The organism is Cyanobium sp. FACHB-13342, assembly GCF_014697415.1.
In the GTDB taxonomy this organism is placed as follows: Bacteria; Cyanobacteriota; Cyanobacteriia; order PCC-6307; family Cyanobiaceae; genus Cyanobium_A.
This window is the reverse complement of the sequence record NZ_JACJRT010000014.1, coordinates 106451-163262: the sequence shown is the minus strand read 5'-3', so window position 1 is coordinate 163262 and position 56812 is coordinate 106451. Positions and strand designations below refer to the sequence as shown.

General features: G+C 68.0%; 50 protein-coding genes (2 of these 50 cut by a window edge). 27 read left to right on the top strand and 23 right to left on the bottom strand.

Annotation, left to right across the window (positions count from 1 at the left end):
* The 3 genes from dnaB to H6G16_RS11315 all read right to left on the bottom strand — a co-directional run.
* Positions 1 to 468: the start of a replicative DNA helicase gene (gene dnaB, locus H6G16_RS11325; protein ID WP_190390414.1), read on the bottom strand. It extends 966 nt beyond the left edge of the window; only the first 468 of its 1434 coding nucleotides appear in the window; it begins with the start codon at positions 466 to 468; the stop codon falls past the left edge of the window.
* 79 nt (positions 469 to 547) lie between these two features.
* Positions 548 to 1006 carry a 50S ribosomal protein L9 gene (gene rplI, locus H6G16_RS11320; protein ID WP_190390413.1) on the bottom strand — a complete coding sequence of 153 codons (459 nt, stop codon included), beginning with the start codon at positions 1004 to 1006 and terminating at the stop codon, positions 548 to 550.
* 40 nt (positions 1007 to 1046) lie between these two features.
* A complete protein-coding gene (locus tag H6G16_RS11315; protein WP_190390412.1) occupies positions 1047 to 2006 on the bottom strand; it encodes a fatty acid desaturase in 960 nt (319 codons plus the stop codon).
* Between the two features lie 55 nt (positions 2007 to 2061).
* On the opposite strand from H6G16_RS11315, the gene H6G16_RS11310 reads away from it, so the two are divergent.
* The gene (locus H6G16_RS11310) at positions 2062 to 2871 is read left to right on the top strand and encodes a hypothetical protein (protein WP_190390411.1); all 810 of its coding nucleotides are present in this window, start codon (positions 2062 to 2064) and stop codon (positions 2869 to 2871) included.
* Here the strand turns inward: H6G16_RS11310 and H6G16_RS11305 are convergent.
* The gene (locus tag H6G16_RS11305; RefSeq protein WP_190390529.1) at positions 2856 to 3779 is read right to left on the bottom strand and encodes a fatty acid desaturase; all 924 of its coding nucleotides are present in this window, start codon (positions 3777 to 3779) and stop codon (positions 2856 to 2858) included. The two genes, H6G16_RS11310 and H6G16_RS11305, sit on opposite strands and share 16 nt — an antisense overlap.
* Positions 3780 to 3967: 188 nt before the next feature.
* Between H6G16_RS11305 and H6G16_RS11300 the strand changes: the two genes are divergently transcribed.
* From H6G16_RS11300 to H6G16_RS11285, 4 genes are all read left to right on the top strand, one after another.
* Complete coding sequence (locus tag H6G16_RS11300) at positions 3968 to 5242, top strand: methionine gamma-lyase family protein (RefSeq protein WP_190390410.1); 1275 nt, start codon at positions 3968 to 3970, stop codon at positions 5240 to 5242.
* Positions 5243 to 5261: 19 nt separating this feature from the next.
* Positions 5262 to 5651, top strand: a complete 390-nt coding sequence (gene gcvH / locus H6G16_RS11295) for a glycine cleavage system protein GcvH (RefSeq protein WP_190390409.1) — start codon at positions 5262 to 5264, stop codon at positions 5649 to 5651.
* Positions 5651 to 8560 (top strand): aminomethyl-transferring glycine dehydrogenase, encoded by a 2910-nt coding sequence (gene gcvP, locus H6G16_RS11290; RefSeq protein ID WP_190390408.1) that lies wholly within the window; start codon positions 5651 to 5653, stop codon positions 8558 to 8560. The genes gcvH and gcvP overlap by 1 nt, the downstream gene beginning before the upstream one ends.
* A gap of 174 nt (positions 8561 to 8734) precedes the next feature.
* A complete protein-coding gene (locus tag H6G16_RS11285) occupies positions 8735 to 8932 on the top strand; it encodes a hypothetical protein (RefSeq protein WP_190390539.1) in 198 nt (65 codons plus the stop codon).
* A 14-nt stretch (positions 8933 to 8946) separates the two neighbouring features.
* Here H6G16_RS11285 and H6G16_RS11280 read toward each other — a convergent pair whose 3' ends face one another.
* The 11 genes from H6G16_RS11280 to H6G16_RS11230 form a co-directional block, all read right to left on the bottom strand.
* Complete coding sequence (locus tag H6G16_RS11280; protein WP_190390407.1) at positions 8947 to 9168, bottom strand: hypothetical protein; 222 nt, start codon at positions 9166 to 9168, stop codon at positions 8947 to 8949.
* Between the two features lie 221 nt (positions 9169 to 9389).
* Positions 9390 to 10106, bottom strand: coding sequence for a rubrerythrin family protein (locus H6G16_RS11275; RefSeq protein WP_190390528.1), 717 nt, complete (start codon positions 10104 to 10106; stop codon positions 9390 to 9392).
* Between the two features lie 155 nt (positions 10107 to 10261).
* Complete coding sequence (locus H6G16_RS11270) at positions 10262 to 12064, bottom strand: diflavin flavoprotein (protein WP_190390406.1); 1803 nt, start codon at positions 12062 to 12064, stop codon at positions 10262 to 10264.
* Positions 12064 to 13836 (bottom strand): diflavin flavoprotein, encoded by a 1773-nt coding sequence (locus H6G16_RS11265; RefSeq protein ID WP_190390405.1) that lies wholly within the window; start codon positions 13834 to 13836, stop codon positions 12064 to 12066. Before H6G16_RS11265 ends, H6G16_RS11270 begins: the two co-directional genes overlap by 1 nt.
* 50 nt (positions 13837 to 13886) lie before the next feature.
* The gene (locus H6G16_RS11260; protein WP_190390404.1) at positions 13887 to 16622 is read right to left on the bottom strand and encodes a cyclic nucleotide-binding domain-containing protein; all 2736 of its coding nucleotides are present in this window, start codon (positions 16620 to 16622) and stop codon (positions 13887 to 13889) included.
* Positions 16623 to 16780: 158 nt separating this feature from the next.
* Positions 16781 to 17230 carry an Hsp20/alpha crystallin family protein gene (locus H6G16_RS11255; RefSeq protein ID WP_190390403.1) on the bottom strand — a complete coding sequence of 150 codons (450 nt, stop codon included), beginning with the start codon at positions 17228 to 17230 and terminating at the stop codon, positions 16781 to 16783.
* Positions 17231 to 17312: 82 nt separating this feature from the next.
* Entirely contained in the window at positions 17313 to 17777 is a 465-nt protein-coding gene (locus H6G16_RS11250; protein WP_190390402.1) for a hypothetical protein, read from the bottom strand.
* Between the two features lie 13 nt (positions 17778 to 17790).
* A complete protein-coding gene (locus H6G16_RS11245; RefSeq protein WP_190390401.1) occupies positions 17791 to 18279 on the bottom strand; it encodes an MEKHLA domain-containing protein in 489 nt (162 codons plus the stop codon).
* Positions 18269 to 19177, bottom strand: a complete 909-nt coding sequence (locus H6G16_RS11240; RefSeq protein ID WP_190390400.1) for an SWIM zinc finger family protein — start codon at positions 19175 to 19177, stop codon at positions 18269 to 18271. Before H6G16_RS11240 ends, H6G16_RS11245 begins: the two co-directional genes overlap by 11 nt.
* 155 nt (positions 19178 to 19332) lie before the next feature.
* Complete coding sequence (locus H6G16_RS11235) at positions 19333 to 22452, bottom strand: DEAD/DEAH box helicase (RefSeq protein ID WP_190390399.1); 3120 nt, start codon at positions 22450 to 22452, stop codon at positions 19333 to 19335.
* A 10-nt stretch (positions 22453 to 22462) separates the two neighbouring features.
* Complete coding sequence (locus tag H6G16_RS11230; protein ID WP_199289365.1) at positions 22463 to 22885, bottom strand: hypothetical protein; 423 nt, start codon at positions 22883 to 22885, stop codon at positions 22463 to 22465.
* 66 nt (positions 22886 to 22951) lie between these two features.
* Between H6G16_RS11230 and alaS the strand changes: the two genes are divergently transcribed.
* Entirely contained in the window at positions 22952 to 25606 is a 2655-nt protein-coding gene (alaS, locus tag H6G16_RS11225; RefSeq protein ID WP_190390398.1) for an alanine--tRNA ligase, read from the top strand.
* A gap of 15 nt (positions 25607 to 25621) precedes the next feature.
* Here alaS and H6G16_RS11220 read toward each other — a convergent pair whose 3' ends face one another.
* On the bottom strand, positions 25622 to 27100 hold the full coding sequence (locus tag H6G16_RS11220) for a mechanosensitive ion channel family protein (protein WP_190390397.1): 1479 nt from the start codon (positions 27098 to 27100) through the stop codon (positions 25622 to 25624).
* A 235-nt stretch (positions 27101 to 27335) separates the two neighbouring features.
* Between H6G16_RS11220 and H6G16_RS11215 the strand changes: the two genes are divergently transcribed.
* The 3 genes from H6G16_RS11215 (at position 27336) to H6G16_RS11205 (ending at position 30539) form a co-directional block, all read left to right on the top strand.
* Positions 27336 to 28034 carry an SIMPL domain-containing protein gene (locus H6G16_RS11215; RefSeq protein WP_190390396.1) on the top strand — a complete coding sequence of 233 codons (699 nt, stop codon included), beginning with the start codon at positions 27336 to 27338 and terminating at the stop codon, positions 28032 to 28034.
* A 197-nt stretch (positions 28035 to 28231) separates the two neighbouring features.
* Positions 28232 to 28579: a DUF3307 domain-containing protein gene (locus H6G16_RS11210; RefSeq protein WP_347238873.1), complete on the top strand. Its 348-nt coding sequence runs from the start codon at positions 28232 to 28234 to the stop codon at positions 28577 to 28579.
* Positions 28580 to 28628: 49 nt separating this feature from the next.
* Complete coding sequence (locus H6G16_RS11205) at positions 28629 to 30539, top strand: HD family phosphohydrolase (protein ID WP_190390394.1); 1911 nt, start codon at positions 28629 to 28631, stop codon at positions 30537 to 30539.
* A gap of 19 nt (positions 30540 to 30558) precedes the next feature.
* On the opposite strand, the gene speA is transcribed toward H6G16_RS11205, so the two are convergent.
* A complete protein-coding gene (speA, locus tag H6G16_RS11200) occupies positions 30559 to 32490 on the bottom strand; it encodes a biosynthetic arginine decarboxylase (RefSeq protein ID WP_190390393.1) in 1932 nt (643 codons plus the stop codon).
* Positions 32491 to 32584: 94 nt separating this feature from the next.
* On the opposite strand from speA, the gene ndk reads away from it, so the two are divergent.
* The 6 genes from ndk to H6G16_RS11170 all read left to right on the top strand — a co-directional run bounded on the left by ndk (position 32585) and on the right by H6G16_RS11170 (position 39075).
* A complete protein-coding gene (ndk, locus tag H6G16_RS11195) occupies positions 32585 to 33043 on the top strand; it encodes a nucleoside-diphosphate kinase (protein ID WP_190390392.1) in 459 nt (152 codons plus the stop codon).
* A gap of 43 nt (positions 33044 to 33086) precedes the next feature.
* Positions 33087 to 33794 (top strand): FecR family protein, encoded by a 708-nt coding sequence (locus H6G16_RS11190; RefSeq protein ID WP_190390391.1) that lies wholly within the window; start codon positions 33087 to 33089, stop codon positions 33792 to 33794.
* Entirely contained in the window at positions 33791 to 35608 is a 1818-nt protein-coding gene (locus H6G16_RS11185) for an adenylate/guanylate cyclase domain-containing protein (protein WP_347238872.1), read from the top strand. Before H6G16_RS11190 ends, H6G16_RS11185 begins: the two co-directional genes overlap by 4 nt.
* Before the next feature lie 95 nt (positions 35609 to 35703).
* A complete protein-coding gene (locus H6G16_RS11180; protein WP_190390390.1) occupies positions 35704 to 36462 on the top strand; it encodes a FecR domain-containing protein in 759 nt (252 codons plus the stop codon).
* A gap of 62 nt (positions 36463 to 36524) precedes the next feature.
* Positions 36525 to 38327, top strand: a complete 1803-nt coding sequence (locus H6G16_RS11175) for an adenylate/guanylate cyclase domain-containing protein (RefSeq protein WP_347238880.1) — start codon at positions 36525 to 36527, stop codon at positions 38325 to 38327.
* A gap of 22 nt (positions 38328 to 38349) precedes the next feature.
* Complete coding sequence (locus H6G16_RS11170; RefSeq protein ID WP_242036381.1) at positions 38350 to 39075, top strand: FecR domain-containing protein; 726 nt, start codon at positions 38350 to 38352, stop codon at positions 39073 to 39075.
* Here H6G16_RS11170 and H6G16_RS11165 read toward each other — a convergent pair.
* The gene (locus H6G16_RS11165) at positions 39072 to 40217 is read right to left on the bottom strand and encodes an FAD-dependent oxidoreductase (protein WP_190390525.1); all 1146 of its coding nucleotides are present in this window, start codon (positions 40215 to 40217) and stop codon (positions 39072 to 39074) included. The two genes, H6G16_RS11170 and H6G16_RS11165, sit on opposite strands and share 4 nt — an antisense overlap.
* A 101-nt stretch (positions 40218 to 40318) precedes the next feature.
* Here H6G16_RS11165 and gatB point away from each other — a divergent pair, with 101 nt between their 5' ends.
* On the top strand, positions 40319 to 41797 hold the full coding sequence (gene gatB, locus H6G16_RS11160; protein ID WP_190390387.1) for an Asp-tRNA(Asn)/Glu-tRNA(Gln) amidotransferase subunit GatB: 1479 nt from the start codon (positions 40319 to 40321) through the stop codon (positions 41795 to 41797).
* A gap of 106 nt (positions 41798 to 41903) precedes the next feature.
* Positions 41904 to 42305 carry a hypothetical protein gene (locus H6G16_RS11155; RefSeq protein WP_190390386.1) on the top strand — a complete coding sequence of 134 codons (402 nt, stop codon included), beginning with the start codon at positions 41904 to 41906 and terminating at the stop codon, positions 42303 to 42305.
* Here the strand turns inward: H6G16_RS11155 and coaE are convergent.
* Genes coaE through H6G16_RS11140 form a run of 3 tightly spaced genes read right to left on the bottom strand, consistent with a single transcriptional unit; the run spans position 42292 to position 44467 of the window.
* Entirely contained in the window at positions 42292 to 42906 is a 615-nt protein-coding gene (coaE, locus tag H6G16_RS11150) for a dephospho-CoA kinase (protein WP_190390385.1), read from the bottom strand. The two genes, H6G16_RS11155 and coaE, sit on opposite strands and share 14 nt — an antisense overlap.
* Positions 42906 to 43547: a zf-TFIIB domain-containing protein gene (locus tag H6G16_RS11145; RefSeq protein ID WP_190390384.1), complete on the bottom strand. Its 642-nt coding sequence runs from the start codon at positions 43545 to 43547 to the stop codon at positions 42906 to 42908. Before H6G16_RS11145 ends, coaE begins: the two co-directional genes overlap by 1 nt.
* Positions 43544 to 44467: an SPFH domain-containing protein gene (locus H6G16_RS11140; RefSeq protein WP_190390383.1), complete on the bottom strand. Its 924-nt coding sequence runs from the start codon at positions 44465 to 44467 to the stop codon at positions 43544 to 43546. The genes H6G16_RS11145 and H6G16_RS11140 overlap by 4 nt, the downstream gene beginning before the upstream one ends.
* Before the next feature lie 71 nt (positions 44468 to 44538).
* On the opposite strand from H6G16_RS11140, the gene argJ reads away from it, so the two are divergent.
* The 4 genes from argJ to H6G16_RS11120 are packed head-to-tail and all read left to right on the top strand — an operon-like array spanning position 44539 to position 48265.
* Positions 44539 to 45768: a bifunctional glutamate N-acetyltransferase/amino-acid acetyltransferase ArgJ gene (gene argJ / locus H6G16_RS11135; protein ID WP_190390382.1), complete on the top strand. Its 1230-nt coding sequence runs from the start codon at positions 44539 to 44541 to the stop codon at positions 45766 to 45768.
* 24 nt (positions 45769 to 45792) lie between these two features.
* A complete protein-coding gene (locus H6G16_RS11130) occupies positions 45793 to 46287 on the top strand; it encodes a hypothetical protein (RefSeq protein ID WP_190390381.1) in 495 nt (164 codons plus the stop codon).
* Positions 46284 to 46604: a hypothetical protein gene (locus H6G16_RS11125; RefSeq protein WP_190390380.1), complete on the top strand. Its 321-nt coding sequence runs from the start codon at positions 46284 to 46286 to the stop codon at positions 46602 to 46604. The genes H6G16_RS11130 and H6G16_RS11125 overlap by 4 nt, the downstream gene beginning before the upstream one ends.
* Positions 46601 to 48265 carry an AarF/UbiB family protein gene (locus tag H6G16_RS11120; protein WP_190390379.1) on the top strand — a complete coding sequence of 555 codons (1665 nt, stop codon included), beginning with the start codon at positions 46601 to 46603 and terminating at the stop codon, positions 48263 to 48265. The genes H6G16_RS11125 and H6G16_RS11120 overlap by 4 nt, the downstream gene beginning before the upstream one ends.
* A gap of 3 nt (positions 48266 to 48268) precedes the next feature.
* Here H6G16_RS11120 and H6G16_RS11115 read toward each other — a convergent pair whose 3' ends face one another.
* Positions 48269 to 49669 (bottom strand): GGDEF domain-containing protein, encoded by a 1401-nt coding sequence (locus H6G16_RS11115; RefSeq protein WP_190390378.1) that lies wholly within the window; start codon positions 49667 to 49669, stop codon positions 48269 to 48271.
* 230 nt (positions 49670 to 49899) lie between these two features.
* Positions 49900 to 51195 (bottom strand): phosphopyruvate hydratase, encoded by a 1296-nt coding sequence (gene eno, locus H6G16_RS11110; RefSeq protein WP_190390377.1) that lies wholly within the window; start codon positions 51193 to 51195, stop codon positions 49900 to 49902.
* A gap of 139 nt (positions 51196 to 51334) precedes the next feature.
* On the opposite strand from eno, the gene gloA reads away from it, so the two are divergent.
* From gloA to rplA, 6 genes are all read left to right on the top strand, one after another.
* A complete protein-coding gene (gene gloA / locus H6G16_RS11105) occupies positions 51335 to 51727 on the top strand; it encodes a lactoylglutathione lyase (protein ID WP_190390376.1) in 393 nt (130 codons plus the stop codon).
* Positions 51728 to 51740: 13 nt separating this feature from the next.
* Positions 51741 to 54509, top strand: coding sequence for an AAA family ATPase (locus H6G16_RS11100; protein WP_190390375.1), 2769 nt, complete (start codon positions 51741 to 51743; stop codon positions 54507 to 54509).
* A gap of 119 nt (positions 54510 to 54628) precedes the next feature.
* Positions 54629 to 54808: a preprotein translocase subunit SecE gene (gene secE / locus H6G16_RS11095; protein WP_242036401.1), complete on the top strand. Its 180-nt coding sequence runs from the start codon at positions 54629 to 54631 to the stop codon at positions 54806 to 54808.
* 110 nt (positions 54809 to 54918) lie between these two features.
* Complete coding sequence (nusG, locus tag H6G16_RS11090) at positions 54919 to 55533, top strand: transcription termination/antitermination protein NusG (protein ID WP_242036400.1); 615 nt, start codon at positions 54919 to 54921, stop codon at positions 55531 to 55533.
* A gap of 126 nt (positions 55534 to 55659) precedes the next feature.
* A complete protein-coding gene (gene rplK, locus H6G16_RS11085; protein WP_190390374.1) occupies positions 55660 to 56085 on the top strand; it encodes a 50S ribosomal protein L11 in 426 nt (141 codons plus the stop codon).
* Positions 56086 to 56183: 98 nt separating this feature from the next.
* Positions 56184 to 56812, top strand: partial view of a 50S ribosomal protein L1 gene (rplA, locus tag H6G16_RS11080; RefSeq protein WP_190390373.1) — the 5' portion only. The gene runs 79 nt beyond the window's last position; only the first 629 of its 708 coding nucleotides appear in the window; it begins with the start codon at positions 56184 to 56186; its stop codon lies off the right edge, out of view.

Here is a 56812-nt window from a genome sequence, read left to right as displayed (position 1 = left end):
GGAGCGGATCAGCTGTCGGCGCAGGAACTTGTCCATCACCAGGCGGGCCACCTGGTCGATCGAGGCGGTGGAGGTGATCCGCTCCACCAGTTCCACCAGCCGGCCTTGGCCCCCCACCTTCTCCAGGGAGCCGGTGTCCGCCAGCCAGGCGCACATGGCCGTCAGGTCGGTGGGTTTGCCCTGGCTGTGCAGCATCACCGCCGTGCGATAGATCTCGCGGTGGGCGCTGAGATAGAAGGCCTCCGGCTGCAGCACGTCGGCGACGCGGCCGATGGCGTCGGGGTCCAGCAGGATGCCCCCCAGCACGGCCTCCTCGGCCTCCAGGTTCTGGGGGGGCACGGAGTCGGGAAGGGCCTCGAAGTTGGCCTCCTCACGCAGGCGCCGCCGTTGGTTTTGACCGGGGCCAGAACGGCCCCCCCGGCTGTCGAGGGGTTCGTCAGCTGCTCCGGCCACTGCCGCGTTCACCATGGGCAGGGAGGGGTCAGGCCGGGGGGATCAGTTTGCCCTGGATTGGGGGAATCGCCCAGGTGTGTGGGTGACTCAGCGCTCAGAAGCTGACCACTTCCAGGTTGAGCTCGGCGGTGACTTCGGGATGGAGCTTGACCTGCACCTTGTAGGAGCCGGTGCGGTGGATCTCGGGCACGCTGATGTCGCGGCGATCCACTTCTTTTTTGGTGGCCGCTTCGATCGCTTCGGCCACATCGCCGTTGGTCACGGTGCCGAACAGCACGTCGTCACCACCGGTCTGCTTCTTCACGGTGAAACGGCCGATGGTGTCGAGGGCGGTGCGGAAGGCCACCGCCTCGGCTTTCAGGGCAGCTTGGCGCTCGGCCTCCTTGGCGCGGCGGGCTTCCACCTGGCGCAGCACGGCGGCGGTGACGGGAACGGCCTTGCCGGTGGGCACGAGGAAGTTGCGGGCGTAGCCAGGGGCCACCTCCACCAGATCCCCGTCCTTGCCCAGGCTGAGAACGTCTTCGTTAAGGACGATTTGAACGCGCTTCGCCATGGGATTGAACGGAGAAAGGGAGCACAGCCGATCTGACACCTTACGCCACAGGCCCTTGCGGCAAGCGCACCTGCCGGGCCAGGCCCAGGCTGCGCATCAGCCGGATGTGCTGCCAGGTGAGGTCGATCTGGCGACCGAAGCCGTGGCGGGCCGAGTGGGGGAAGGCGTGGTGGTTGTTGTGCCAGCCCTCGCCGAAGGTCAGCGCCGCCACCCAGGGGTTGTTGCGGGAGCCGTCGCCGCTGTCGTGGCTCACCTCACCCCAGAGGTGGGTGGCGGAGTTCACCAGCCAGGTGCAGTGGTAGACCACCACCAGGCGCAGGGGGATGCCCCACAGCACCAGGGCCCAGCCGCCGGCACCGGTGGCGGTGCCGATCCAGAACAGCAGGGCAGCCAGGGGCACTTGCAGGAGCAGAAAGTTGGTGTTGAGCCAGCGGTAGTAGGGATCCTTGGCCAGGTCGCCGGTGAGTCGGGGCACGGCACCCATGGCGGGGATGGCCTCAAACATCCAGCCCATGTGGCTCCACCAGAAGCCCCTGAGGCTGCTGTGGTGGTCCACCTCGGTGTCGGAGAACTTGTGGTGGTGGCGGTGCAGGCCCACCCAGTCGAGGGGGCCGTGTTGGCAGCTGAGGGCGCCGCAGGTGGCGAAGAAGCGCTCCAGCCACTGGGGCACGCGGAAGGCGCGGTGGCTCAGCAGCCGGTGATAGCCGATGGTCACGCCCAGGCAGGCGGTGACCCAATAGAGCACCAGAAAGCTGGCCACGGCCGGCACGCTCCAGAACTGGGGCAGCAGGGCCACCACCGCCAGCACGTGGATGACCGCCATGAAGCCGATGGTGCCCCAGCGGGTGCTTTTCGGCCCCTGGCTGCTGGGGGTTTCACCGCGGCGAGGCTGGTGCAGGGCCTGGGCCCGTTGCTGGCCGCTGACCCCCCGGTTGATGTGGGCGGGCTCGCGGGTGGCCAGGCGGCAGGTGGCTGGTGCGACGGCTGATGGTGCGGCCATAACGGACCGACTCCGAATTGATCGCTACAATAGTAGCAATACGGATCCATATCGCGTGGGGTATCGGGAAGATCTCCTATCCGGCAGGGTTGCTTTTGCCCATCTGATCAAGGTGTGGCACGAGCGCAATGGGTGGTCCCACCGGGTGCTGCCCGCCCTGGCGGAGGCCCTGGATTTGGGCCGGGTCCACAACTCCCAGCTGTCGATGCTGCGCAACGGCAAGCTGGCCTCCCCTGGCCCGGAGGTGTTTCTGGCCCTGGGGCGCATCAACCAGCTGCTGGCCGCCGAGGTGCGGGGTGGGGCCCTCGGCGATGGTCTGCGTCAGCGGTTGGCGGATAGCCCTGAGCTGGTGGCCGCCCTGGAAACCTCTGCCCTGCCGGTTCAGGATGAGGGCGCCCCGGTGCTGGGACCCGGCGAGCTGCTTGAGGTGTTTGTGGGGTTGCGGCAGCCGCCCATGGCCTTTGACCTGCGGATCGCCGATGCTGAGGCGGCACCGTTGAGTGCGGCCCTGGCCCAGCTGCTCACTGCGGGGCGACCCTGGCGGCTGTGCCGGGACCAGCTGATGGCGGCCTACCCGGCGGAGAAGCGCCAGCGGCGGGAGCGATTTGCCGAAGTGATGGCCGGCCAGCGGGATTTTTCCGCCGCTGAGCTCGATAGCGAACTTCCGGATCTGCGTCGCACCCTGGCGCGGCTGGGGGCCACCGGTGACGGGGACCTGGGGCCGGATCAGTTTTTGGAGTTGCTTCGCCAGCAGGCCATTGCCCTGGGGTTCAGGGACGATGGCCAGGGGGCTGAACTGGATCTGGCCGCGGCAATTCGCCAGCAGCTCCAGGGCCAGGTGGCCAGGCCTCAGCTGGGCCGGTAGCTGGCCTCCCGCACCCGCCGGGCCCAGCCCAGGCTGCGCAGCAGCTTGATGTGTTGCCAGGTGATGTCGAACTCGAACCAGCGCAGGCCGTGGCGGGCCGAGTGGGGGAAGGCGTGGTGGTTGTTGTGCCAGCCCTCGCCGAAGCTCAGGATCGCCACCCACCAGCAATTGCGGGAGAGGTCGGGGCTGTCGAAGTTGCGGTAGCCGCAGAAGTGGGTGGCCGAATTCACCAGCCAGGTGACGTGATACACGATCACCAGCCGCAGGGGGATGGCCCAGAGCACCAGGCCCAGGCCGCCGCCGTGGACGCCCGCCAGCTCTCCGTACCAGTAGAGGGCGGCACCGAGGGGCAGTTGCAGCAGCAGGAACCAGCGGTCGAGCCAGCGGTAAAAGGGATCGCGCTGCAGGTCGCCGGTGAGCCGCTGCACGTGTTGCAGGGCCGGAATCTCATGCAGCATCCAGGCGCTGTGGGCCCACCACAGGCCCCGGGCCGCATCGTGGTGGTCGTTCGGCTGGTCGGAATACTTGTGGTGGTGGCGGTGCAGGCCCACCCACTCAATCGGGCCGCTCTGGCAGGCCAGGGCCCCCATCAGCACCAGGAGGCGCTCCACCCAGCGGGGAGCGGTGAAACTGCGGTGGGTCACCAAGCGGTGCAGGCCCAGGGTCACGCCCAGCACGGTGACCCAATAGAGCACCGCCAGCACCACCACGGCCTGCCAACTCCAGAACCGGGGCAGCAGGGCGAACACCGCGCCCACATGCATCGCCAGCATGAAGCCGGTGGTGCCGGATTTGAATTTGCGTTGCCGGGCGGGCAGGGGGTTGCGTGGCTCCGTGAGCGAGGCCCGGATGCGGCGATCCTCCTGGCTGTTGGGCGTGTCGCTGCCGGGGCTGTCGAGCCTCAGCATCTGGGGGTCAAGGCCGGGCGTTGTGCCGTTGCTGGAACGGTTGTGGCGGGCCGGATCGGTACTCAGAACCAACGAAATCTCCGGGTGGTGCGTGCCCGGTGACGCCTTGGCAATGGCGCTTGGGGACAGCGCCGCGAATCTAGACGTGCATCGCCCGGCAACATGGGCCCTGCCCCTGGAGCACTGCGATGTCGGAACCCGCTGGGGTGGTGCAACGGGATGCGGCGGCCCGGGTTGCGGCGGCGGTGGCCGCCACTGCGGCTACTGCCGCCCAGCACACCAGCGCGGTGCAGCCCCGGCTGCGGCGGGTGCTCGAGGCGATGGCGGCGGAGCATGTGGGGGTGCAGCATTTCGCCTCGGTGAGTGGCTATGGCCATGGCGACCAGGGCCGGGAGGTGCTGGATCGGGTGTTTGCCCGGGTGTTGCAAGCCGAAGCGGCCGCGGTGCGGCTGCAGTTCGTCAGTGGCACCCACGCGATTGCGGCCGCCCTGTTTGGGGTGTTGCGTCCGGGTGATCGTCTGCTGGCCCTCACCGGCCGCCCCTACGACACCCTCGAGGAGGTGATCGGCATCCGCGGCAGCGGCCAGGGATCCCTGGCGGAGTTCGGCATCGTCTACGACGAACTGCCCCTGGCGCCGGATGGCGCTGTGGACCACGAGGGCCTGGCGGCGGCCTTGTCTTTGCCCACCCGCATGGTGTTGATCCAGCGCAGCTGCGGCTACAGCTGGCGGCCCTCCCTCTCGGTGGAGGAGATCGGGCTGCTCTGCGCCCGGGTAAAGGCCCTGCAGCCCGAGTGCTTGGTGTTCGTCGACAACTGCTATGGCGAGCTGGTGGAGGAGCGGGAGCCCACGGCCGTGGGCGCCGACCTGATCGCCGGATCCCTGATCAAGAACCTGGGCGGCACCATTGCCCCCACCGGCGGCTACGTGGCCGGCCGATCCGAGTTGGTGGAGCAGGCCTGCTGCCGGCTCACCGCTCCTGGCATCGGCGCTGAGGGGGGCACCAGCTTTGACCTCAATCGCCTGCTGTTTCAGGGGCTGTTCCTGGCCCCCCAGATGGTGGCGGAGGCCCTGATCTGCAGTGAGCTGGTGGCCCAGGTGTTCAGCGATCTCGGCTATGCCGTGCACCCCCGGCCCGGGGCGGCCCGCAGCGACGTGATTCAGGCCGTGCGGCTCGGCGATCCGGAACGCCTCAAGCTCGTGTGTCGGGCCTTCCAGGCGGCGTCGCCGGTGGGGTCGTACCTCGACCCGGTGCCGGCGCCCATGCCTGGCTATGCCAGCGATCTGGTGATGGCTGGCGGCACCTTCATCGATGGCAGCACCAGTGAGTTCTCCGCCGACGCGCCCTTGCGGGAGCCCTACGTGTTGTTTGCCCAGGGCGGCACCCACCGGGCCCACGCCCAGATCGCCCTGGAACGGGCTCTTGTGGCGTTGGCCACCGCCGGCCTGGATCGGACAGACTGACGCGACTTTCCGACCCGCGATGGCGCTCTCCTTTCCTGGCGATTGCCGCTATGCCGACAGCCATGAATACGTGCGGCCCGAGGGGGAACGGCTGCGGTTGGGTCTGAGTGCCTTCGCCATCGACCAACTGGGCGACATCGTGTTCGTCGAGCTTCCGGAGGTGGGCGCCACCCTCACCCAGGGGGCCAGTTTCGGCAGCGTGGAGTCGGTGAAGGCGGTGGAGGATCTGCTGGCGCCGGTCACCGGCGTGGTGCTGGCCCGCAATGAGGCGGTGCTCTCCAGCCCGGAGGAGTTGCAGAACGACCCCTACGGCGAGGGCTGGTTGCTCCTGCTCCAGCCCGCTGACCCGAGCCAGCTCGAGGGGCTGATGGACGCGGCCGTGTACGGCGCCAAGGTGCAGGGCGCCTGATGGGGATCCCGGTTTCTCCCGCCCTGTCCTTCGTGGGGCGGCACATCGGTCCGAGCGCCGACGATCAGCAGCGCATGTTGCAGGAGCTGGGTGTGGCCAGCCTCGAGGCCCTGGCCGCTGAGGTGGTGCCCGCCGATCTGCTGCTCGATGCGGCGACGGCGACGGCTGGCCTGCCCGAGCCCTGCAGCGAGGCCGAGGCCCTGGCGGAACTGGCGGAGATCGCCGCCGCCAACCAGCTCCGGCGCAGCCTGATCGGCCAGGGGTATTACGGCACCGCCACGCCGGCGGTGATCCAGCGCCATGTCTTCGAAAATCCCGCCTGGTACACCGCCTACACCCCGTATCAGGCCGAGATCGCCCAGGGGCGCCTGGAGGCCCTGCTCAATTTCCAGACCCTGATCAGCGAGCTCACGGGTCTGCCGATCGCCAATGCCTCTTTGCTCGATGAGGCCACCGCCGCGGCCGAGGCCATGGCCCTGGCGCTGGCCGTCTGCAAGCGCGACGCCGCCCGGCGGTTTCTGGTGGACCGGGCCCTGTTCCCCCAGACCCTGGCGGTGCTGCACACCCGGGCCGAGCCCCTGGGCATCACGCTGGAGCTGGTGGAGGCCGAGACCCTCGCTGGCACCGCCCTGCCTGACGACGCCTTCGGCCTGCTGATCCAGCTGCCGGGCCGTAGCGGCCGGCTGTGGGACCCCAGCACCCTGCTGGCGGCGGCCCGGGCGGCCGGGCTGGTGACGGCCGTGGCGATTGATCCGCTGGCCCAGGTGCTGCTGGCGCCCGTGGCGGAGCTGGGGGCCGACATCGCCGTTGGCAGCGCCCAGCGCTTCGGGGTGCCGATGGGCTTCGGCGGGCCCCATGCGGCCTTCTTCGCCACGGTGGAGGCCTACAAGCGCCAGATCCCCGGTCGCCTGGTGGGACGTTCCGTGGATGCGGAGGGCAGGCCCGCCCTGCGGCTGGCCCTCCAGACCCGCGAGCAGCACATCCGCCGCGACAAGGCCACCAGCAACATCTGCACCGCCCAGGTGTTGCTGGCGGTGATGGCCGGCTTCTATGCCGTGCACCATGGCCCCGATGGCCTCGACGCCATCGCCCGGCGCCTGGTGGCCCTGCGGGCTGGCCTGGCTGAGGCCCTCACCGCCCTGGATCTGGCCCCTGAGCCCGGACCGGGGTTCGACACCCTCACCGTGGTGACCCCGCGGGCCGCGGCCTTGGTGGAGCGGGCCGCGGCGGCCGGCTTCAACCTCCACGGCGACGGCAGCGCCTTTGGCATCAGCCTCGATGAGCTCTCCACGCCCGAGGAGCTTGGCCAGCTGCTGACGGCCCTGGCCGATGATCCCACCGCGGCAACGGCCGCCGTTGGGCAGCTCAGCGCTGCAGTTCAAGGGGGTGCGGGTGGCGACGATTCCCTGGTGGATCTGCCCCTGCGCCAGCGGCCCTGGCTCCGCCAGCCGGTGTTTCACCGCTACCGCAGCGAAACGGAGCTGTTGCGCTACATCCAGCACCTGGCGTCCCAGGACCTCTCCCTGGTGCACGGCATGATCCCGCTGGGGAGCTGCACGATGAAGCTCAATGCCGCTGCCGAGCTGGCGCCGGTGAGTTGGCCCAGCTTCGGCCAGCTGCACCCGTTTGCCCCCGCCCACCAGAGCCGCGGCTACCAGCGCCTCGCCAGCGATTTGGAGCGCTGGCTGGCGGCGATGACGGGCTTTGCCGGGGTGTCGCTCCAGCCCAATGCGGGTTCCCAGGGCGAATACGCCGGGTTGCTGGCGATCCGCGCCTGGCACCGCAGCCGAGGTGAGGCCCACCGCCGGGTGTGCCTGATCCCCACCAGCGCCCATGGCACCAACCCGGCCACGGCCGTGATGGTGGGGCTGCAGGTGGTGGCGGTGGCTTGCGACGACCAGGGCAACATCGATCTGGCCGACCTGGAGGCCAAGGCCCGGGCCCACGCCGACACCTTGGCGGCCCTGATGGTCACTTACCCCTCCACCCACGGGGTGTTTGAGCCAGCCATCCGCCGCATCTGCGAGCTGGTGCATGGCTGTGGTGGCCAGGTGTATCTCGATGGCGCCAACCTCAACGCCCAGGTGGGGCTCTGCAAACCGGGGCTCTACGGCGCCGACGTCTGCCATCTCAACCTGCACAAGACCTTCTGCATTCCCCACGGTGGCGGTGGTCCCGGGGTGGGGCCGATCGCAGTGGCGGCCCATCTGGTGCCCTTCCTGCCCGGCTCCGGGGTGGGTGCGGCAACGGCGGTGGGGCCGGTGGCTGCCGCACCCCTGGGCAGCGCTTCGATCCTGCCGATCAGCTGGATGTACATCCGCATGATGGGCGGCTCCGGGCTGCGGCAGGCCAGCCAGGTGGCCCTGCTGTCGGCCAATGTCCTGGCGGAACGGCTCGAGCCCCATTTCCCGGTGCTGTATCGGGGCGGTGGGGGGCGGGTCGCCCACGAGTGCATCCTCGATCTGCGGCCGCTCAAACGGTCCTGCGGGCTCGAGGTGGATGACCTGGCCAAGCGCCTGATGGACTACGGCTTCCATGCCCCCACCGTGAGCTGGCCCGTGGCGGGCACGGTGATGGTGGAACCCACCGAAAGTGAATCTCTCGCCGAGCTGGACCGCTTCTGTGCCGCCATGGTGGCGATCCGTGCGGAGGCCGCTGCGATCGAGGCCGGAACGGCCGATCCAGCCAACAATCCCCTCAAGCGGGCTCCCCACACCCTGGCTGCGGTGACGGACGACCACTGGGACCGGCCCTACACGCGCCAGCAGGCCGCGTTCCCGGCGGGAGAGGGTCAGCGGAGCCGCAAGTTCTGGCCTGCGGTGGCCCGCATTGACAATGCCTATGGCGATCGCAACCTGGTGTGCACCTGCCCCAGCGTGTTGGAGCTGGCAGTGCCCGAACTGGCCTAGGTATGGCCGTTGGGGGGTGTTTTTCACCCCGCCATGGCGCACACTGTGACGATCGCGAAATCACAGCATTTCTTTGTGGTCAGCGTGTGGGTTTGCCTGCACAATCCAACGCATCCAGGCCAAATTCCTCCACTTCGGTGCCTTTGGCGCCTTCGCCATTCATTTCTCGGGACCATGAACGGCAACAACAACGGCTCCAACAACGGCACCGGGGGCCAAATCCTGCGGGTGGAAGGTACGAACGTCCTGCGGGTGCCTTTCGGCGTGCGCCGGGCCCGGCGGGCCCGGCCCCAGCGCCCTGACCATTGGGCCACCCTGGTGCTGCCCTTCCAGGCCCACAACGACCCGACGCCGCCTCCCCAGGCGGCCTGACCCGGGTCAGGCGCTCAGGTCGCGTCGCCCAGGCGCCAGTCCACCAACGCTTTCACATCCGCCAGGGAGCTGGCCGGTGTGCGGAACGGCAGCATCGGCATGGGGCTGCGCTCCGGTCGGACCAGCCAGGTGAGATCCGCCTGGGGAATCAGCACGAACCCCCGGTACCGAACCGCTGCCCGGACCCCCCGGTGGTGGAGCCCTGAGGGGGCGGTGGGGGCGGCGTGGCTCGACATCGATGGCGGAGAAGCTCCGACCATTGGAGCGAGTTGCCCGCGGCTTTGGGCGTCTCTACCGATTCGTTTTCGGTTTGCCGTTACACCCCGAAAAAGATCAATTTGGTCTCAGTTACGACCCTTGAAAACCCCTGCCGCAACTGGTTTTTCCGGGGTGCTAGGGAGGCATGGAAAACTGTTGCGAGGGTGTGCTGGGATACAGAAACTGAGACCTCAATGATCTATGCGGCGGCCAAGAGTTCAGGCTCGCGGTAGGGCACGAAGCTGGCCTTGCGGGCGCCGCAGATGGGGCAGCGCCAGTCGTCGGGGATGGCTTCAAAGGGGGTGCCCGGGGCGATGCCGGACTCCGGGTCGCCCGCCGCGGGGTCGTAGATCATCGAGCACAGCTTGCAGATCCACTTGCCGGCCACCGGCTGGGCCGCCTCGCCGGCCACGCCCTTGCCGTGTAGGGCCTCCAGGGCGATGCCGTAGCGCTCGGCGTGGTGCTGCTCGATCGGGGTCAGCAGGCCGAAGTTCTTCGCGGCGGTGCGGAAGATGCCGGCATGGTCCTTTGATTCGTCGATTTGCTCCTGGAATTCAGCTTCGGCGCCGGCGTCGCGGTCGGCGCGGGCCTGGGCGGCGAATTCCGGGTACATCGTTGTGTACTCGTAGGTTTCCCCCTCGATCGCCAGCTCGAGGCAGCGGCCCAGCAGGGCCTGCTTCTGGGCCTCGGAGAGGGTGGCCGGATCGTCAATCACCAGCTCGGGATGGAGCAGGCGGAAGTGGGCAAAGGCGTGTTCCGTTTCCTGGGCGGCCGTGTCGCGAAACAGTTTGGCCAGCTCCGTGTTGCCCACCTGCTTCGCCACCTCGGCAAAAAACAGGTATTTGCGGTTGGCCATGCTTTCGCCGCCGAAGGCGGCCTCGAGGTTGGCCTGGGTATGGGGCTTGGAGAGGTCCATGGGTTGGCTGGTGTCCATTGGGGCTGGGAAGCATTCCCTTTGGACAGAGCCTAGCTTATCCATAGTCGGATCGACTATGGATAAGCGGGTCAAGGTGGGGCCCGGGCGCCAGGCCGAGGGCCCTGTCTCGCCTGGGGGACCTCAGTCGGCGGCCCTCAGTAGTTGGCGCCGCTGCGCCGCTGGTGCACGGCCGTGGTGCCGTTGCCATCCAGCACCCCGCCATGGCTCACCTGGGCATAGACCAACCAGTGGTCGCCGCATTCCATCCGCTGCTGCACCGTGGCCTCCAGCCAGGCGAGGCCCTCCGGCAGGATCGGTTGGCCGCCTGGGGTGGAGTCCAGCTCCAGGCCAGCGAAGCGGTCAGCCCCCGGCGTAAAGGGCTGCAGGAATTGCTTCATCGGTCCGGTCTCCCGTCCCGCCGCCAGCACATTGAGGGCGAAGCGGTCGCCGGTGTGCAGCAGGGCTTCCACGGCCCGGTCCTTGGCCACGGCCACGGTGAACCCCGGCGGGGAGAAGCTGGCCTGGCTCACCCAGCTGGCCACCATGGCGCCGCTCAGGCGGCTGGCCCCTTCCCCTTTGCAGGTGGTGAGCACGCAGAGGGAGCCCACCACCCGGCCCAGGGCCTGGACGGCGGGGTTGCTGCGGCTCTCGCTGAGGCCGCCGCTGGCGCTGCGCCGTTGGGCCTTGCGCTGCTCCGCCAGCAGCTGGCGCCCCAGGCCGGTGCCGGTTTCCTCGATGGCCTTGAGGGTGGCCGCATCGGGGCTGAATTTCACCTTGATCGGCTCGAAGCCAAAGCGGAAGCCGCCGTCGCGCAGCTTGCTTTCCAGCAGGTCGAGGGCTTCGCCGCTCCAGCCAAAGCTGCCGAACACCCCCACCGGCTTGCTGCGGTCGCCTTCGGCCAGCACCGTGCCCAGGGCCGAGACGATCGGCGTGGGGGCATGGCCGCCGAGGGTGGGGGAGCCGATCAGGATCGCGTCGCAACTGCGGATCGCCGCCAGCAGCTGCTCGGGCGGCGTGAATTCACAGTTGATGCTCTCGACCCGCACGCCGGTGCGGCCCACCCCCTGGGCCAGGGCGTCGGCGATGGCGGCGGTGTTGCCATAGGCGCTGGCAAACAGTAGGGCCACCGAGAGCCGCGCCCGCTCCTGGCTCGCCCCCCAGCGGTGGTAGTCGTTGAGCAGGCTGCGCCAGCTCTCGCTGATCGCCGGTCCATGGCCGGGGGCGATGGTGCGGATGTCGAGCTCTTCTAGCCGCTCCACCACCGACTCCACCTGCCGGGCCATGGGCGCCATGAGGCAGTCGTAGAAGTAGCGGCGGTCTTCTTCGGTGCTGCTGCGGTTGGTTTCGGCAAAGCTCTCGCTGCACAGGTGGGCGGCGAAGAATTTGCCGCTCATCAGCAGGCCGGTGCTCTCCTCGAAGGCCATCAGGCCGGCGGGCCAGCGTGGGGTGGGTGTGGGGATTAGCCGCATGACGTGGCCATCGCTGAGGCGGCGGCTGACCTCCTGTTTCACCACATCGATCGGCGGCAGGGGAGGCGCCGCTGCCGGGGGCGGGTCGCCCGGTTGGCCCGGTTTCTGCTGGTCCCACAGCTCCTCCAGCACCTTGGCGCCGGCGTTGGAGCACACCAGCAGGGTGTGGGGCCAGTGGCTCGCCAGCTGGCGCAGCAGACCCACCCGGTTGGGGTTCACATCACCCACCACCACCTTCAGGGCTGCATCGGCGGGCACCAAGCTGGCCAGCTGGGCCAGGAAGGGTTCGGCAAAGGAGGTGCCGGGGGGATGGATGAGCAGCGGGATGGCCGGGAAGAGGAAGCTGTTGGCCGTGGTGCCCCGCTCCAGGCCGTACTCCACCTCAAAGCGCAGCCGGGTGGGGCTGAGGCCCTTGAGGCAGATCAGGCCCGGGTCCAGGGGCAGCTGAATCACGCGCCGCGCGCTGGCCTGGTCGCTGGGGCTGGTCATCAGTAGTGGTTCCCCACTTTGCGGTGGTGCACGGCGGTGCTGGCCTCGGTGTCGGCCACGTTGCCCTGCTCCACTTCGGCGTAGATGATCCAGTGGTCGGGCCCCTCCAGTCGCTGCACCACGCGGCAGCCGAGAAAGGCCAGGGCATCCCCCAGCACCGGGCCGCCGGCGGCGGCGCCCTCCAGGGTGGCCACCCCGGCAAAGCGGTCGGCGCCGGGGGGGAAGCGCTTGAGGAAGTGGCGCAGCAGGTCCTGGTGGTTGTCCTCCCGCAGGATGTTGAGCACGAAGCGATCCCCCACCTGCATCAGGGCTTCGATGGCCCGGTCCTTCGCCACGGCCACGGTGAGGCCGGGGGGATCGAAACTGGCCTGGCTCACCCAGCTGGCCACCATGGCCGAGCTGCGGCTGCCCTCGGGCGTGTCCTGGCGGGCTGTCACCACATAGAGCCCGCCGGACAGGCGGCCCAGGGCCTTGTCGAGGTCGCCGTCGAGGGCCTTCATGGCGGCGATCGTCTTCGCCTTGGTGAGCAGCTGGCCCAGGTCGGTGCCGGCCTCCTCGCAGCGCTGGTAATCGGGGCCGAGGGGCACCTGGCGAATCCGCAACGGTTCAAAGGCGCTCTTCTGGCCGAGGCTGCGCAGCTGGCCGGCCACGGTGTCGATTGGCTCGTCGTCGCCGCCGAAGGCGTCGTAGCTGCCCACCCACTGCTTGGGCTTGAGGGCCGCCAGCAGGGTGCCGATCGAAGCCTGCAGCTCCGCATCGGGGCTGGCCGGCCAGGTGGGCACCACCACGGCGCTGGCCTCGCCGATCAGGGCGGAGAGCTCCTGGGCGTCGGTGGCCCGCAGATCCACCAGCTGCACCTGCGCGCCGGCCTTGCCGATGCCGCGGGCGATGGCCTGGCTGAGCCGGTCGCAGAAGCCGTATTGGCTCACATAGCAAACGGCGGCGTAGGCCTCGCCACCGCTGCGGTCGCTGCTCCAGTCGCGATAGTCGCCGAGCCAGAGCCCCAGGTGATGGCGGAGCAGCGGACCATGGCCCACGGCTACGGTGGTGATGGGCGGCAGGGCATCCATGCGCTTCAACGCCTGCAGCACGCTGCGGGCGTTCGGCCCCATCAGGCAGTCGTAGTAGAAGCGGAAATCGGGGGCGATGGCACCCGGATCGGCGTCGAACAGCTCCTCGGAGCAGTAGTGCAGGCCGAAGGCGTCGCAGGTGTAAAGGATGCCGGTGCCGTGGTCGAAGGAGAAGATCGTGTCCGGCCAGTGCAGGTTGGGTGCGCTGAGAAACTCGAAGCGGTGCTGCACGCCACTGGTGGGGTTGGTGCCTAGGTCGAGCTCTTCACCGCTCTTCACCGCCCGGCTGTTGAAGGGGCGGTGCACCTGATTTTCCAGGAACTGGATCGCCACCTTGGAGCCCACGATCTCGATCTCGGGGTTGAGGTCGAGCAGATGGCCGATCAGGCCGGAGTGGTCCGGTTCGGTGTGGCTGACGATCAAGTAGTCGATCGCTTGGGGATCGATCTGCTCCTGCAGCAGCGGCAGCCAGGTGCTTTCAAATTTGAGGTGGCTGGTGTCGATCAGGGCGGTGCGTTCGCCCCGCACCAAGAAGCTGTTGTACGTGGTGCCGTTGCGCAGGCCGAATTCGATGTCGAAGCGGCTGCGGTCCCAGTCGAGCGAGCGGATCGTGGTGGTGTCGGGCCCGATCGCCTCGCACTGCAGGGTGAGCCGGGGTGGCGCGGAGGCTGGGGTGCCGCTGGCCGTTGCGCTCGCTGTCATGGGACGTCTGGCGTTGGCGGCAACTCTAGGGAGGGCCGTTAAAACCTTGGTCAGTTTTCTGTGCTCATGCGCCGCATGCGCTGATGCTGCTGTTGCTGCCGTTTGGCCTGGAGAGAGCGCTGCAGGGTTTCACACTGCGAGGCCAATTCGCGGATGAGCGCCTGCTCGAAGATCGGCGACACATCGAGGAGTTCACGGAAACCGGTGCGGCTGAACACCAGGGCGCTGCAGCCCTGGGCAGTGGCCACAAGCTTGGCCTGCACGCCGCTCTTGTGCTCACCGAAATAATCGGCCAGCCCCAAAATGGTGCCGCTGCCATGTTCGGCGATTGTTTTTGGCGCTGACCCCGGCACCAGGCTCTGGCGTTGCTCGCAGCTGCCAGCGAGAAGAATTAGTACCCCACCGGCAGGGCGCTCGATCGGATCTCCTTGGCGCCACTGCCGCAGGTTGCAGAGGCGATCTAGGTCCACTAGGGCGCCGGGTTCGAGGCGCTGGATCAGGGGCTGGTCTGCGATCGCGGCAAGGATCTCGATGCTCGCCAGCTGTTCACCCTCCAGAAAGCCCTTCAGCGCCCTGCTGGACGGCAGCCCGGTGCGGGGCGTTTGCAGCATTCGTTCGGCCTGCCTGCTGTCAACCTGGCGCAGCACCATCAGGGCCCAGAGCGCCACGTAGGGGTCGGTATCCAGCCAGAGCCCCTCAAGCACCGCCGCCGCTTCCGGCAGGGGGGAGATGCTGGGTAATTTCGTTTCGATCCCATCGAGCCAGGTGGTGATCGCCGTGGTGGTGCCATCCTCACTGGCGAGGCAGGCCATCACGTTGGGGGAGAGGCTGCGCAGCAGGGCCAGGCAGGCTTCATCGGGCCGTTGCTCCCCTGGGGCGGTAAGACCGCTGCGGATCAGGGCTACCAGGTCGGGCAGGAAACGGGCGATCTGGCGGTCGAGGCTGAGCACCAGCGGCGCGGCCAGGGGCAACCGCCGGTTCAATTCGGCCAGGCTCTCCCTGCGGGCCATGGCCTGGTTCACGAGCTGCAATCGCTGGCTGAGCTGCCGTTCGCCGAATTGGGATCCGGGGCCGAAGTCGTTCAGCAGCTGGGCCCAGCTGTCGTCATCGAGACCACTCTCGATCTGGATGCGCTCGAGCCGCCCGCGGCCGTAGGCATCCAGGCCATCTAGGTGCAGCACCGTGGATCCGCTCAGCAGCAGCAGATCTTCGATCTCCTGGGCGGCAGCGTTGCGGCAGAGGCTTAGGCCGGCCAGAGCCTCGGGGCTCAGGCTGGTGAGCCGGGCGTCTTCGCTGGTAAGGATCTCCAGGGCGCTCTGGTGATCGGCATCAGTGAGCCTCAGGCTGGTGCGCAGGTCGCTCAGGGTCTTGAGGGAAGCGGTGCGATCCAGGCGCCCCTGGCTGATCAGATCCCGAAGCACATCGAGATAGATGCTCTGGCGTTGGGAGGTTTCCTGCACCGGCAGGGCATTGGCCAGCACGAACACCTCACCCGGGTTGAGATCCTCCAGTTGGCGCCCGGCCAGCAGCGGGTGCAGTTCCGCCCCGAGCTTGGCCAGGCGTTTGCGCAGGCTGGTGCTGGTGTTTTCCCGTTCGTAGAGGCCGCGGTCGCGATCCCAGCTGCGATAGAGCCAAACGGAGCTGATCGCCACGACCAGCAGTTGCAGCTCGAGCGACAACAGCGTTCCGCCGCTGTCGAGCAGGTTGCCCTTGAAGAAGAAGTAGGTGTTGATCGCTGTGAAGGTGGCCAGCAGTCGGGTGCGGTGGATCGCCCGCTCCTTCGCCAGTTCGGGGCTGGCGGCCCTGAGCCGGTGCCGTTGCAGCCGCTCGATCTGGTGGAACAGCCGTTCCGATGCCACGCCCCCAGCGCTGAGCAGGGCTGGGATGGCCAGGATCCGCGGCAGTTGGGGCCAGCCCGCCGGCAGCAGGGATTGCCAGGCCATGGCCGCCAGGCGGCCGTCGTAGGTGAACAGATTGCTCGTCAGGTAATCGATTCCATGGTCGCTGGCCCCGGCCGGGGCGTAGCTCTGGATCAGCAGAAAGAACGCCAGGATTAGGCCTGGATAGGAGTACCAGGCCCAGGCCATGCCCCGCTGGCCGCTCAGGCTCTGCCAGTAGGTGCGCTCGGCGTCGATGTCGAAGCAGGGTTTGGCGCAGGCCACGCAGGTGCTGATCTCCTGGCCCTGGGCTCCCACCGTGCGGCACATCGACTGGGTCGTCTTGCTGCCGCCGCCGAGGTGGGCCTGGGAGCTGAGCAGGCTGCGCGGTCCGCTGAGGATCTTCTGGGCCGGAGCGAACGGACAGAGGTATTGGCAGAAGGTCTTGCCGCCGTAGGCCCAGCCGCTGATCAGGGCGGCCAGCAGGGCTGCCGCAAACAGCAGGGCCAGGATCAGCCCGTTGCTGTTGGCGATCAGTAGCCGCAGGCTCAGGCCGGCGATCAGCAGACCCCACTGCAGCTGGATGTGGTGGCGCGCCAGCCAGGACGACTCCGAGATGGCCGCCACCTGGGGTTTGCCGGCGCGGTTCAGCACCGTGCGCTGCCAGCCCAGGGCCCTGAACAGCTGGGAGACAAATGACAGCGGGCAGATGCGCCGCCAGAGTTCATGGCTGAGGTACACCACCAGGATCACCAGCGGCAGGCCGATATTCCAGAAGAGGTCGTTGCCGATGCCGGGACGGCAGATGGTCGACTCTCGGCAGACGGTGGAGCCGTAGGCGGGGCCCAGTTCTGGCTTCAGCAACAGGGCGATCAGGCCCAGCCAGGCGAGCAGTAGGGTCCAACGCACGACTCGAGCCTGCTGTTCAGGCCAGCGGTTGAACCAATTGATTGGGCCCACAAGTCTCAGACCCGCTGATGATAGGAGGAACCTTCGCCCAAAAAAAGGCCCGGCACGGGGCCAGGCCTGGGGTTCTCGTCTCTCGTGTCCGCTGGGTCCGGTCCTGATCAGTCCTCCACCTGCACCTGCACGGTGGTGGTGGTTTGGGCTTTGGGGGCGGTGACGGTGAGCACGCCGTCGCGGTAGTGGGCTTCGAGGCCTTCGCGCTGGATGCCACCGGGGAAGCGGAAGCTGCGGCTCCAGGTGCCGTAGCGGATCTCGCTGATCAAGGCAGCCTGGGGGGCGGTTGGGCTGGGCTGGCGTTCCGCGCTGATCACCAGGGTGCGGTCGGTGGCCTTGACGTCGATCGAGGCCTTGTCGACCCCCGGCAGTTCCAAGGTGATGGTGTAGGCCTCGGGGCCGTCGTGCACGTCGGCGGCGGGGACCCGCTCGCCGCTCTGGGGTTTGGCTGAACGCAGTTGATGTTCGAGCTTCTGGAACAGATCGGATTCGAGCAGATCGCTACGGATCAGATCGCTGCGGAGCAGATCGAAGGGGGAGTGGCGCAGGGTGGGCATCGGAGGGTCTCCGGAACACAGCCACTGTGTTGCGGCCGGCTGGGCTCCAAGAGGGTGCAGACCGCCCGTTCGGGTACGGCCCTCACGGCTTCGTTCGGTTGGCACCACTGCTTGGTGCGGCCAACCGGCAGCGCTGCTTCAGGGCCGCGATCACCCGGGGGATGGCGTCGGGATGGCCCTGCACGCTGAAGGCCTCCCGCTCCAGCTCCCGCTTGCCGTGGTGGTAGCGGGTGGTGAGGATGCCGCCGATCTCCTGCTCCACCGCCGGGTTGAGCTGGACGGTCCAGCCGAGGGGGCGCAGCACGCCGGTGGGGCAGCTCTGGGCCGCGTGGATCGCCTCATGCAGGAACACCTGGCGGCCGATGCCCAGGTCGAAGGCCACCGGCGCGATCCAGAGGGTGCGGGTTTTGGCCTGGAACAGGCCGTAGGCGCCGCGCACCGGTGGCGGGGCCAGCCGCACCTGAAACCCCCGCTGCTGGAGGGTGGTGACGACCGGACGCAGCTCGGCGGGCAGCTGGGGCGGCGGCGCTGGGATGGTGGCGATCACGGCGGGCCGGTGATCACAACAGCCACCAGCGGCTGAAGCGGGCGGCCTGGCCGCAGGGCTGGCCTGCTTTGTCGCGCAGGGTCCAGAGCCGGGCCCCCTCGATCTGGAAGCGGCGGCCGCGGCTGTCGATGCGGATGCCCCGGTAGCCCTCGATTCCGTCCTGGGCCTGGGCCGTGATCAGGGCCTGGCGGCGGCTGGCCCGCTCGGCGGGTTCGGCCGTGAGTTTGGAGGGCATGCCCACCATGGCCGCCCAGGGCCGTTGCCACAGCCTCAGGGCGGCCCGGTTGGCGTAGATCAGCCGGGGGCCGGGATCGCTGCTCGGGTCGGCGCCGTCGTGGGCCAGCACCACGGCGTCGCTGGCGAAGAGCTCCTGGGCCAGCAGCTGGGGTGGGGCGTCGGCAGCCAGGCCGGCGATCAGGGGCCTGCCGAAGGCCCGCCCATGGCTGGTGAGCAGGCACGCTGCCGTGGCCTGGGCCGCCGGCGTCAGCCATTCAGCTGTCATCGCCGCCGGCCGGACCCATGGCCTTGGCCATCGCCAGGGCCGCCATCTGTTGGCCCTGGGCCTTGAGGTGCTCGAGGAAGCGGTGGTTGGCCTCGGGGAAGCGGGGCTCTTCGGCCAGGGGCAGGGGGCCGGCGGCATCGAGGCCCGACTCGCCCTCCAGGGCCGGGGTGATCACCACCAGATCCGGATCGAGGGCCGCGCCGTAGCGCCACCAGCGGTTCGGGTCCTTGATGGCGGGATGCACCGGGTGCGGAGCGGCCTCGGCGACTGGCTGCGAGCCCTTGTTGGCGGCAGCCTGCCTCGCCTGCCGTGCCAACGCCCGGCGCCGCCGTTTGGCCAGGTCGGCCAGCAGCTGGGCCCGGGTGCGTCCCCGCATCTGGAACAGCACGAAGGGGTCTTCGCTGAAGCGGTCGCCCATCAGGTAGAACACCGCGCTGACGTGCTTGCAGGGGTTGGCCTTGTCGGGGCAGCTGCACTCGCTGCGCACCTCCTGCAGCTTGAACGGAAACAGGCGCTTGCCGCTGGCGGCGAAGGCCCGCTCGATGTCCTGGGGCATCACCCCGGCCAGCAGCTGGGCCGACCAGCGGGCCTTCTGGGTGAGGGCGTCGAGCACGTAGCCCCAGTCGTCGTCGTTGAGCACGTCGAGCCAGAGCTTCACCTTGTAGGGCTCCTCGCCCGTGCCCTGCACCCGGGCATGCACGCGCCGCCCCTCAAAGCGGATCGAGGTGACGTTGCCGGAGCGGGCGTACTCCCAGGCCCGTTCCAGCCGCTTTTTGTAGCGGTAGGAGTTGATCAGCTCCATCCACTGCTCCACCCACCAGGGCTGCTGGGCCAGGCCCTGCTCGCCCAGCTGGGTGGTGATGGCGCCGCTCGCGTAGGTGCTGGGGGTGACGGTCATGGGATCAGGGCGCCGAGGCCATGGCTGACGCGGGCGATGGGCGGGGGTGCCAGCGGGACCCTCCTGGATTCTGTACAGGCTGTACGGAATCGAGGACAGCGGCTACTGGATGGGGCTGGGTGCTGCGCGCTGGGTTCAGGGAACGGGGCCATCCCTCAATCCTCCTCGCTGAGGGTGACCAGATCCTTGAGCTGGCCCACGTCGAGGCCGCCCAGCCAGTCTTCGCCGGAGCCGACGATCTCCTCGGCCAGCTTCGACTTCTCCTGGATCATGCGGTCGATCTTTTCTTCCACCGAGCCGCTGGTGATGAACTTGTGCACCAGCACGCGGTTCTGCTGGCCGATCCGGTAGGCGCGGTCGGTGGCCTGGTTTTCCACGGCCGGGTTCCACCAGCGGTCGATGTGGAACACGTGGCTGGCGCGGGTGAGGTTGAGGCCCACCCCACCCGCCTTGAGCGACAACAGAAACAGCTGGGGGCCGCGGGGGTCGTCCTGGAAGCGGTCGACCATGGCCTGCCGCTCCGTTTTGCTGGTGCTGCCATAGAGAAAGGGCACCTCCTGGCGCCACTTGCGCTGCAGGTGGGCCTGGAGCAGCAGGCCCCATTCGGCGAACTGGGTGAACAGCAACGCCCGGTCGCCCGCTTCGATCACCTCCTCGAGGATCTCTTCCAGCCGCTGAAGCTTGGCGCTGCGGCTGCTGAAGCTGCCGTTGCCGGCTGCCACCACCGCCTCGGCGTCTTCCTTGAGGGCCAGGGCCGGGTGGTTGCAGATCTGCTTGAGCTTGGTGAGCAGGGCCAGCACCTGGCCGTGCTTCTGGCCCAGGGGGGCGCGGGCGATGGCGTCGAGGCTCTCGTCGACGGTGCGGTTGTAGAGCTTCTTCTGCTCGGGGGCCAGCCCCACCCATTCGTGCAGTTCCACCTTCTCGGGAAGGTCGGAAATGATCGATTTGTCGGTTTTGAGGCGCCGCAGGATGAACGGCCCCACCCGGGCCTTGAGGTCGCGCAGGGAGGCCATGTCGCCGTAGCGCTCGATCGGTAGGCGGTAGCGCTGGCGGAAGAAGGGTTCGTCGCCCAGCACCTTGGGGTTGAGGAAATCCATCAGCGCCCACAGCTCGCTGACGCGGTTTTCCACCGGCGTGCCGGTGAGGGCGATGCGGAAGCGGCTGCCGCCTTTGCTGTGGCGGCCCGGGCGGGCCAGGTCGCGGGCCGCCTGGCTCTGCTTGGCACTGGGGTTTTTGATCGCCTGGGCCTCGTCGATCACCAGGCCCTGCCAGTCGATGCTTTCGAGCAGCTCGCTGTCCCGCTGCAGCAGGCCATAGCTGGTGAGCACCAGATCCACCCCCTTGAGCGCCTTTTTGAGGGCCTCGGGGCTGGAGGGACGGCGCGGGCCGTAGTGCTCCCGCACGCTGAGCTCGGGGGTGAAGCCATGGGCCTCCCGCTTCCAGTTGGTGAGCACGGAGGTGGGCGCCACCAGCAGTACGGGCCGTTTGAGTTCCTCCTCGGCCTTGAGGTGTTGCAGGAAGGCCAGCAGCTGGATCGTCTTGCCCAGGCCCATGTCGTCGGCCAGGCAGGCCCCCTGGTCGAAGCGGTGCAGGAAGGCCAGCCAGCCCAGGCCCCGCTCCTGGTAGGGCCGCAGCTGGCCGGAAAAGCCCGGAGGGGCGGGCAGCGGGTCGGGCGCCTTCTGCTGGTGGTACTGCTCCAGCACCGCCTGCAGCCGCGGTCCGGCGTCGAAGCGGTGCACCGGCAGCCGGTGGAAGGTGTCGCCGTCGCTGGCGGTGAGGCGCAGGGCGTCGTCGAGGCTGAGGCCCGGATCGGCGCCGCAGAAGCGCTCGGCGTTGCGCAGGTCGGCTGGCCTCAGCTCGATCCAGGCTCCCTTGTGCTGCACCAGCGGGCTGCGCTTGGCCTGCAACCGCTCCAGGTCGCGCAGGGTGAGGGTGACCCCGCCGATCATGAACTCCCAGCTCCACTCGAGGCTTTCGCCCAAGGTGAAGCCGCGGGATTTCTGCGGCAGTTCGGCGGTGATCGACAGGCCCAACCGGGAGGCCAGGCCGCCGGAGAGGCTGGGGGGCAGGATCACGCCCACGCCCACGTCCCGCAGCTGGTGGGCGCCGGTGCGCACCAGCACGAAGGCTTCGGCCGGGGTGAGCTGCATGGTTTCCGGCGTGGCCGAATCCAAACCCCGTTCGATCGGATCGAACACCGTCAGGGCCCGGCCCATCCCCTCCAGCAGCAGTTCGCTGGGTTGGGGAACGGCGATCTCGCCCATCTGCAGGCCCCGATCGCCGGCGGCCCACACCGCGGCGGCGGGCACCCGCAGGCTGGGGTCCGCTTCGGCCTGCAGCCCGAAGTGGAGATCCCAGAGCTCCTCGCCTTCAGCGGGGGTGAACAGCTCCAGGCAGGTGCGGGCGGGTTCCACCTTGCCGGCCACGCCTTCGCGCCAGTGGTGGGTGGCAATGGTGAGGCGCTCCAGCTCTTCCTCGTCGAGGTTGAGGCTGCCGTCGCCCTTGCCGAGCGCCTTCTGCCAGGCCGCCAGCAGGGGATCGAGGCCTTCGGGGTTGGGGCTGAAGCCCGCCCGCAGCTGGCCCTCCAGCAGGGCCTCGAGCAGGCTCGCCACCCGCAGCCGGCCACTGCCGGGACGGCGGCAGGCCAGGGAGGGATCGCCCATGGGGCCGGCGGCCAGGGCGCAGGTGGCCACCTGGGGCAGACCGGTGGCCAGGTCTTCCAGCCGGCGGCGGTCGTCTTCCCGGTTGAGCAGGGGCAGCCAGCGGGCCTTGCCCGCTTCGAGCTGGGGCAACCAGCGGCCCCGGGCGATCAGACTCAGGGCCCAGCGCTGCAGGTGGCTCCACCAGCGCAGTTCATCGGCCATCTCCGGGTGTTCGCCGGCCAGGGGCAGCTGGCTCAGCCACTCGCCCGCGTTGGCGGAATCGAGGGCCCAGCCCTCCACCTGCCAGGGCCACCACTCCAGCTGTTTGGGGATCGGTTCGCCGGCCTGCAGGGGCAGGCCACTCCAGCTGCTGGCGTTGGTGCGACGTCCCTTGGCCGCCTGGCTGCGGCTGGGCAGGGTCAGGGTGGCGCGGGCCGGTCGCAGGGCCTCGGTCCACAGGCCGTTGTCGTCCAGCCAGGTGGCCAGGTCGTCCTCGTTGAGGGCGAGGGGGTGTTCGGGGGCTTCGAGCTTCGGCACGGCCGGGGTCGCCACCCGCCAGGTGTCGGCCCACAGGAACAGCCGGCCACCCGAACCCTCGGGGGGAAACAGCCAGGTGGCGTGCAGCAGGCTCATGAACCCGGCCTCAAGGCCGTCGGGCGGGGCGGAGACCTGGGGCCAGGCGCTGCGCTGAATGCAGCACCAGGGCGCTGCCGATCAGCGGCAGCCAGAGCGGCAGCCACCCGCGGATCAGCTCCATCATCACAGTTGATAGGTCCGCGACCAACTCCAGGGGGGCCCCGAGGCTGCGAATGCCACACACGGCCCCCACCAATCCCGCCTGCAGATGGCTGTCATCGGGGTCGACCCGCTGCAGATGAAAGGCCAGCAGGCCATAGAAAAACCCGCATCCCGCTGAGCGCAGGGCCGGCTCCAGAACGGTGCTGAGGCCCGGACCCAGAACGGTGGACAGCAGATTGACCAGGCCGGCGACCACGCCGGCGGCCAGGGCCCAGCCGATCGACTGCAGCCGCAGTTGGGCGCGGGGCTCGCTTTCGGCCACAGACAAGGGGATCGGGCGCGGACCTTTGCTGGGCGATCATGCCTGGCTCAGGCCCGTTTCGCCCTCCCACCCATGGCTGCCACCCCTCGCACCGGTGCCGAGATCCGCGCGGCCTTCCTCAACTTCTACGAGCAGCGCGGCCACAGGCCGATGGCCAGCGCCTCGCTGGTGCCGGACGATCCCACGGTGCTGCTCACCATTGCCGGCATGCTGCCGTTCAAGCCGGTGTTCCTGGGCCAGGCGGAGCGACCGGCGCCGCGGGCCACCAGCTCCCAGAAGTGCATCCGCACCAATGACATCGAGAACGTGGGTCGCACGGCGCGGCACCACACCTTCTTCGAGATGCTCGGCAACTTCTCCTTCGGCGACTACTTCAAGGAGCAGGCGATTCGGTGGGCCTGGGAGCTGAGCACCGAGGTGTTCGGCCTCAGCCCGAAGAACCTGGTGGTGAGCGTGTTCCGCGAGGACGACGAAGCCGAGGCGATCTGGCGCGAGGTGGTGGGGGTGAACCCCAAGCGCATCATCCGCATGGATGAGGCCGACAACTTCTGGGCTTCGGGCCCCACGGGCCCGTGCGGCCCCTGCTCGGAGATCTACTACGACTTCAAGCCCGAACTGGGCGACGACGGCATCGATCTCGAAGACGACTCGCGCTTCATCGAGTTCTACAACCTGGTGTTCATGCAGTACAACCGCGACGCGGAGGGCACCCTCACGCCGCTGGCCAACCGCAACATCGACACCGGCATGGGCCTCGAGCGCATGGCCCAGATCCTGCAGGCGGTGCCCAACAACTACGAAACCGACCTGATCTATCCGCTGATTACAACGGCGGCGGGCCTGGCGGGGGTCGACTACCGGGCCCTCGATGTCAAGGGCCAGACGTCGCTGAAGGTGATCGGCGACCACTCCCGCGCCATCACCCAGCTGATCGGCGACGGCGTGACCGCCTCCAACCTCGGCCGCGGCTACATCCTGCGCCGTCTGCTGCGCCGCGTTGTGCGCCACGGACGGCTCCTCGGCATCGACAAGCCGTTCCTGACGGCGATGGGCGAGGCGTCGATCAGCCTGATGGAGGCCGCCTACCCGCAGCTGGTGGAGCGCCGCGAGGTGATCCTGGCGGAGCTCGCCCGCGAGGAGGCCCGCTTCCTGGAAACCCTGGAGCGGGGCGAGAAGCTACTGGCTGAGGTGCTGGCGGCCAAGCCACAGCAGATCTCTGGCGAGCAGGCCTTTGAGCTCTACGACACCTACGGCTTCCCGCTGGAGCTTACCGAGGAGATCGCCGAGGAGCACGGCCTCACGGTGGATCTGGCGGGCTTTGAGGCGGCGATGGAGGCCCAGCGCCAGCGGGCCAAGGCCGCGGCGGTAAGCATCGATCTCACCCTGCAGGGGGCGATTGAGCAGATGGCGGCCGATCTCGAGGCCACCGCCTTCAAGGGCTACGAGGCGCTGGAGCATCCCAGCTGCGTGCTGGCCCTGGTGGTGAATGGCGAACCGGCGGAGCGCGCCAGCGCCGGTGATGCGGTGCAGCTCGTGCTGGATTCCACGCCTTTCTATGGCGAGGGCGGCGGCCAGGTGGGCGATCGGGGCGTGCTGAGCGGCACCGGCACCGGCGGCGAGGGGGTGATCGTGGCGATCGAGGCGGTGTCGCGCAATCGCAGTGTGTTTGTGCACACCGGCCGGGTGGAGCGCGGCAGCCTGGCCATCGGCGATCTCGTGAACGCCCAGGTGGATCGCGCCTGCCGCCGCCGCGCCCAGGCGAATCACACGGCCACCCACCTGCTGCAGGCCGCCCTCAAGCAGGTGGTGGATCCGGGCATCGGCCAGGCCGGTTCCCTGGTGGACTTCGATCGCCTCCGCTTTGACTTCCATTGCCCCCGGGCCGTGACCCCGGCCGAGTTGGAGCGGATCGAGGCGCTGATCAACGGCTGGATTGCCGATGCCCACACCCTCGAGGTCCAGGAGATGGCGATCGAGCAGGCCAAGGCCGCCGGTGCCGTGGCGATGTTTGGGGAGAAGTACGCCGACGTGGTGCGGGTGGTGGATGTGCCCGGCGTGTCGATGGAGCTCTGCGGCGGCACCCATGTGGCCAACACCGCCGAGATCGGCCTGTTCAAGATCGTGAGCGAAAGCGGCGTGGCCGCTGGCATCCGCCGCATCGAGGCGGTGGCTGGGCCGGCGGTGCTGGCCTATCTCCATGAGCGCGAGGCGGTGGTCAAGCAGCTGGGCGAGCGCTTCAAAGCCCAGCCCGGCGAGATCGTGGAGCGGGTGTCAGCCCTGCAGGAGGAGCTCAAGGCCACCGGTAAGGCCCTGGCGGCGGCCCGAGAGGAGCTGGCCCTGGCTAAAGCGGCGGCGTTGGCGGGCCAGGCCCAGACGCTCGGGGAGTTCCAGCTGCTGGTGGCCCGTCTGGATGGCGTGGAGGGTGCCGGCCTGCAGAGCGCCGCCCAGGGCCTGGTCGATCAGCTCGGTGAGGGCGCCGCTGTGGTGCTGGGCGGTCTGCCCGATCCGGCCGACCTGGCCAAGGTGATCCTGGTAGCGGCCTTTGGTAAGGCGGTGATCGCAGCCGGTCCGAAGGCCGGGGCCTTCATCGGCGGCGTGGCCAAAGCCTGTGGCGGCGGCGGCGGCGGCCGGCCCAACCTGGCCCAGGCTGGCGGGCGCGATGGCGCGGCGCTCGATGGGGCGCTTGATGCCGCTCGGCAGGAACTCAAGGATGCCTTGCGCGGCTAAGGCCGAGTCAGCCAGTCATCTTTTTGACTGACTGGAGAAGAGGGAACGCATTTTGTTAATTAACCTGCTGGTAAAAACAGGCGCGGAAGCTTCATTCAGCTCTTCAAGTTTGGCCTGGCGTGAGCTAACCAGTTGACCCAGTTGCTCTAGGAGTGCAGGGTTATTCTCCAGCAGTGGTACCAGGTCTCGCCGTTCAACCTCGAGTAATAGCGATTCGCTGATTGTGCGCACTGTGGCGTGTCTCGGGGCATCAGTGCATAGAGTCATTTCGCCGAAGACTGAGTTTGGCTCAAGGATTGCAACGCGGAGATCTTGATTTTGACTGCCAGGACTAAATTTAAGAACTTCCAGGCTGCCGCTGATGACCTGATAAAGGCAATCTCCCATTTCCCCTTCTTTTACAACAGTTTCTCCAGGGGCGAAGTACAGACACCGAGTCATCTCTGCCAAGGCGTATTGCTCCTTTTCGCTGAGATGAATAAACAAAGGATTGGAGGCTAAAAGCTGCGCCCTTGCGTCGGCATCCGGTAGCGGTTCGCGTTCGTCTGCTTCTGCAGGCTCGTGCTGGCGTAGCTCCACGACTGGGAAGGGGATTTTGCGGCCATCACGTTGCAGGGCATACCAGAGATGTTGCAGGATTTGGCCGCGCAGCTCAGCCCGTGATGCCTCGCTCGTCTCTTCTTGAAAGACAAGGATTTTGTATTCGATTGAACTCTCGGCAAATCGATCGACCCATACCTTGGGGGGTGGGCTTTTGAGGACAGCGCTGTGTTGCTGAAGAATCTCCAAGATCAACGCAATGGCCTTGGCTGGAGGGTGGTTGTAGTCGAGGCCAATGCTAAAGACATTGCCGATAGGATCTCTTGGGCGAAGTCTGCGGATTAGTGCCTCGACAGCTTTGCTATTCGGGATAATCAGGTGGGATCCGTCGATACTGATGAGCTCCGTGTTCATGAGGGTTATGGAATGAACGGTTCCACCGACCCCTTCGATCTCGATCCAGTCACCTTCGTGATAAGGCGAGCTGATTTGCATGGAGAGGCCCCCTAGTAGATCCTTCAGGGTCTCCTGCGCAGCTAGGCCGAGCACGGCGGTGAGCACGGCTGAGGTGGTAAGAAGCCCAACCAGGTTGATTTTGTTCTGGTGAAGGGTGATGCCTGTTAGAAGTGCGGCAAGAGTCAGATTGATCAGATCGCGGATAATCCTTGGGACCGGTCTGCCAACCCCCCAGCATGGGGGTAGCTCCAAGGTGGCCCAGGTGATGAGGACCAACCAAGCAAAGCTGCTGAGTACGTTGACGCTCAGTCCAAGGGGGGATGTTGCAGCTTGCGGAATTGCGGCCAGGATCCCTTCCTGGACACACGTCAGCAACACGGCTGCCGTCGGAATGCGCCATGGCGGAGGTGGCAGAAGCTGCCGTTTGAAGAGCCGGCGCACTGTCCATAGGCTTGCCAGCACAACGATGGATCCTGTGATCCGCCAAACAATGGCCATGGCAGCGACAGACTTTCAGTTGCATCTTGGGGCCTCCGACCTTTTTGGTCATTAGCCCCTTGCCGCCTTCCCCCGGTTGCAGGGCATTGGTTTTGTTCTGTCAGAAGGTCCGAGAGGTTTCCTGCAATCCAGCCAGCGCTGTCCGGCACGACGCCGCTGGCAGGATTGCGCACCATTTCCGTGTTGGGGGAGGGTTGAATCAGCCAAGCTGGACTGTGTCATCGCGTGGTTTCCCATGGCTCGGCGTTGTCTGTGGTTGGTGCCCCTGGTGCTGCCGTTGCTGGCCGGGCCTGGTTTAGCCCAGAGCCAGGTGCAGCTCTCCTGCAGCGGCACCCTGGTGGAGGCCCGGGGCAGTTCGGAGCTCAAGCGCACCACCCAGCGTCTCCGTTTCTCCCTGGCTCTGGAGGCGGAGGGGGCTGACAGCGATCGAGCCCTGGCCAGCTTGCAGCGCCGCCTGGCCGCAGTGCGGTCTGGCCTGCAGGCCCTTCAAGTGAGCGATCTGCAGGTCACCTCGCCCTCCACCTGGAAGCGTCCGGCCAGCCGCGACGCTCCGGAGCTGGTGCAGGCCAACCTTCAGGTGTCCGGCCAGCTGGCGCCTGCCCGCTTGCAGGCCCTGGTGCGGCAGGTGGGTGGCCTGCCGGGGGTGCGCCTCGCTCCAGTGGCCACGGAAGCGGATGCGGCCGGCGATCGCAGTGCACGGCGGCAGCTGCTGCGCGCTGCGTATCAAGATGCCCAGCAGCAGGCCCAGGATGTGGCGGCTGCCATGGGCCTGGGGCAGCTCCAGCCCCTCGAGGTGTTGCTGGATGGAGGTTCCAGGCCCGTTCCCATGCGGGCGATGGCGATGGCCGATGCGGCCGTTCCACCCTTCGACCCAGGCGAATTGGCCGGGCCGATCGACCGGCTCAGCCTGCAGGTGCGCTTCTGCGCCCGCTGAGCTTCACCAGTTCGGCGCGATGGCTCTTGACCAGCCCTTTGCAGTGCTCGCGCAAAGCGGTGCGTTGCCGTTCGTCTCCCCAGGTGCGTTGAGGCCCGGCTGTGTCCATGCTGGAGACACGTGCGCCCCGTGTCTGTGGTCAATCCCCGCTCTTGGCTGCATTGTGGAGAGCACAGGCCTTCGCCCGGACTGGCGTCGTGGATCCCCTAGCGGTCTTCAACCTGCTGTTGCTGCTGGTCATGGGCCATTTCGTGGCCGACTTTGGGCTGCAGAGCGATCGCATGGCGACCGAAAAATGCCCTGGCCAGGGGGTGGTGCTCGGCTGGGGCTGGTGGCTGTGCGCCCATGCCGCCATCCATGGTTTTGTTGTCGGCTGGCTGACTGGCGTTCCCCTGCTGGGCTTGGCGGAATGGCTGGTGCATGCCCTGATCGATCTGGGCAAGTGTCGCCGTTGCTACCGGATGGGCATGGATCAGGGTCTGCATCTGCTCTGCAAAGTGGCCTGGGCATTGGTGGCCGTCACCTGCGCCCCCCTGCAGGGCTGACGGCCTTGGATTGTCTCCATAAGGTGTAGGTATTGATTGGGTGCTCGCCATGGGTTCAACACGGGCGTCCCTGAAGGCGGCCTGGACCAAGCTCTTCGGAGCGGTGCCTCCTCACCCGGAACAACCTGGCCACGCCAGTTCCGATCAGGCGCTGGTGGAGATGCTCAACATCGCTACAGCCCTCAGCAGTGCCAGCGATTTGCGCACCCTGCTGCATCTGATCCTCTCCAAGTGCCGGCAGCTCACCAACAGCGATGCGGGCAGCATCTTTTTGGTGGAGCCTCACGACCCTCGCAAGCAGCCCGAGGGTCAGGATCAGCTTTGGTTTGCCGTGTCTCAGAACACCACCATCGAGGCCCGCAGTGCCGGCGATGGCTCCGGTGGTGCGATGGAAGCGCAGGTGCTCGACATCCGTTTTCCGCTGTCGCCTGAGCGTCTGGTGGGCTGGAGTGCTCTCTCGGGAGAGGTGCTCAACATCCCCGATGCCTATCAGCTGGATCCGGCGCTGCCCTACCGCTTCGACAGCACCATGGACCAGAAGCTCGACTACCGCGCGGTGTCGATGCTGACGGTGCCGATGCGTTCCACCAGTGGTGAGGTGGTGGGTGTGGTGCAGCTGATCAACCGCAAGCACGATGCGGCGACCCTGATCACGCCCGAAACCGCCCACGCCCTCACCCGTCCCTTCGACGGCTTCGATCAGTCCCTGATCGAAGCCCTGGCGAGCCAGGCGGCGGTTTCGGTGGAGCGCACCCGCCTGCTGGAAAGTCAGGAGCAGCTGATCGACGCGATCATTGCCCTGCTGGCGGGGGCGATTGACGCCAAAAGTCCCTACACCGGGGGGCACTGTGAGCGGGTGCCGCAGCTGGCGATGCTGCTTGCCGAGGCGGCCAATGCGGTGCAGGAAGGCCCGTTGGCCGATTTCTGCCTGAAGGGCGATGAGGCCTGGCGCGAATTTCGCATTGGCGCCTGGCTGCACGACTGCGGCAAGGTCACCACCCCTGAATACGTGGTGGACAAGGCCACCAAGCTTGAGACCAACTACAACCGCATCCACGAGGTGCGCACCCGTTTCGAGGTGTTGTTGCGGGACGCCAGGATCGCCCAGCTGGAGGGCCAGTTGGCCGGCGGGAATGCGGCCGAGCTGCAGCAGGCATACGACGCCATGGCCGCTGCCCTGCAGGAGGAGTTCCGCTTCGTGGCGGAAAGCAACGAGGGTGGGGAGTTCTTCGGGCCCGAGCAGGTGGAGCGGCTGCAGCAGATTGCCCAGCGCACCTGGCAGCGCCACTTTGACGACACCCTTGGCCTCTCGTGGGAGGAGCGCGACCGACGCTGCCGTGACGGCACTGCTGGGGAGTCCCTGCCCGCGTCCGAGCCGTTGCTGGCTGATAAGCCCTGGCATGTGATTCCCCGGCCGCCCCAGCAGGTGCCCGATCCCCGCTATGGCTTCCGCATGGACGTGCCCGAGCACCTCTACAACCTCGGCGAGCTCCACAACCTGGCCATTTCCCGCGGCACCCTCACCGCCGAGGAGCGCTACAAGATCAACGATCACATTGTGCAGACGATCGTGATGCTGGAAAACCTGCCCTTCCCCCGCAATCTTTCGCGGGTGGCGGAATATGCCGGCAGCCACCACGAGACCCTCGACGGCAAGGGCTACCCCCGGCGCCTCACGGCCCAGGAGCTGTCGGTGCCGTCGCGGATCATGGCCATCGCCGACATCTTTGAGGCTCTCACCGCCGCGGACCGTCCCTACAAGAAGGGCAAGCCCCTGTCGGTGTGCATCGACATCTTGGCCGGCTTCCGCGACCGGAACCACATCGATCCCGATCTGTTTGAGCTATTCCTGCGTTCCGGTCTCTACCGCACCTACGCCGAGCAGTTCCTGCGGCCCGAGCAGATCAACGAGGTCGACATCGAGAAATATCTGACCAAGGCAGACGCCCAGTCCGCTTGAGGACTTCCCGGCTCCGTTTTCAACTCTGTAGGTAGGTGGTCTGGCGCAGGCTCGCCTCCAGGTGAGCCATCAGCCGCCGGGCGTCGCTGATGGCGAGCTGGCCGCGGCCGATCGCCTCCTCGCTGGCCACCCGCAGTCGCTCCAGCAGGAGCTCGGGGTTGTGCTCCATCGCCTCCAGCACTTCGGCGTTCGTGTCCCCCCGCACCACGTGATCGAGCTGGTAGCCGCCGCTGGCCTTGAGGCGCAGGTGCACGGCGTTGGTGCTGCCGAACAGGTTGTGCAGGTTGCCCATCACCTCCTGGTAGGCGCCCCCCAGGAACAGGCCGATCCAGTAGGGCTCGCCGGGCTGCAGGCTGTGCAACTCCAGGAGCGGCTTGACCTGGCCCCGGTCGATGAAGCGGGCGATCTTGCCGTCGGAATCGCAGGTGAGGTCGGCGAAGCTGCCCAGCCCGTTGGGCTTTTCGTCGAGCCGGTGGATCGGCATCACGGGAAACAGCTGGTCGATGGCCCAGGTGTCGGGGGCCGAGCGGAACACCGACAGGTTGGCGTAGTAGGTGGAGGCGAGGGCCGCCGGCAGAGACCGCAGCTCTGCGGGGATCACGGCATCCGCCGGCAGGCTGGCGAGGTGGGCGGCGATGGCCTGGCAGCAGGCCCAGGTGAGCTGCTCCGCCAGGCCCCGTTCCGGCAGGGTCATGTAGCCCAGGCGGAAGGCGGCGAGCGCATCGTCCTTGAACTTGAGGGCGTCGTTCCAGGCCTCCTGCAGGCCGTCGAGTTCGGCCCCTGGGTCGGTGATGGCGGCGTAGGTGAGCCGCAGGTTTCGCAGGATCAGGGCTTCGTCCGCCTGGGGCGGAGGCACGGCTCCCGGCAGGCCGCCGGCCCCGAGCACGTCGAATACCAGCACCGAGAAGTGGCTGGCGATCGCCCGGCCGCTCTCGCTCACCAGCGTCGGCACGGGAATCCCGTGGGGTTCGCAGCACTCCTTCACCGTGGCCACCACGTCGTTGGCGTAGTTCTGCAGGGAGTAGTTGGTGGAGGCGGCGCTGGCGGTGCGGCTGCCGTCGTAGTCGATCCCCAGCCCACCACCCACGTCCAGGTAGCCCATGGGGGCGCCGAGACGGGTGAGCTCGCCGTAGATCTGGCCGGCCTCCTGCAGGGCGTCCTTGAGGACGGCGATGTCGTTGATCTGGCTGCCCACGTGGAAGTGCAGCAACCGCAGCTCGCCCAGCAGGTCGGCATCCCGCAGGGCGTCCACCGTGGCCAGCAGGTCGGGCACCGACAAGCCGAATTTGGCCCGCTCCCCCACCGAGCTGCCCCAGCGGCCGGTGCTGCGGGCCGAGAGCTTGGCGCGGATCCCGATCAGGGGAGCGGCGCCCAGCTCGCGGCTGGCACTGATGATCCGCTCCACCTCGTCGGCCTGCTCGATCACCACCACGGGCTGGCGGCCGAGGCGCCGGGCCAGGATTGCCGTCTCGATGTAGCGCTGGTCCTTGTAGCCGTTGCAGATCAACAGCGCTTCGGGGTCGTCGATCAGCGACAGGGCGATCAGCAGTTCGGCCTTGCTGCCGGCCTCCAGCCCGAAATGCCAGCGCCGGCCGCAGGCCACCAGTTCCTCCACCACATGGCGCTGCTGGTTGCATTTCACCGGGAACACGCCCTGGTACCGCCCGCCGTAGCCGTACTGGGCGATGGCCCGTTCAAAGGCGGCGTGCAGGCGCTCCAGCCGGTCTTCGAGGATGTCGTCGAAGCGGATCAGCAGGGGGAGGGACAGATCCCGGCCCCGCAGTTCCTGCACCAGCTCCAGCAGGTCGAGGGAGCCGCCCCGGTCGCCCCGGGGCTGCACCATCACGTGGCCGCGATCGCTCACGGAGAAGTAGGGGTCACCCCAGCGATCCAGCCCATAGAGGGCCGCACTGTCGGCGGCAGTCCAGGTGTCGCTGTTCGACGCGCTCACGGCAGGGGGTGGGTGGGGGCGGTGATCACGGCACCACTGTGCTTGCCAACGGGCAGCTCCGCCGCAGACGATGGGCCGGATTGCCCTTTTCCCCATGGCCGCCGAACGCACCTTCATTGCCATCAAGCCCGACGGCGTTCAGCGCGGCCTGGTGGGGGAGATCCTTGGCCGCTTCGAGCGCAAGGGCTTCAAGCTGGTGGGCCTCAAGCAACTCACCCCCAGCCGTGAGCTGGCCGAGAGCCACTACGGGGTGCACCGCGAGCGCCCTTTCTTTGCCGGCCTGGTGGAGTTCATCACCTCCGGCCCGGTGGTGGCGATGGTGTGGGAGGGCGACGGCGTGATCGCCAGCGCCCGCAAGCTGATCGGCGCCACCAAGCCCCTCGAGGCCGAGCCCGGCACCATCCGCGGCGACCTGGCCGTGAACATCGGCCGCAATGTGATCCACGGGTCGGATGCTCCCGAAACCGCCGAATTCGAGATCGGCCTGTGGTTCCAGCCCTCCGAGCTGAGCGACTGGACTCCCGCCGACCAGGTCTGGCGCGTCGAGGGCTGAGTGGCCAGGCTGGGGGCGCTCCGGGAGTGCCCCAACGTCAGCCATGGTCTTGCCGATCCCACGCCATCCCATCAGCCAGCGCCTCCTGCTCCGTCCTGGGATGGCTCTGGCCCTCACCGGTTCGGTGGTGCTGGGCAGCGCTTCCCTGGAGGCCGCCAGCCCCGCTCCCCGGGTGGTGGACGTGCCCAGCACGCCGGCTTTCATCAAGCCGCCTCAGGGCCAGGAGCGTCAGGCCCGCCCGGGCCAGACCCTGGCCTACGAGTCGGTGTTGCGCACCCAGAAGCCCGGGCGGATGCAGGTGCAGCTTCCCAACGGCCGCAGCTTCCGGCTCGGCGGGGATGCGGTGTTGCGGCTGGGCCGCCAGCGCCTGGACCTGCAGCGCGGCCAGATCATTGCCTGGGTTAACCCAGGGGCCAAGGGTGGGTCACCGGTCACGATCCAAACCCGGGTGGCCACGGCGTCGATTGTGGGCACCACCGTGTTCATCGAGGCCACGGACACCGGCCTGAAAATCTTCAGTTGGGAAGGGGAGGTGGCCTGCACCACCCATGACGGCCAGCGCAAGACCCTGCGCAGCGGTGAGCAGCTGGCCTACGAGAACGGCACCTGGGCCAAAACCCGCCTGACCACGCAGGAAGCCGCCGCACGGCGTCAGAAGAGCATCCTGCTGAACGGCTTCTCGGCCCCGATGGAAACCCTGCCGGTGTTGGAGAAGGAGCTGGGTCTCAGCACCCTGCCGCCTGGCCGGTGAGGCGACCACCCCTGTGGGGTCTGGCCCTGTTCGCTGGGCTGGTGCTGGTCCAGCCGGTGCTGCGGCCCTCGCCCCCCGGCCAGGCGCTGGTGGCCCTCGATGCGGCCCTGCAGGCCGCCCTGTTCCGGCTGCGGGGGGTGCGCCCCGATCCTGCGGCTCCAGTGGTGCTGGCGATCGATGCGGAGTCGCTGGCCCTGGATCGCCTGTTGGCCCCCGAGGAACGCCAGGCTTCACTGCTGTGGCGGCAGATGGGCCCCTGGCCCTGGCCGCGGGCCTTGCAGGCGGAGTTGGCGGCCACGGTGCTGGAGCGCGGGGCCCGCAGGGTGGTGTTCAACCTGGTGCTGGCCCAGCCCAGCGGTTTCGGGCCGGCCGATGACGCCGCCTTTCAACGCCGGCTGGCGCCCTGGTGGCCCCAGCTGGTGCTGGCCGCCGCCGCGACGGCCTCCGACCAGCAGGGGCTGGAGCAGGTGCAGCTGCAACGGCCCCTCTACCCCGGCACGGCCGTGGGGCTCACCAACCTGCTGCAAAGTCCCCAGGGACTCACCGAGGCCATCCCTGGGCAGGCCTGGATCGACGCCTATCTCCAAGGCTTCCAGCCACCCCTGCCCCAGGCCCTGGCCTGGGCGGCTGGCGGCGGGGAAGCCGATCAGACGGGCGTGCCGATCCAGCCGCGCGGCATCAACTACCCCGGACCTGTGGGCACCCTCACCACCGTTCCGGCCTGGCAGCTGCTCGAGCAGCCCGACGAGCTCTGGCGGGGCCGCACGGTGGTGATCGGCGCCACGGCCGCTGAGTTGGGTGGCCAACTGGAAACGCCCTTTGGCCCCCAGAGCGGTACGGAGGTGCAGGCGGCCGCCCTGGCCAGCGTGATGGCCGGCACCACCATCGGCTCCCTCCCCGACCCCGCCCGGCTGGCCGTGTTGTTGGGCTGGGCCGGGCTGTTGGCCTGGAGCCTGACGCGGGTGGGCACGGCGCGGCAAGCCGTGGCCCTCAGCCTGGGCTGGATTGTGGCGGCGGTCCTGCTCGCGGCCCTGCTCTGGGGGTTGGCCTTCCTGTGGCTGCCCCTCTCGGCCCTACTGCTGCTGCCGGTGCTGGCAGGAGGCCTGCGCAGCGCGGCCTTGGGCTGGTGGGAAACCCGGGAGCGCCAGGTGTTGCACCAGCTGCTGAGCAAGCGCATGTCGCCCGCCCTGCTGCAGAACATCCTGCGGGAGCCGGGCTCCCTCTGGACCCAGCTGGGCGGCAGCCGCACCCGTTGCGTGGTGCTGTTCACCGATCTGGTGGGCTTCACCCCCCTGAGTGCCCGGCTGGAGCCGGTGGACTTGTTTGCCCTGCTCAACCGCTACTTCGACGGCCTGGCCCAGGCGGTGATCGACGAGCAGGGCCTGCTCGACAAGTTCATCGGCGATTCGCTGATGGCGGAGTTTGGCTTGCCCCGCAGCCGCGGGGAGGCCCAGGAGGCCCTGGCGGCCGTGCGGGCGGCCCAGGCCATGCAGCGCAGCCTGGCGCAGCTCAACCGGGAGCTGGAGGCTGCGGGCCAGCCGCCCCTGCAGCAGGGAATCGGCATCCACGTGGGCGATGTGGTGGCTGGCAATTTGGGGTCCTCCCAGCGGATGGAATACACCGTGATCGGTGCGGCGGTGAACATCGCCAGCCGGCTCGAAGGTCTCACCCGTCAGTGCCCTGGGCACAGCATCGTGATCAGTGCGGAGGTGCGCCGCCTCTTGCCCGAGGAGGTGGCGGTGCAGGCCTTGGGCACCTTTCACGTCAAGGGCTGGGATGTTCCTTTGGAGGTGTATGGCCTGGTGGAAGCCTGAGCATCACACCATGAGCGCCACACCAATGAAGGCTTTGTCGCTGTCAAGTTGGGGCTTTCAGCCTAAATTTCGGGTCTGAATGATGAGGCTTGTTCATGCGTGCCAATTCCCGAGGCTGGCTGGGTAGCAGGGCCTCCCTGATGGCCGCGGCGGTGATGGCGGCTGGGCTGTCTGCGCTGGTGACACCTGCAGCGGCACTGGCGGGTCCTAAACCCGATGCCCGGGTCCAGGAGATCCTGGATGGCAACGAGCTCTACATCGATCAGAAGCAGGCCAAGGTCAACCAGCTGGCCTACAGGCCCGAACTGATCTCCACCAAGCAGAGTCGGGGCAGCGTGGCCTTCAGCACCGGGGCCCAAGCCCGGATCAGCAAGAATTCCCAGCTCCGGCTTGGCAGTGATTGCGCTCGCCTCACCCAGGGCCAGATGTTGGTTTCCGGCAAGCAGAACACCTGTGTCGGCAGCGTCAAAATGAGCGTGCGGGGCACCCACTACATCGTGGAAGCGCTCGATGACGGCACGACGGAAGTGGCGGTGCTGGATGGTCAGATGACCTTCAGCCCCGGTGACACGGCCACCAAGTTCAGGCCTGGCTCGCGCGAGTTTGCCGAGCGGGAGGTGCTGCGCTTCGGTCCCGATGGCCAGCTGCTCAGCCGACGCTGCATGGTGGCCGCCGACTACCGCCGCTACTTCGCCAGCGATCTGGTGCAGGGATTTTTCTTTCCCCTCCCGCAGATTCAAGCCTTGGTGTCCACCCTCAGGCTTGAAGTGCCTGGTGTGACCCAGCTCCTGGGTCTGCTCAACACCGGCGGGAACCGCGGCCTGCTGGGTCTTCCCTTCGGTCTATCCCTTTGATGCTGGGGCGTCTGGCTGGACGCCCCGTCAGCCGGCCCACCCGGCTGCTCTTTTTGTCTGGCGTGATCCTGCTGGCCACCGGTTGGCTGGCGGGCTGGCCGCCGACCCCCTGGCGTGGCTGGGAGCGGATTGTCGAAGACGAGCTGGTGCGTTGGCGTGGAGCGCGCCAACCGCCCACCAAGGTGGTGCTGGTGTCGATCGATGACGCCAGCCTCCAGCAGGGGGCCTGGTTCGCCGAGGAGCCCAATCCCCCGGCCTGGGCCCAGGGCATCAGCACCCTTCCCTGGCCGCGGGCCCGTTACGCCGATCTGATCGAGCGGTTGCGGGCTGCCGGTGCCGCGTCGATTGCGATCAATGTGGTGTTCGAAGGGCCCAGTGGCCGCGGCCCCCTAGACGACGCCGCCCTCTCAGCAGCCCTGGCCCGGCATCGCGGTCACGTCGCCCTGGCGGCTGAGTACACCGAACCGCAGGACGAGCAGGCCGGAGCGGGCCTGGGCCTGGTGCAGCCCGATGCGTTCACGGCGCCCCTGGGCCTCACGAATGTGATGCCCTCCGGGGGCGGCGAGCCGGTGCGCCATCCGGAATTCTTCGGTCAGGTGGTGTTGCCCGCCCAGCAACTGCAGCCCTTCCCGGCCCTCAGCTCCACGGCCCTGGCCCAGGCCCGTCTCCCCAGCCTTCAGCGCGACAGCAGCAGGGAACTCAACTTCTATGGGCCCGAGCCCAGCCTCACCCGAATTCCGGCCTGGGAAGTGCTCGATCCGGCCCGTTGGGGCCGCCATCCCAAACGGGCCGCTCTCCAGGGTGCCGTGGTGCTGGTGGGCCCGGTGGTGTCCCAGGGCGGGATGGGCAGCCCCACCCCCTTCGGCCCGATGAGCGGGCTGGAGATGCTGGCCACCGCCACCGCCAATTCCCTGGTGGGGGATGGATTGGCTCCCTGGCCGGTCGATCCCTGGGCCCGGGCCCTGGTGGCGATGGCGCCGGTGTTGTTGGTGGCCCTGGTGTTTCTGCGCAACACCACCAAGCTCCAGTGGCGCATGGGCGCACTGGGGGTGGTGCTGCTGTTGCAGCTGGTGGCCGGTTACGCGGTGATGCGCTGGGGCCAGCGCTGGTTGCCGCTGTTGGCACCGATCACCGCCCTGGTGATGGTTGGAGTTGTGTACGGGGTGGACGCCTATCTGGTGGAGGGCAAGGAGCGCCGGCGGCTGCGGCGCACCTTCGAGCGCTACGTGGCCCCCAGTGTGGTGTCGGAAATTCTCTCCTCGCCGGAGGATGCCGACGCCATCCTGCGGGGCCGGTTGCTGCCGGTCACGGTGCTGTTCTGTGATCTTCAGGGCTTCACCACCCTCACCAAGCGGCGTTCCGATGCGGGCCAGACCCAGGCCTTGGTGGAGCAGCTCAACGCCTATCTCACCGACATGGTGGAGGTGATCACAGCCCATGGCGGCACCGTCGACAAATTCATCGGTGACTGCGTCGTGGCTGTGTTTGGATCTCCTGTCAGCCGGGGCGTTCAGGAGGAAGCGGTGGCCGCCGTGCAGTGCGCCCGGGCGATGGGCCAAGCCCTCGAGCAGCTCAACCAGGGCTGGCAGGCCAAGGGGATCGAACCACTGGGCAATGGCATTGGCCTGGCCTCCGGCGAGGTGGTGGTTGGCCAGATTGGCAGCCCCCGACGGATGGAGTTCACCGTGATCGGCGAGAAGGTCAACCTGGCCGCCCGGCTCGAGGCCCTGACGCGCAAGTTGGGGGTGAATGTGCTGCTGGATGGAACCACCATGGACCTCGCCCAGCCCCAGGTGGCTTTTCGGCCCATGGGTCTGCAGCCCATTCGCGGTGCTGGTGACGTCGACGTTTACACCCTCGCTTGAGATGGTTGCTTCCTTTGGGCTTTTGACTGGGCGGCTGTCCTCCCTGCTGGCCCTGCTGCTGACGGTGCCGTCGGCCGCCCTGGCCGCCCCTGCCGTTGCGACGAGCGCCACGGTGCAGCAGATTTTGGATGGCAAGGAGCTCTACATCGATGCGCGCCAGGCGGTGGTCCAGCAGAAGGCCTCTGCCCCCCAGGACATCAGCACCGGCCAGTCCCGCGGACAACTGGCCTTCACCTCCGGAGCGGTGGGGCGCCTCAATCGCCATTCCCAGCTGCAATTGGGCGACAGTTGCTTCCTGCTCAGCAAGGGGCAAATCCTGGTGTCGGGGGCCCAGAGCGGCTGCACCCGCTCCTCACGCTTGAGCGTGCGCGGCACCAACTACCTGCTGGAGGTGAACGACAACCAGGAAGCGGAGTTGTCCGTGCTGGAGGGCAGCGTGGAGGTGGAGACCCTGCAGAACGGTGAACCCACGGGCGCCGCACCCACCCGGGTGGAAGCAGGCCAGAAACTGCGCCTGTCGCCCCAGGGAGTGATCCTCACCCTGCTGAAGCTCTCTTCCGGGGATTACACCGGCATTCTCAACGGCCCCCTGTTTGAAGGCTTCTCGATTCCCCTGCCGGCCATGGGCGCCCTTGACAGCTACATCCGCGCCAACGTGCCAGGGGTGTCGATTCCAGGCATGCCCGGAATTCCTGGGATCCCCTCGGCTCCCTCGGTGCCGAGCTTCGGCCTGCCGCGCTTCTTCTAAGAGCGGCCTTCGCCAGCAAAGCGATCCCAGCCAAAGGCCTGCTGCCAGGGGCGGCCGCTGGGCAGGGTCAGATCCAGGTTGTTGGCCGGCGGGCCGGTTGGGCTGATCTCGCGGCCCAGCAGCTCGGCCGTGATCGCCGCCAGCAGCACCCCGTTGCGGTGGTGGCCGGCCGCCAGCCACAGCCCAGGAATCGGGCTCGTGCCCAGCAGGGGTGCTTCGTCGGGGGTGCAGGGGCGAAAGCCCCACCAGCGCTCCATCGGCGGCCAATGGCTGGCGGCGGGCAGCAGGGCGGCGATGCCGTCCTGCAGTTGGCGTTGGCCCACGGGAGTGAGCCCCTCGCTGAAGCCCGCATCGGCCTCACTGGTGGCACCCACCACCAGCAGCCCGTCCTCCCGCGGCACCAGGTAGGTGCCAGGGCCAAAAATCACCCGGCCCAGGGCCTGCCTTGGCCCCTGCAGCGACAGCATCTGGCCCTTCACCGGCGCAATCGGTAGCTCGGGCAGCAGCTGGGCACTCCAGGCCCCGCAGGTCAGCACGGCCCGCTCGGCCGGCAGCCGCTGGGCTTCGCCGGCGGCATTGCGCAGCTGCACGGCTTGGAGAGCTCCGACCCCATCGCGCTCCAGGCCCAGCACCTCGGTGCCCTCCTGGAACGTCACCCCCAGCTCCACGCAGGCCCGCTCCAGGGCCCGCATCAGCCGGCGGCGGTTGTCGATCTGGCCGTCCTGCTCGAACAGCAGCCCCGCGGCCCAGGAAGCTCCGATGCCAGGAACCTCCCGCTCCAGGGCCTGGCGGTCAAGCGGTTGGCCGCAGCCAGCGGTGGGGTAGGCGTCCCGCTCCTCGACGCTGGCGAAGGGCACCACGATGCCGCAGGGCCGCAGGCCGCAGGGCAGGCCGCTGTCGGCTTCGATCTGCGCCACCCAGGCGGGGATCCGCGCCTGGCTCGCCTGGCCAAGGGCCAGCAGGTCGCCCCTGAGCCCTTCGGCGTGGGGCGCCAGCATGCCTGCGGCCACAAATCCGGCGGCTTCGCTGCGGCGGCGGCTCAGCACCAGCACCGACTCCCCGCGGCGGGCCAGCTGGTGGGCGATCGCCAGGCCCATCAGGCCCCCACCGAGGATCAGCACCGGTTCCGGGGCGGCGGCCATGGCCTTGAACGTGGTGTGGGGCAGACCGGGCACCCCCATTCCGTTTCAGGGTAGGTGCCCTTCCATAGGATCGGGCCACGCACAGGAGCTGGAGAGCATCGATGGCAGGGGCAGCACAGGCCGAGTGGGAAGCCGTGATCGGCCTGGAGACCCACGTGCAGCTGGGCACCGCCAGCAAGATCTTCACCAGTGCTTCCACCGCCTTCGGCGACGATCCCAACACCCACATCGACCCGGTGGTGTGTGGCTTGCCCGGCACCTTGCCGGTGCTGAATCAGAAGGTGCTCGAGTATGCGGTGAAGGCAGGACTCGCCCTCAATCTCCACATTGCTGAACACAGCAAATTCGACCGCAAGCAGTACTTCTATCCCGACCTGCCCAAGAACTACCAGATCTCCCAGTACGACGAGCCGATTGCCGAAGACGGCTGGATCGAGGTGGAGGTGGCCGAGAAGGGCAAGGACACCTACACCAAGCGCATCGGCATTGAGCGCCTCCACATGGAGGAGGACGCCGGCAAGCTCGTGCACGCCGGCAGCGACCGCCTGGCTGGCTCCACCCACTCGCTGGTGGATTACAACCGCGCCGGGGTGGCCCTGGCCGAGATCGTCAGCAAGCCGGATCTGCGCACCGGCCGGGAGGCGGCGGAATACGCCTCGGAGATTCGCCGCATCATGCGCTATCTGGGGGTGAGCGACGGCAACATGCAGGAGGGTTCCCTGCGCTGCGACGTCAACATTTCGGTGCGGCGGGGACCTGAGGCTCCCTTCGGCACGAAGGTGGAGATCAAGAACATGAATTCGTTCTCCGCCATCCAGAAGGCGATTGATTACGAGATCCAGCGCCAGATCAAGGCCTATGAGGCCGGCGAGCCGGTGGTGCAGGAAACCCGCCTCTGGGATGAGGGCAAGCAGCTCACCAAGAGCATGCGGGGCAAGGAGGGTGCCAGCGATTACCGCTATTTCCCCGATCCCGATCTGGGTCCGATCGAGGTGAGCGACGCCCAGCGCGAAGCTTGGCGCGCTGAGCTGCCGGAACTACCGGCTGCCAAGCGTCACCGCTATGCCGACCAGCTGGGCCTGTCGATCTACGACGCCCGGGTGCTCACCGATGAGCGGGCCATGGCCGAGTACTTCGAGGCCGCCGTGGCCGCCGGCGCCGATGCCAAGGCCGTGGCCAACTGGGTCACCGGCGACATCGCCGCCTATGTGAATGCCAACCGGCTTTCGATCGCGGAGTTGCCGCTCAAGCCCCAGCAGTTGGCCGAGATGGTGCAGCTGATCGAGGGCGGCGTGATCAGCGGCAAGATCGCCAAGGAGATCTTGCCCGAGCTGCTGGAGCAAGGCGGCTCGGCCAAGGCGATCGTCGAGGAGCGGGGTCTGGGCATGATCAGCGATCCGGCGGCGATCACGGCGATCGTGGAGGAGTTGCTGGCTGCCCACCCCGCTGAGGTGGAGGCCTTCCGCGGGGGCAAAACCAAGCTGCAGGGTTTCTTTGTGGGCCAGCTGATGAAGCAAACCGGCGGCAAGGCCGACCCCAAACTGGCCAACCAGATTCTGATCGCCAAGCTCAACGGCTGAGCGCCTGCCTCGCCTCGACGGACCAGTTCATGTTAATTAAAGTCACTGGTGTTGCATTTATTCGTGGGTAAGTTAGGGTTTTCCCGTCTTATTTCGCCCCAATCTAGTGACCAACTCCCAATTCGAGTTTGGCGCCGCTGAAAACAAACACTTCAGCGCCTTGGCCAGATTGTGCCTTGTTTCGGCTTTGGCGCTGCTCGTTTATGGCATTGCCAATGCATCATTTCTGTTCAATGTGATTGCAAGCGGCAAGGTTTCCTTGTTGCTGCGCACCCTCGATGATGCCTTCCAAACTCTGGCAGCTTTGTTTGCGGCTTATCAGCTCAATCAGGCTGCAAAAGGCTTCCGCAAGATTGTCAATACCCAAGGCGACGACCTGGTTCTTTTGAATCTTTCCAGCCAGAAGTTGCGGCTTGTGTTTTCCAGCCTGGCGTTGATGTTTGTCTTGCTCGCCATCCGTTTCATCATTGATTACCCAGCCCTGATCACCTGGATCAAGGCCTCCTGAGCGCCTGCTCCACCTGGCTGACGAGGGCGTTCGGCTGGCCGCGATTGTCGATCACCATGGTGGCCAAGGCGCGCTTGCGCGCCAGGGGCCACTGGGCGGCCATGCGGGCCCGAGCTGCTGCTTCGCTGAGGCGGTCACGGGCCATCAAGCGCTGCAGCTGCTGGGTTTCGTCGCAATCCACGAGCCACACTTCGCTGCACAGGCTTTCCAGGCCGGCTTCGAACAGCAGCGGGATCATCAGCACCACCGTGGCGGCCCTGGCCTGTTGCTGTAAGTCCTCCTCGAAACGGTGGCGCACGATCGGATGCACCAGGTTTTCCAGCCAGCGGCGCTCGGCCGGGTCGTCAAACACAATCTGCCCCAGGGCGGCTCGGTTGAGGGCCCCGTTGGGGGCCCGAACCCCTTCCCCGTAGCGCTCCAACACCGCCCGTTCGCCAACCGATCCGGGTGCCAGGGCCTCTCGGGCATAGCCATCCGCATCCAGCACGGGCAGCCCGCGGGCTTCCAGCAGGCGCCCCACGCTGCTCTTGCCCGTGGCGATGCCACCGGTGAGCCCGATGCGGCGTTGCCCTGCCAACTCCGGCAACTCCGGCAGCCCCATCAGCCCAACCAGCGGGCCAGGGCCCGGCCCAAGGGGTTCAGCACCTCCAAGCCTTCGGGGGCGTCGCCCTGCAGTTCGGCCGCCGCGGCTGCCCGGCGAGCCGCTCGCAAGGCCTGGTCTTGCTCCTCCTGGTGTAGTTGCTGATCGAGCAGGGCGCCACCGGCGCGGGTCCACTCCAGCAGCTGCCGCAGTTCACCGGCATCCAGCCACACCCCGTGATCCCGGCAGCGGTCCACGATCACACCACTGCGGTGGCCGAACAGGCTGCGGTTCATCAGATCGCCACACACCGCACAGGGCCGATAGCGCACGGCGCCCTCGTGCTGGCGTGGAGCCTTGGTGAGGGCGTCCAGCAGGCGGCGATCCGTGTTCAGCACCTCGGCGGCCGCCGGACGCAGCAGGGTTTCCAGGCTGCCGGGCTCGAGACACAGGCCCAGGCAGGTGGGGCAGCGGCCCAGCCGCAGCTCCTGGAGCTCCACCAACTCCAGCGGCCCGTGGCCGTTGGGGCAGCTGTGCTCGGGCCAGGGGCCTGACCCCACCGCATGGCTCCAGCCCTGCAGATCCAGGTCGGCCCGGCTGCCGCAGTAGGCGCAGCACACGGCGCCGCTCGGAATCGGGGCCGCACAGCTCAGGCAGTTCACGGCGCCCCGTCCTCGTCGGCCGCGGGGGGGGGAGGTGGTGGTGGCGGGGGCGGGCTCAGCCGCTCGCCCAGGCCAAAGCCCATGGCCAGCCCGGCTCCGGCCGCCGCGCTGCCGCTGGGGTTGGCCGCGGCCTTCTCCAGGGCAATGCCTTCCTGGTAGGTGCGGAAGGCGGCCAGATCGCCGGTGAGCCCAATGGCGGTGCGGCGATCGAGCGCGGCTTCCACCTCTGGCGGCAGGGTGAGGTTCTCGATCAGCAGGGTGGTGAGCTCCAGGCCATAGCCCGCCCACTCCGCCGCCAGCCGGCTGCGCAGGGCGTCCGCCAGCGCGTCATAGCGGCTGGCCAGGTCGAGCACCGGCTGATGGCTGTCCCCCAGCAGGTCGGCCAGGCGGCTGGTGATCAGGTTGCGCAGCTGCTCGCTGATCTGGTCCACGGCGAAGTGGGGATTGCTGCCACTCAGCTCGCGGATCAGCTGGATCGGGTCCGCCACCCGCAGGCTGTAGCTGCCGAATCCCCGCAGCCGGATGGGTCCCAGCTCCGGGTCCCGCAGGATCAGGGGGTGGCGGGTGCCCCACTTGCGGTCGGTGAACTGGCGGGTGGCGACGAACAGCACCTCGGCCTTGAAGGGGCTCTCCAGGGCCGTGGGCAGGGCCAGCAGGCTGGTGAGCACCGGCAGGTTGCGGGTTTCCAGCCGGTAACGGCCCGGCCCGAAGGCGTCGGCGATGCGGCCTTCATTCACAAACACGGCCTGCTGGCCCTCGCGCACGATCAGCTGGGCCCCCCATTTGATGGCGTTGCCCTGGCGTTCGAAGCGCCACACCAGGGTGTCGCTGCCGTCCTCGGTCCAGTCGATGACGTCAACGAATTCCCCCCGGATCCGCTCGCCGATGTCCATCGCGCACTCCTGCCCCAGGGCTGCCATTCGGTTCCCAGGATGCCCCTGCCGCGTCGATTCGGCTGCAGGGTGAGGATGGCTCCAGCTCCCCGCCCACCGTGACCCATTCCTGGCACCCGATTCCCGGCGGCATCACCGCCCCCAGCGGCTTCCTGGCGGCGGGAATCACGGCGGGCCTGAAGGCCTCCGGCAATCCGGATCTCTCCCTGCTGCTGGCTCCGGAAGGGGCGGTGTGCGCCGGCACCTTCACCACGTCGCTGGTGCGGGCCGCCTGTGTGGATCTCTGCGCCGAGCGGCTCGTGGCCAGTGGCGGCCACGCCCGGGCGGTGCTCACCAATTCGGGCCAGGCCAATGCCTGCACGGGCGATCGGGGCCTGATCGACAGCCTGCGGGCCACCCAGGCCCTGGCCGATCGCTTGGGGCTGGCATCCGAGGAGGTGCTGATCTGCTCCACGGGCGTGATCGGTGTGCCGATCCCCATGAATACCCTGCTGGCGGGCCTGGATCCCCTGGCCGAAGCCCTCAGCTCCGCGGGGGGGGCGGCGGCGGCCCGGGCGATCCTCACCACCGATCTGGTGGACAAGCAGATCGCCCTGGAGGCCGAGTTGGGCGGCCGCACGGTGCGCCTCGGCGGCATGGCCAAGGGGTCGGGAATGATCCACCCCAACATGGCCACCATGCTCGGCACCCTCAGCTGTGATGCGGGCGTGCCGGCGGAGATCTGGCAGGCGATGGTGAAGCGGGCGGTGGACCGCTCCTTCAATGCGATCACGGTGGACGGCGACACCAGCACCAACGACACGTTCCTGGCCTTTGCAGCCGGGGAGCCCTTAAGCCCCGAGTTCTATGGGGCGCTGGAGGCCGGCCTGACGGCGGTGTCGCAGCACCTGGCCAAGGCGATCGCCCGCGATGGTGAGGGTGCCACCTGTTTGCTCGAGGTGCGGGTGGAGGGCGCCGTCGATGACGCCGGTGCCCGCGCCATTGCCCGCACGGTCTGTGGTTCGTCCCTGGTGAAGTGCGCCGTGCACGGCCGCGACCCCAACTGGGGCCGGATCGTGGCGGCGGCGGGCCGCGCCGGGGTGCCCTTCGATCCCGAGGCCGTGGCCCTGTGGCTGGGCGAGCACCAGCTGATGGCGGCGGGCCAGCCCCTCACCTTTGATCGTGCCGCCGCCTCGGGGTACCTGCGCCAGCGTGCCGCCGGGGCCTACCTGCAGGACGACACCGTGCAGATTCGCCTGCGGCTGGGCGATGGACCGGGCTGCGGCCTGGCCTGGGGGTGCGACCTCTCGGATCAGTACGTCCGCATCAACGCCGATTACACGACGTAGGCGGGCACAGGCCAGACTGGGCACATGGTGCAAGCCCCCGTTTCGGCCTCCACGCCCCCTCGCCCCCGGCCCCGCTGGCAGGTGCCGCTGCTGGCCGGCGTCTGCTTCGGCCTTGGCTATGGCCTGACCCACCGGCTGCTGGCCCTCCAGTTGCCCTCGCTGGTGCGGCTCGGCCAGGGCTTTGAGGTGCGTCCCTTCCCCGGCACCTCCTTGGAGAGCCTGCGGCTGCGGTTTGGGGCCGACAGCCAGGAGGTGCGCGGCAGCCTGGATCTGCTGGAGCTCGAGCGGCAGACCAATGCCGACAAGCCAGCCGCCCAGCCGGAGGCCCTCCCCACGGCGGAGGACGAGGCCAGGCGCGCCCGCGATGAGCTGGAGGCCGCTTCGGAGCTGCCGGGCGATCCGGCTCCAGCCCCGGAGCCGCGGCTCCAGCCCCCCGCCCCCAGGGCGGAGGCCCCGCCTCCCCCCCAGTTGCCTGGCGAGGATCAGCCCCTGGGTTCCCCGGAGGCCGGCCCGCGATGAGTGCGCCGCAATCGCTGCTGCAGGCTGCCCTGCAGCGTCTCGGAGCCCGGTTGGGCAGTGGTCTGGTGGATGGGGCGGCCAGCCTGGCCCTGCTGGCCCAGGACGCTCCCGAACGCCTGCGTCAGGAGCTGCAGCTGTTCTGGGAGGAGGTCGAGGCGGAGGCCGAGCGGATCGAACGGGAGGGCCAGGGGCTCACCAGGGATCCCCAAGGTCCCGATGGGTCCGATGATCCGGCTGGCCAGGACCCCCAGGATCAGATCGATGCCCTGCGCGCCAAGGTGGCGGCGATGGCGCGACGCCTGGACCAGCCTTCGTGATCCTGCGGCCGCTGCGCATCTGGTGGTTGGCCCTGGCGCTGGTGCTGGGGCTGTGGTGGGACGGCCAGGGCTGGACCTATCCCGGTGGCGTCAGCGCCGAGCGCCAACGGCGGCGTCAGCGCCGGCGCGCCCGCTGGCTCACCCAGGAATTCCTGGCCCTGGGCTCGGCCTTCATCAAGCTCGGCCAGTTGCTCTCGGCCCGGCCCGATGTGCTGCCGGCCGAGCTGGTGGAGGAGCTGGCCACCCTCCAGGACCGGGTGCCCGCCTTTCCGTTCACGGTGGTGCAGGACCTGCTGGAGCAGGAGCTCGGGGAGCGCTGCTCGGAAATCATCGACCTGGAACCCGAACCCCTGGGCTCCGCCAGCCTGGCCCAGGTGCATCGCGCCAGCCTGCGCAGCGGCCGCCAAGTGGTGCTCAAGGTGCAACGCCCAGGGCTGGAGCGCACCTTTCGGCTCGACCTGGAGGTGCTGCAGCAGGTGGCTGGCGCCGTGCAGCGCCATCCCCGTTGGGGCCGCGGCCGCGACTGGATCGGCATCGCCCAGGAGTGCCGGCGGGTGTTGCTGCGGGAGCTCGACTTCCGGCTCGAGGCGGAGCATGCGGCCCGCTTTCGCCAGCAGTTTCTCGACGATCCGGGGATCCGCATCCCGGCGGTGGTGTGGGAGCTGAGCACCCGTCGGGTGCTCTGCCTGGATTACGTTCCCGGCATCAAGATCACCGACCGCCAAGCCCTGCTGGAGGCCGGGATTGTGCCCGCTGCGGTGGCGGAGAAAGGGGCGGCCAGCTATCTGCAGCAGCTGGTGCGTTTCGGCTTTTTCCATGCCGACCCCCACCCCGGCAACCTGGCCGTGGCCGCCGATGGGGCCCTGATCTACTACGACTTCGGCATGATGGGGCAGCTCTCGAGCCGCCTGCGGGGCCGCCTGGGCAGCATGGTGCGTGCCGCCGCCAGCCGCGATGCGGCCGGCCTGGTGGGGGAACTGCAGCAGGCCGGGGTGATTGCCCCCGGTGTCGATCCCGGGCCGGTGCGCCGCCTGGTGCGCCTGATGCTGGAGGAGGCCCTCACGCCCCCCTTTTCCGCCAACGTGCTCGAGCGACTGTCGGGGGATCTCTACGACCTGGTCTACGGCCAGCCCTTCCGCCTGCCCCCAGAACTCATTTTCGTGATGCGGGCCCTCTCCACCTTCGAAGGGGTTGGCCGCAGCCTGGATAGCGGCTTTAGCTTGGTGGCGATCGCCCGTCCCTACCTGCTCCCTCTGATGACTTCAAGCGGTTCAGGCAGCGGCGACCGGTTTGGCAACGAGCTCTTCAACGAGATTTCCCGGCAGGCGGCCGAGGTGGGGAGCCGCGCCCTGGGCATCCCCAAGCGTCTCGACGACAGCCTGGCCCGCATTGAACAGGGCGACCTGCAGGTGCAGATCCGTGCCGGCGAAACCGATCGCCTGCTGCGCCGTCTGGCCCTGGCCCAGCAGGCTGCGGGGCAGTCCATGCTGCTGGCCGGATTGGCAGTGGCTGCGGCCCTGCTGGCCGCAAGCGCTCGCCCCGCCCTGGTGGCCATCCCGCTGTTGGCGGGTTTGCCGGTGGGCCTGAGCTGGCTCAAGCTGCAGGGCCGGCTCAAGCGCGACGGCCGTATCGATCAGCTGCCTGGGGTGGGGAAGTCCTGAGCTTCAGTCCAGGCGGGTTGGGCTCGACTCCGCTGGACGGCGGCTCGATTTGACCGCATACATCGCCTCATCCGCCTTCGCCCAGGTCTGCTCCAGGGTGGCGTGCTGTTCGCTGAGGGCAGCCCCGATCGACGCATCGACGCCGCTGTGGCGAAGCGCCTGACGCAGGCGTTCCACGAACTCTTCCAGGCCCTTTGGACTGGGGTTGACGATCAAGAGGGCGAATTCATCGCCGCCCACCCGGGCCAACAGGTCGCTGCTGCGCAGTTGGGCAGCCATTTGGCTGGCGGCGATCTGCAGCACCTCATCGCCCATCTGGTGGCCCTGCTCGTCGTTGATCTGTTTGAAGCCGTTCAGATCAATCACCACCAGCCCGTACTGGTAACCATGGCGCTGGCGCCGGCTTTCCTCGAGGTTGAGGGCTTCATCCCAGGCCCGGCGGTTGGCGATGCGGGTGAGGCCATCGGTGCGGCTTTCTCGCACGAGCGCCTCATTGAGCCGGCGCAGGCGGATCTCTGAGCGGCGACTCACCAGCACCACGATGCTGGTCCCCAGCAAGCCCATCACAAAGACCAGACCGGTCGCCCGCCAGGACATCCCATTGAGGATGCGGTGATCGATGCTCAGCTGGGTGCTGACCAGCTGGTTGGCAAAGGGAACGATCTTCAGCTCTTCCAATTTCTGATCGTCCTGTTCCAGGTCCAGCTTGGGCAGGGCCTGGTGCAGGCTTGCCTCGTCCTTCAGCACGCCGGCCGAATCGACCTGTAGGTCCATACGCAACTCGTCGCCATCCTTTTCACTGGTGAAGAACTGCGGCAGGGTTCGGTCCTGATCGTGGCCCAGGGTCGCCAACCTGTTGGTGGACAGATTCACCAGGGCGAAGGATGCCTTGCGCTCGCCCCGCACGGTCCAGGGGCCATCAACGAAGGCCAGCCAGCCCCTGGGCTTCCCCTGGATCGGGTAGACCCGGACCTCCAGAGGGTCGAGCCCATCGTCCAGTTCCCTGCATTGGTGCTGGGCCAGGTCGGCCTTCAGGCCGCTGGAGGCGTCACCCAGGGCGGTGGGCACCGACTGGGCCTGCGGATCGCGGCTGGGATCCAGGGGCAAGCGGCGCAGGATCTGCTCGGCCTCCTGCCTGGACAGCCTGCTGCTAGAGGGGCTCTCCAGGCGCCCGCTGCCCAGGTTGACCACGCCGATGGTGGCGTTGGGGTCGGGGTCCGTGCGCGCTCCGTCGGGTTCTCCGCTCATCACATTGCTGCGGGCGAGCGACAGGCCCCTGAGGGTGCTGGCGATGGCGTTGCAGTGCGACGAGGCCAGATGGCTCACCTCGAAGGCTCCGACCGTCTCGAGGGGCTCGTGCACGAGCTTGTAGGTGAAAACGCTCGCCCCGACGGAGCCAAGCATGCCGATGCCCGCCAAAACGGCAGAAAGCTGCCATGCCTGGCTGGCCTTGGGACGGGCTCCTTGGCGGTGCTCGGGATTGAGATCAGCTAAAGGATTAGGCGTTGACGACGCGTCTGAGGGGTATCTCAATCCAGTCCATCTCCCCGATTCGCTTTATTTTTACAATGCAGTGAGTGTAGTCTTTATTTATACTTTTGTCGACCTAAATTTGGTAGTCCTCGATGCAAAATTTAGGCTTTGCCGCGGGGGCCGCGGTCTTCGGCGCCGGCGTAGACCGCCTGGCTGCCGAGTTCGTCTTCAATGCGCAGCAGCTGGTTGTACTTGGCCACCCGGTCGGAGCGGCTGAGGGAGCCGGTCTTGATCTGGCCGGCGCGGGTGGCCACCGCCAGGTCGGCGATGGTGGTGTCTTCGGTTTCGCCGGAGCGGTGGCTGATCACGCTGGTGTAGCCGGCGCGGCCAGCCAGATCGATCGCCTGCAGGGTTTCGGTGAGCGAACCGATCTGATTCACCTTGATCAGGATCGAGTTGGCCACGCCCAGGTCGATGCCGCGCTGCAGCCGGGCGGTGTTGGTCACGAACAGGTCGTCGCCCACCAGCTGCACCGTCTTGCCAAGGCGCTCGGTGAGCAGGGCCCAGCCTTCCCAGTCGTCTTCGGCCACGCCGTCCTCGATCGACACGATCGGGAAGCGGCTCACCAGCTGGGCCAGCTGGTCCACCATCTCGGCGCTGCTGTAGCTGCCGCCACCGAAGCTGTAGCGGCCGTCCTTGAAAAATTCGGTGCTGGCCACATCCAGGGCCAGGGAGATCTGGTCGCCGGGGCGGTAGCCGGCCTTCTCGATCGCCTGCACCAGCAGCTCACCGGCGGCGTCGTTGCTGGCCAGGTTGGGGGCGAAGCCGCCCTCGTCGCCCACCGCGGTGGAGAGGCCCTGGCTGCTCAGCAGGCCCTTGAGGGTGTGGAACACCTCGGCGCCCATGCGCAGGGCTTCGCGGAAGCTGCCGGCGCCGTGGGGCACCAGCATGAACTCCTGGAAGTCCATGTTGTTGGAGGCGTGGGCGCCGCCGTTGATCACGTTCATCAACGGCACCGGCAGCAGGTTGGCCAGGGGCCCCCCGAGATACCGGTAGAGGGGCAGGCCCACGCCATTGGCGGCTGCCCGGGCGGTGGCCAGGCTCACCGCCAGCACGGCGTTGGCGCCCAGGCTGGATTTGTTGTCGCTGCCGTCCAGTTCCGCCATGGCGCCGTCGACGGCGCTCTGGTCCAGGGCGCTGAGGCCGCACAGGGCCGGGGCGATCCGCTCTTCGATGTTGTTGACGGCCTGGGTGACGCCCTTGCCGAAGTAACGGCTGCCGCCGTCGCGCAGCTCGTGGGCCTCATGGGCACCCGTGCTGGCGCCGCTCGGCACGATCGCCCGACCGCTGGCACCACCCTCGAGCAGCACCTCCGCTTCCACCGTGGGGGTGCCGCGGGAGTCGAGCACCTCCCGCGCCACCACGGTGTCGATCACAAGGTCGAGGGAGTCGATCACGTCGGCGCGCCTGTTGCTGACTTGGGCTGATCCTATGGGTCACCCCCTCTACCCCTTTTGTGCCAACGGGTACCGCCCCCGGGCTTGCTCGCCACAATGGGGGCGTTGAGTCTTGGTTGCCGGCCCACCGGTTTCGTTGATGCGCCTGCTGCACACCATGCTCCGGGTGGGGGATCTGGAGCGTTCCCTCTCCTTCTATACGGAGGTGCTGGGCATGCGCCTGCTGCGCCGCAAGGACTACCCCTCGGGCCGGTTCACCCTCGCCTTTGTGGGCTACGGCGAGGAGAGCGACACCACCGTGCTGGAGCTCACCCACAACTGGGATACCGCTGCCTACGACCTCGGTAGCGGCTATGGCCACATCGCCCTGGGGGTGGATGACATTCAGGCGGTGTGCGAGGCGATCCGTGCCAAGGGCGGCAAGGTGGTGCGCGAACCGGGCCCGATGAAGCACGGCAACACGGTGATCGCCTTCGTGGAAGATCCCGATGGCTACAAGGTGGAACTGATCCAGCTCTCCTCCCGCGGCTGACCCCACCAAGCCCATGCGCGCCGATCCCGTGCCCCCCAGCCTCACCAGCGAACCCGATCGCTTCAGCGATGACGCCTGGGACCTGCTCCTGGCCAGCCAGGACACGGCCCGCCGCTGGCGCCATGGCGCCATGGATGTGGAGCACCTGCTGCAGACCCTGCTGCTGGAGCGGCGCTTCGCCCCCTGGCTGGACCCCCTGCCCCTCGATCCCGATCGCCTGTTGGACCGGCTCGAGAGCTTCTGTGCCGACCAGCCCGGCAGCACCGGTGAGGCGCTCTACATCGGCGATGCCCTTGAAGACCTGCTGGAGGACGCCGAGCGCTGCCGGGCCGCCTGGGGATCTCCCCTGCTGGACCTGCCCCATCTGCTGATGGCCCTGGTGCGGGAGCCCCGTATCGGCGCCGCGCTGCTGGGGGGGGAGGGGCTCAGTGAAGATCTGCTGTTGCGCCAGTTCCGGCCGGGTGCCGCGGTTGCCCCCGCCACCTCCACCCTGCCGCTCCAGCCTCCCCCAGCTTCTGCCCCTGCCCCCGCCGTCGGCCCGGTTTCAGCAGGGCTGTCCGATGCCTGGATTGACACGGCCAGCCCAGCGACGTCCCTGTCCTCGCCTCCGCCACTCGCACCCAGCTCCGAACTTCGCCTGGAGCAGGAGCCGCCCGAGCCCAGCGCCCTGGAGCGCTATGGCCGTGACCTCACCGCGGCGGCCCGGGCCGGCGAGCTCGACCCGGTGATCGGTCGCGACCTGGAGATGCGCCGCCTGATCCAGGTGCTCTCGCGCCGCAGCAAGAACAACCCGGTGCTGATCGGCGAGCCCGGTGTGGGCAAAACCGCTGTGGCTGAGTTGCTGGCCCAGCGGATCGTCACCGGTGAGGTGCCCGACTCGCTGCAGGGCCTGCGGCTGGTGGCCCTGGATCTCGGCGCCCTGATCGCCGGGGCCAAGTTCCGCGGCCAATTCGAGGAGCGGCTGCGGTCCGTGCTCAAGGAGGTGCGTGATGCCGATGGGGTGCCTGGCGCGGCCGGGGTGGTGCTGTTCATCGATGAGTTGCACACCGTGGTGAGCAACGACCGCTCCAATGCCGACGCCGGCAGCGTGCTGAAACCGGCCCTGGCCCAGGGCTACCTGCGCTGCATCGGCGCCACCACGCCGGAGGAGTACCGCCGCAGCATTGAGAAGGATCCGGCCCTCGATCGGCGCTTCCAGCAGGTGCTGATCAAGGAGCCCGGTCTCGACACGAGCGTGGAGATCCTGCGGGGTCTCAAGGAGCGCTACGAGTTGCACCACGGCGTGGCGATCACCGACCAGGCCCTAGTGGCGGCGGCCCGGTTGGCGGATCGCTACATCACCGATCGCTGCCTGCCCGATTCGGCCATTGATCTGGTGGATGAGGCCGCCGCCCAGCTGCGCATGGAGGTCACCTCCAAGCCCCAGTTGGTGGAGGCCGCCGAAGCCGAGCTGCGGCGGGTGGAGCTGGCCCTGCTCTCGGCGGAGGCCGCTCCGCTGGAGGAGCGGGTGCAGTGGCAAGACCAGCGCCGCCGGGCCACCGAGGCGCTGCAGGAGGTGCAGCAGCGCTGGCAGGCGGAGCGGGAGCGGCTGGCGGAACTGCGGGATCTGCTCCAGCAGGACGACGATCTGCGCCACGCCATCGGGGAGGCGGAGCGCCAGGGCGACTACGAGGAGGCGGCCCGGCTGCAGCATGACCAGCTCAATGGTCTGCAGCAGCGCCGCGAGACCCTCGAGGCGGAATTGCAGGGGGAAACCATCCTGCGGGAGCAGGTGGAGGAGGGGGACATTGCCGATGTGGTGGCCCGCTGGACCGGTATCCCCGTGCAGAGGTTGCTGGCGGGCGAGCGGCAGAAGCTGCTCGAGTTGGAAGCCCGCTTGGGCGAGCGGGTGATCGGCCAGCCGGAGGCGGTGGCGGCGGTGGCCGCGGCGATCCGCCGGGCCCGGGCGGGCATGCAGTCGCCCACGCGGCCGGTGGGCTCCTTTCTGTTTCTGGGCCCTACCGGTGTGGGCAAGACCGAGCTGGCCAAGGCCCTGGCAGCGGCCCTCTTCGATGAGGACGACGCCCTGGTGCGGCTCGACATGAGCGAATTCATGGAGCGCAACGCCGTGGCCCGGCTGGTGGGGGCCCCCCCCGGCTACGTGGGCTATGAGGAGGGCGGCCAGCTCACCGAGGCGGTGCGGCGCCGGCCCTACGCCGTGCTGCTGCTGGATGAGGTGGAGAAGGCCCATCCGGAGGTGTTCAACCTGCTGCTGCAGGTGCTCGACGACGGCCGCCTGACGGACTCCCAGGGCCGCACCGTGGATTTTCGCCACACGGTGGTGATCATGACCAGCAATCTGGCCAGTCGGGCGATCCTGGAGACCGCCCGCGCCGGCGGTGATCCGGCCCTCGCTGGGGAGCTGGAGGCCCGCCTGGCCCAGCAAGTCGACCAGGCGCTGTCGGCCCAGTTCCGGCCTGAATTTCTCAACCGGATCGACGAGGTGATCCGCTTCCGTCCCCTCGGTCCAGCCGATCTGCAGAGGATCGTGCGGCTGCAGCTGGCCGAGTTGGCCCGGTTGCTGGCGGAGCAGCATCTGGTCCTGGAGGTGCCGGAGCCGGTGGTTCAGGCCCTGGCCGAGCAGGGTTACGAGCCCGAATACGGTGCCCGGCCCCTGCGGCGGGTGCTGCGCCGTCAGTTGGAGAATCCCCTGGCCACGGAGCTGCTGGCCGAGCGCTTCAGCGGTGCCCGGGGGGTGCGCGTGGAGCCCGGCGATCCCTTGACCTTTGTGCCCCTCGGGTAGGGTGGTCGTTTGCCGGCCAGTGCGGACGAATCCGCGCCCCATCCGTCCTGACTAACGATCCGCCCAATCCTGATCAATCCGCTGCGACCCCTGAGCCCGCCACGGCTCCGGAATCACCGCTGCCGCCCGAGGGCTTTGCCGCCGCCACCTTGGCGGAATTGCGCAAGGTCGTCTGGCCCAGTCGTCAGCAGCTGTTCAGCGAGTCGGTGGCCGTCATCTTGATGGTGAGTCTCTCGGCAGCGGCGATCGCCGCCATCGATCGTTTCTATGGCTGGGCGGCCATCCAGGTCTTCCGCTGAGTCCGCGTTCCGTTTCCGTTGTGAGTCCCGTGTCTGAGCCCCTGACCGACAGCCCTACCGACCGTTCTCTCGACGTCCTGGGGTCCGCAGACGATGGGCTGGAGACCGGCCTGGAGCCCAACGCCCAGGTGCTGGAGCAGCCGGCTGGCGGTGAAAAGCTGCAGGTGGCCCGCTGGTACGCCGTGCAGGTGGCCTCGAGCTGTGAGAAGAAGGTGAAGGCCACCCTGGAGCAACGGGCGGTGACCCTCGGCGTGGACAATCGCATTCTGGAGATTGAGATTCCCCAGACCCCCGGGGTGAAGCTCAAGAAGGATGGCTCCCGTCAGAGCACCGAGGAGAAGGTGTTCCCCGGCTACGTGCTGGTGCGGATGGTGCTGGATGAGGACACGATGATGGCCGTGCGCAGCACCCCCAACGTCATCAACTTCGTGGGGGCCGAGGAGCGCCGTGCCACGGCCAAGGCCCGGGGTCACATCAAGCCCCGCCCCCTCAGCCGCTCGGAGGTTGACCGGATCTTCAAGCGGGCGGCCGAGAAAAAGGCTGTTGTCAAGGTGGATCTCACCGAAGGCGACCAGATCCTGGTCACGGCAGGTCCGTTCAAGGACTTCCAAGGCGAGGTGATCGAGGTGTCCGGAGAGCGCAACAAGCTCAAGGCCCTGCTCTCGATCTTTGGCCGGGAAACCCCGGTGGAACTCGAGTTCTCCCAGATCAGCAAGCAGAGTTAGGCCCCGGCCCCTCAGCGGCCGTCTCCCTGCGGAGGACGGCCGCCTCCCGCACACCTCCAGTTCTGGAGGTCATCCGCAGGACCGCCCCCACTCCCGTTGGGAGTTTTGCCCCAGTAGCCCGAGACGATGGCCAAGAAAGTCGTTGCCGTAATCAAGCTGGCCCTCGATGCCGGCAAAGCCAACCCCGCGCCGCCGGTGGGCCCTGCCCTCGGTCAGCACGGCGTCAACATCATGGCGTTCTGCAAGGAGTACAACGCCCGCACGCAGGAGAAGGCCGGTCTGGTCATCCCGGTGGAGATCTCGGTCTTCGAAGACCGCAGCTTCACCTTCATTCTCAAGACCCCTCCCGCCTCCGTGCTGATCTCCAAGGCCGCCGGCATTGAGAAGGGTGCCGCCACCTCTGCCAAGGGGTCGGTGGGTGCCATCAGCCGTGCCCAGCTCGAGGAGATCGCCAAGACCAAACTGCCCGACCTCAACTGCACCAGCGTTGAGTCGGCCATGCGCATCATTGAAGGCACCGCCCGCAACATGGGCGTCGCCGTCAACGACTGAGCCCCGCTCCGTCCCCAATCCATCCACCCTTACCCGGGGGAGATCCAGGCAGTCCCGCATCGGTTCCAGACCTGAATCGTCCGTACCCCATTCCCACCATGCCGAAAATTTCCAAGCGTTTCGCCGCTCTCAGCGCCAAGGTCGAAGACCGCAGCTACGCGCCCCTGGAGGCCATTGAGCTGGTCAAGGCCAATGCCAATGCCAAGTTCGACGAAACCCTCGAGGCCCACGTGCGCCTCGGCATCGATCCCAAGTACACCGACCAGCAACTGCGCACCACCGTGGCCCTGCCCCATGGCACCGGCCAGTCGATCCGCATTGCGGTGATTGCCCGCGGTGAGGCCGTGGCCGCCGCCAAGGCCGCTGGCGCCGATCTGGCCGGCGACGACGACCTGGTGGATCAGATCGCCAAGGGCGAGATGGAGTTTGACCTGCTGATCGCCACGCCCGACATGATGCCCAAGGTGGCCAAGCTGGGCCGGGTGCTCGGTCCCCGGGGTCTGATGCCGAACCCCAAGGCCGGCACCGTCACCACCGATCTGGCCGGCGCCATCAACGAGTTCAAGGCCGGCAAACTCGAGTTCCGGGCTGACCGCACCGGCATCGTGCACGTGCGCTTCGGCAAGGCCAGCTTTGATGCGGCCAAGCTGCTCGACAACCTCAAGGCCCTGCAGGAGACCATCGACCGCAACAAGCCCAGCGGCGCCAAGGGCCGCTATTGGAGGAG

Excerpts from the sequence above, each read along its gene's own strand:
- rplI (WP_190390413.1), bottom strand. The coding sequence starts at position 1,006 with ATGGCGAAGCGCGTTCAAATCGTCCTTAACGAAGACGTTCTCAGCCTG.
- H6G16_RS11315 (WP_190390412.1), bottom strand. The coding sequence starts at position 2,006 with ATGGCCGCACCATCAGCCGTCGCACCAGCCACCTGCCGCCTGGCCACC.
- H6G16_RS11305 (WP_190390529.1), bottom strand. The coding sequence starts at position 3,779 with ATGCTGAGGCTCGACAGCCCCGGCAGCGACACGCCCAACAGCCAGGAG.
- H6G16_RS11300 (WP_190390410.1), top strand. The coding sequence starts at position 3,968 with ATGTCGGAACCCGCTGGGGTGGTGCAACGGGATGCGGCGGCCCGGGTT.
- gcvH (WP_190390409.1), top strand. The coding sequence starts at position 5,262 with ATGGCGCTCTCCTTTCCTGGCGATTGCCGCTATGCCGACAGCCATGAA.
- gcvP (WP_190390408.1), top strand. The coding sequence starts at position 5,651 with ATGGGGATCCCGGTTTCTCCCGCCCTGTCCTTCGTGGGGCGGCACATC.
- H6G16_RS11285 (WP_190390539.1), top strand. The coding sequence starts at position 8,735 with ATGAACGGCAACAACAACGGCTCCAACAACGGCACCGGGGGCCAAATC.
- H6G16_RS11280 (WP_190390407.1), bottom strand. The coding sequence starts at position 9,168 with ATGTCGAGCCACGCCGCCCCCACCGCCCCCTCAGGGCTCCACCACCGG.
- H6G16_RS11275 (WP_190390528.1), bottom strand. The coding sequence starts at position 10,106 with ATGGACCTCTCCAAGCCCCATACCCAGGCCAACCTCGAGGCCGCCTTC.
- H6G16_RS11270 (WP_190390406.1), bottom strand. The coding sequence starts at position 12,064 with ATGACCAGCCCCAGCGACCAGGCCAGCGCGCGGCGCGTGATTCAGCTG.
- H6G16_RS11265 (WP_190390405.1), bottom strand. The coding sequence starts at position 13,836 with ATGACAGCGAGCGCAACGGCCAGCGGCACCCCAGCCTCCGCGCCACCC.
- H6G16_RS11255 (WP_190390403.1), bottom strand. The coding sequence starts at position 17,230 with ATGCCCACCCTGCGCCACTCCCCCTTCGATCTGCTCCGCAGCGATCTG.
- H6G16_RS11245 (WP_190390401.1), bottom strand. The coding sequence starts at position 18,279 with ATGACAGCTGAATGGCTGACGCCGGCGGCCCAGGCCACGGCAGCGTGC.
- H6G16_RS11240 (WP_190390400.1), bottom strand. The coding sequence starts at position 19,177 with ATGACCGTCACCCCCAGCACCTACGCGAGCGGCGCCATCACCACCCAG.
- H6G16_RS11235 (WP_190390399.1), bottom strand. The coding sequence starts at position 22,452 with ATGAGCCTGCTGCACGCCACCTGGCTGTTTCCCCCCGAGGGTTCGGGT.
- alaS (WP_190390398.1), top strand. The coding sequence starts at position 22,952 with ATGGCTGCCACCCCTCGCACCGGTGCCGAGATCCGCGCGGCCTTCCTC.
- H6G16_RS11220 (WP_190390397.1), bottom strand. The coding sequence starts at position 27,100 with ATGGCCATTGTTTGGCGGATCACAGGATCCATCGTTGTGCTGGCAAGC.
- H6G16_RS11215 (WP_190390396.1), top strand. The coding sequence starts at position 27,336 with ATGGCTCGGCGTTGTCTGTGGTTGGTGCCCCTGGTGCTGCCGTTGCTG.
- H6G16_RS11205 (WP_190390394.1), top strand. The coding sequence starts at position 28,629 with ATGGGTTCAACACGGGCGTCCCTGAAGGCGGCCTGGACCAAGCTCTTC.
- ndk (WP_190390392.1), top strand. The coding sequence starts at position 32,585 with ATGGCCGCCGAACGCACCTTCATTGCCATCAAGCCCGACGGCGTTCAG.
- H6G16_RS11190 (WP_190390391.1), top strand. The coding sequence starts at position 33,087 with ATGGTCTTGCCGATCCCACGCCATCCCATCAGCCAGCGCCTCCTGCTC.
- H6G16_RS11180 (WP_190390390.1), top strand. The coding sequence starts at position 35,704 with ATGCGTGCCAATTCCCGAGGCTGGCTGGGTAGCAGGGCCTCCCTGATG.
- H6G16_RS11165 (WP_190390525.1), bottom strand. The coding sequence starts at position 40,217 with ATGGCCGCCGCCCCGGAACCGGTGCTGATCCTCGGTGGGGGCCTGATG.
- gatB (WP_190390387.1), top strand. The coding sequence starts at position 40,319 with ATGGCAGGGGCAGCACAGGCCGAGTGGGAAGCCGTGATCGGCCTGGAG.
- coaE (WP_190390385.1), bottom strand. The coding sequence starts at position 42,906 with ATGGGGCTGCCGGAGTTGCCGGAGTTGGCAGGGCAACGCCGCATCGGG.
- H6G16_RS11140 (WP_190390383.1), bottom strand. The coding sequence starts at position 44,467 with ATGGCAGCCCTGGGGCAGGAGTGCGCGATGGACATCGGCGAGCGGATC.
- H6G16_RS11130 (WP_190390381.1), top strand. The coding sequence starts at position 45,793 with ATGGTGCAAGCCCCCGTTTCGGCCTCCACGCCCCCTCGCCCCCGGCCC.
- H6G16_RS11125 (WP_190390380.1), top strand. The coding sequence starts at position 46,284 with ATGAGTGCGCCGCAATCGCTGCTGCAGGCTGCCCTGCAGCGTCTCGGA.
- H6G16_RS11115 (WP_190390378.1), bottom strand. The coding sequence starts at position 49,669 with ATGCTTGGCTCCGTCGGGGCGAGCGTTTTCACCTACAAGCTCGTGCAC.
- gloA (WP_190390376.1), top strand. The coding sequence starts at position 51,335 with ATGCGCCTGCTGCACACCATGCTCCGGGTGGGGGATCTGGAGCGTTCC.
- H6G16_RS11100 (WP_190390375.1), top strand. The coding sequence starts at position 51,741 with ATGCGCGCCGATCCCGTGCCCCCCAGCCTCACCAGCGAACCCGATCGC.
- rplK (WP_190390374.1), top strand. The coding sequence starts at position 55,660 with ATGGCCAAGAAAGTCGTTGCCGTAATCAAGCTGGCCCTCGATGCCGGC.